The organism is Cohnella sp. GCM10020058 (assembly GCF_042683485.1).
In the GTDB taxonomy this organism is placed as follows: Bacteria; Bacillota; Bacilli; order Paenibacillales; family Paenibacillaceae; genus Cohnella.
In genome coordinates this window covers 1-57,671 of sequence record NZ_JBHUJV010000017.1, presented here as the reverse complement: position 1 = coordinate 57,671, position 57,671 = coordinate 1, and the positions used below count along the sequence as shown (strand labels likewise).

The 57,671-nt window shown below is 60.8% G+C and carries 43 protein-coding genes and 2 pseudogenes (1 of these 45 running past the window's edge); 11 read left to right on the top strand and 34 right to left on the bottom strand.

The genetic code is table 11. The features are described from left to right. The 5 genes from gmk to ACFSR7_RS27675 form a co-directional block, all read right to left on the bottom strand. A protein-coding gene (gene gmk, locus ACFSR7_RS27695) for a guanylate kinase (protein ID WP_378167259.1) crosses the window boundary here: on the bottom strand, positions 1-302 show its 5' portion. It extends 334 nt beyond the left edge of the window; the window shows 302 of its 636 coding nt (coding positions 1-302); the start codon lies at positions 300-302; its stop codon lies beyond the left edge, outside the window. 13 nt (positions 303-315) lie between these two features. Continuing rightward, the gene (remA, locus tag ACFSR7_RS27690) at positions 316-576 is read right to left on the bottom strand and encodes an extracellular matrix/biofilm regulator RemA (protein ID WP_027084220.1); all 261 of its coding nucleotides are present in this window, start codon (positions 574-576) and stop codon (positions 316-318) included. Between the two features lie 167 nt (positions 577-743). Further along, positions 744-2,657, bottom strand: coding sequence for a bifunctional homocysteine S-methyltransferase/methylenetetrahydrofolate reductase (locus ACFSR7_RS27685; protein ID WP_378167257.1), 1,914 nt, complete (start codon positions 2,655-2,657; stop codon positions 744-746). Between the two features lie 191 nt (positions 2,658-2,848). Continuing rightward, on the bottom strand, positions 2,849-3,679 hold the full coding sequence (gene dapF, locus ACFSR7_RS27680) for a diaminopimelate epimerase (RefSeq protein WP_378167255.1): 831 nt from the start codon (positions 3,677-3,679) through the stop codon (positions 2,849-2,851). Positions 3,680-4,009: 330 nt separating this feature from the next. Beyond that, the gene (locus ACFSR7_RS27675; protein ID WP_378167253.1) at positions 4,010-4,318 is read right to left on the bottom strand and encodes an ABC transporter substrate-binding protein; all 309 of its coding nucleotides are present in this window, start codon (positions 4,316-4,318) and stop codon (positions 4,010-4,012) included. Positions 4,319-4,354: 36 nt separating this feature from the next. Here ACFSR7_RS27675 and ACFSR7_RS27670 point away from each other — a divergent pair, with 36 nt between their 5' ends. Beyond that, entirely contained in the window at positions 4,355-4,579 is a 225-nt protein-coding gene (locus ACFSR7_RS27670; protein WP_378167251.1) for a hypothetical protein, read from the top strand. A gap of 139 nt (positions 4,580-4,718) precedes the next feature. Here the strand turns inward: ACFSR7_RS27670 and ACFSR7_RS27665 are convergent, their stop codons facing one another. Next, positions 4,719-7,544, bottom strand: a complete 2,826-nt coding sequence (locus tag ACFSR7_RS27665; RefSeq protein ID WP_378167249.1) for a calcium-translocating P-type ATPase, SERCA-type — start codon at positions 7,542-7,544, stop codon at positions 4,719-4,721. Positions 7,545-8,260: 716 nt separating this feature from the next. On the opposite strand from ACFSR7_RS27665, the gene ACFSR7_RS27660 reads away from it, so the two are divergent. Next, positions 8,261-9,991: an Rqc2 family fibronectin-binding protein gene (locus tag ACFSR7_RS27660; RefSeq protein ID WP_378167248.1), complete on the top strand. Its 1,731-nt coding sequence runs from the start codon at positions 8,261-8,263 to the stop codon at positions 9,989-9,991. Between the two features lie 33 nt (positions 9,992-10,024). Here ACFSR7_RS27660 and ACFSR7_RS27655 read toward each other — a convergent pair whose 3' ends face one another. From ACFSR7_RS27655 to ACFSR7_RS27600, 12 genes are all read right to left on the bottom strand, one after another. Beyond that, positions 10,025-11,302, bottom strand: coding sequence for an alpha-L-fucosidase (locus tag ACFSR7_RS27655; RefSeq protein ID WP_378167246.1), 1,278 nt, complete (start codon positions 11,300-11,302; stop codon positions 10,025-10,027). A 54-nt stretch (positions 11,303-11,356) separates the two neighbouring features. Then, positions 11,357-12,454: a mandelate racemase/muconate lactonizing enzyme family protein gene (locus ACFSR7_RS27650; RefSeq protein WP_378167245.1), complete on the bottom strand. Its 1,098-nt coding sequence runs from the start codon at positions 12,452-12,454 to the stop codon at positions 11,357-11,359. 65 nt (positions 12,455-12,519) lie between these two features. After that, entirely contained in the window at positions 12,520-13,281 is a 762-nt protein-coding gene (locus tag ACFSR7_RS27645; protein WP_378167244.1) for an SDR family NAD(P)-dependent oxidoreductase, read from the bottom strand. Between the two features lie 118 nt (positions 13,282-13,399). Then, the gene (locus tag ACFSR7_RS27640) at positions 13,400-14,062 is read right to left on the bottom strand and encodes a GntR family transcriptional regulator (RefSeq protein ID WP_378167242.1); all 663 of its coding nucleotides are present in this window, start codon (positions 14,060-14,062) and stop codon (positions 13,400-13,402) included. A gap of 62 nt (positions 14,063-14,124) precedes the next feature. Beyond that, positions 14,125-14,976 carry a right-handed parallel beta-helix repeat-containing protein gene (locus ACFSR7_RS27635; protein WP_378167240.1) on the bottom strand — a complete coding sequence of 284 codons (852 nt, stop codon included), beginning with the start codon at positions 14,974-14,976 and terminating at the stop codon, positions 14,125-14,127. Positions 14,977-15,056: 80 nt separating this feature from the next. Then, positions 15,057-19,727 carry a X2-like carbohydrate binding domain-containing protein gene (locus tag ACFSR7_RS27630; protein WP_378167238.1) on the bottom strand — a complete coding sequence of 1,557 codons (4,671 nt, stop codon included), beginning with the start codon at positions 19,725-19,727 and terminating at the stop codon, positions 15,057-15,059. Positions 19,728-19,763: 36 nt separating this feature from the next. Continuing rightward, entirely contained in the window at positions 19,764-22,136 is a 2,373-nt protein-coding gene (locus ACFSR7_RS27625; RefSeq protein WP_378168170.1) for a glycosyl hydrolase family 95 catalytic domain-containing protein, read from the bottom strand. 186 nt (positions 22,137-22,322) lie between these two features. After that, positions 22,323-24,008 carry an extracellular solute-binding protein gene (locus ACFSR7_RS27620; protein ID WP_378167236.1) on the bottom strand — a complete coding sequence of 562 codons (1,686 nt, stop codon included), beginning with the start codon at positions 24,006-24,008 and terminating at the stop codon, positions 22,323-22,325. A 94-nt stretch (positions 24,009-24,102) separates the two neighbouring features. Continuing rightward, a complete protein-coding gene (locus tag ACFSR7_RS27615) occupies positions 24,103-25,011 on the bottom strand; it encodes a carbohydrate ABC transporter permease (protein WP_378167234.1) in 909 nt (302 codons plus the stop codon). A 15-nt stretch (positions 25,012-25,026) separates the two neighbouring features. Next, on the bottom strand, positions 25,027-26,004 hold the full coding sequence (locus tag ACFSR7_RS27610; RefSeq protein WP_378167233.1) for an ABC transporter permease: 978 nt from the start codon (positions 26,002-26,004) through the stop codon (positions 25,027-25,029). A gap of 371 nt (positions 26,005-26,375) precedes the next feature. Then, entirely contained in the window at positions 26,376-28,670 is a 2,295-nt protein-coding gene (locus ACFSR7_RS27605; RefSeq protein WP_378167232.1) for a helix-turn-helix domain-containing protein, read from the bottom strand. Between the two features lie 121 nt (positions 28,671-28,791). Beyond that, positions 28,792-31,098, bottom strand: a complete 2,307-nt coding sequence (locus ACFSR7_RS27600) for a glycoside hydrolase family 95 protein (RefSeq protein WP_378167230.1) — start codon at positions 31,096-31,098, stop codon at positions 28,792-28,794. 203 nt (positions 31,099-31,301) lie between these two features. On the opposite strand from ACFSR7_RS27600, the gene ACFSR7_RS27595 reads away from it, so the two are divergent. After that, entirely contained in the window at positions 31,302-32,198 is an 897-nt protein-coding gene (locus tag ACFSR7_RS27595; RefSeq protein ID WP_378167228.1) for a helix-turn-helix transcriptional regulator, read from the top strand. On the opposite strand, the gene ACFSR7_RS27590 is transcribed toward ACFSR7_RS27595, so the two are convergent. From ACFSR7_RS27590 to ACFSR7_RS27555, 8 genes are all read right to left on the bottom strand, one after another. Beyond that, the gene (locus tag ACFSR7_RS27590; RefSeq protein ID WP_378167226.1) at positions 32,122-33,021 is read right to left on the bottom strand and encodes a PHP domain-containing protein; all 900 of its coding nucleotides are present in this window, start codon (positions 33,019-33,021) and stop codon (positions 32,122-32,124) included. The two genes, ACFSR7_RS27595 and ACFSR7_RS27590, sit on opposite strands and share 77 nt — an antisense overlap. Then, positions 33,018-33,917 carry a LysR substrate-binding domain-containing protein gene (locus ACFSR7_RS27585; RefSeq protein WP_378168168.1) on the bottom strand — a complete coding sequence of 300 codons (900 nt, stop codon included), beginning with the start codon at positions 33,915-33,917 and terminating at the stop codon, positions 33,018-33,020. Before ACFSR7_RS27585 ends, ACFSR7_RS27590 begins: the two co-directional genes overlap by 4 nt. Before the next feature lie 644 nt (positions 33,918-34,561). Continuing rightward, positions 34,562-34,999: a hypothetical protein gene (locus tag ACFSR7_RS27580; protein WP_090115387.1), complete on the bottom strand. Its 438-nt coding sequence runs from the start codon at positions 34,997-34,999 to the stop codon at positions 34,562-34,564. A gap of 219 nt (positions 35,000-35,218) precedes the next feature. Continuing rightward, entirely contained in the window at positions 35,219-35,482 is a 264-nt protein-coding gene (locus tag ACFSR7_RS27575; protein WP_378115257.1) for a YlbG family protein, read from the bottom strand. 42 nt (positions 35,483-35,524) lie between these two features. Beyond that, on the bottom strand, positions 35,525-36,013 hold the full coding sequence (locus ACFSR7_RS27570) for a YlbF/YmcA family competence regulator (protein ID WP_378168166.1): 489 nt from the start codon (positions 36,011-36,013) through the stop codon (positions 35,525-35,527). A gap of 74 nt (positions 36,014-36,087) precedes the next feature. Continuing rightward, the gene (locus ACFSR7_RS27565; protein ID WP_378167224.1) at positions 36,088-38,007 is read right to left on the bottom strand and encodes a helicase-associated domain-containing protein; all 1,920 of its coding nucleotides are present in this window, start codon (positions 38,005-38,007) and stop codon (positions 36,088-36,090) included. Beyond that, positions 38,004-39,758 (bottom strand): DNA repair helicase XPB, encoded by a 1,755-nt coding sequence (locus tag ACFSR7_RS27560; RefSeq protein ID WP_378167222.1) that lies wholly within the window; start codon positions 39,756-39,758, stop codon positions 38,004-38,006. Before ACFSR7_RS27560 ends, ACFSR7_RS27565 begins: the two co-directional genes overlap by 4 nt. 170 nt (positions 39,759-39,928) lie before the next feature. Further along, positions 39,929-41,140: a M20 metallopeptidase family protein gene (locus tag ACFSR7_RS27555; RefSeq protein ID WP_378167220.1), complete on the bottom strand. Its 1,212-nt coding sequence runs from the start codon at positions 41,138-41,140 to the stop codon at positions 39,929-39,931. Between the two features lie 158 nt (positions 41,141-41,298). Between ACFSR7_RS27555 and ACFSR7_RS27550 the strand changes: the two genes are divergently transcribed. Beyond that, on the top strand, positions 41,299-41,643 hold the full coding sequence (locus ACFSR7_RS27550) for a YugN family protein (protein WP_090115382.1): 345 nt from the start codon (positions 41,299-41,301) through the stop codon (positions 41,641-41,643). A gap of 16 nt (positions 41,644-41,659) precedes the next feature. Further along, a complete protein-coding gene (ftsW, locus tag ACFSR7_RS27545; RefSeq protein WP_378167218.1) occupies positions 41,660-42,844 on the top strand; it encodes a putative lipid II flippase FtsW in 1,185 nt (394 codons plus the stop codon). Between the two features lie 44 nt (positions 42,845-42,888). On the opposite strand, the gene ACFSR7_RS27540 is transcribed toward ftsW, so the two are convergent. After that, complete coding sequence (locus ACFSR7_RS27540; RefSeq protein ID WP_378115266.1) at positions 42,889-43,281, bottom strand: Asp23/Gls24 family envelope stress response protein; 393 nt, start codon at positions 43,279-43,281, stop codon at positions 42,889-42,891. Positions 43,282-43,432: 151 nt separating this feature from the next. On the opposite strand from ACFSR7_RS27540, the gene cax reads away from it, so the two are divergent. Then, positions 43,433-44,491, top strand: a complete 1,059-nt coding sequence (gene cax / locus ACFSR7_RS27535; protein ID WP_378167216.1) for a calcium/proton exchanger — start codon at positions 43,433-43,435, stop codon at positions 44,489-44,491. A 65-nt stretch (positions 44,492-44,556) separates the two neighbouring features. Here cax and ACFSR7_RS27530 read toward each other — a convergent pair whose 3' ends face one another. From ACFSR7_RS27530 to ACFSR7_RS27510, 5 genes are all read right to left on the bottom strand, one after another. Continuing rightward, positions 44,557-44,856, bottom strand: a complete 300-nt coding sequence (locus tag ACFSR7_RS27530; RefSeq protein WP_378167214.1) for an Fpa/YlaN family protein — start codon at positions 44,854-44,856, stop codon at positions 44,557-44,559. A 160-nt stretch (positions 44,857-45,016) separates the two neighbouring features. Then, positions 45,017-45,619 carry a DedA family protein gene (locus tag ACFSR7_RS27525; protein ID WP_378167213.1) on the bottom strand — a complete coding sequence of 201 codons (603 nt, stop codon included), beginning with the start codon at positions 45,617-45,619 and terminating at the stop codon, positions 45,017-45,019. Between the two features lie 141 nt (positions 45,620-45,760). Then, entirely contained in the window at positions 45,761-46,000 is a 240-nt protein-coding gene (locus tag ACFSR7_RS27520; protein WP_271749424.1) for an HPr family phosphocarrier protein, read from the bottom strand. 83 nt (positions 46,001-46,083) lie between these two features. After that, positions 46,084-47,199, bottom strand: a complete 1,116-nt coding sequence (locus ACFSR7_RS27515) for an aminopeptidase (protein WP_378167211.1) — start codon at positions 47,197-47,199, stop codon at positions 46,084-46,086. Positions 47,200-47,342: 143 nt separating this feature from the next. After that, positions 47,343-49,325 (bottom strand): GGDEF domain-containing protein, encoded by a 1,983-nt coding sequence (locus ACFSR7_RS27510; RefSeq protein ID WP_378167209.1) that lies wholly within the window; start codon positions 49,323-49,325, stop codon positions 47,343-47,345. Between the two features lie 376 nt (positions 49,326-49,701). Between ACFSR7_RS27510 and rpsD the strand changes: the two genes are divergently transcribed. Further along, positions 49,702-50,301, top strand: coding sequence for a 30S ribosomal protein S4 (gene rpsD, locus ACFSR7_RS27505; RefSeq protein WP_378167207.1), 600 nt, complete (start codon positions 49,702-49,704; stop codon positions 50,299-50,301). Between the two features lie 218 nt (positions 50,302-50,519). Here rpsD and ACFSR7_RS27500 read toward each other — a convergent pair whose 3' ends face one another. Further along, complete coding sequence (locus ACFSR7_RS27500; protein WP_378167205.1) at positions 50,520-52,070, bottom strand: flotillin lipid rafts scaffold protein FloT; 1,551 nt, start codon at positions 52,068-52,070, stop codon at positions 50,520-50,522. A gap of 39 nt (positions 52,071-52,109) precedes the next feature. Then, on the bottom strand, positions 52,110-52,610 hold the full coding sequence (locus tag ACFSR7_RS27495) for an NfeD family membrane protein (protein ID WP_378167203.1): 501 nt from the start codon (positions 52,608-52,610) through the stop codon (positions 52,110-52,112). A gap of 225 nt (positions 52,611-52,835) precedes the next feature. On the opposite strand from ACFSR7_RS27495, the gene ACFSR7_RS27490 reads away from it, so the two are divergent. The 4 genes and pseudogenes from ACFSR7_RS27490 to ACFSR7_RS27475 all read left to right on the top strand — a co-directional run bounded on the left by ACFSR7_RS27490 (position 52,836) and on the right by ACFSR7_RS27475 (position 57,574). Next, positions 52,836-55,985, top strand: a complete 3,150-nt coding sequence (locus ACFSR7_RS27490) for a transglycosylase domain-containing protein (protein ID WP_378167202.1) — start codon at positions 52,836-52,838, stop codon at positions 55,983-55,985. Positions 55,986-56,190: 205 nt separating this feature from the next. Next, positions 56,191-56,339, top strand: a pseudogene (locus ACFSR7_RS27485) (CxxH/CxxC protein). A gap of 326 nt (positions 56,340-56,665) precedes the next feature. Beyond that, positions 56,666-56,839: pseudogene (locus tag ACFSR7_RS27480) on the top strand (transposase); the annotation flags it as partial. A 78-nt stretch (positions 56,840-56,917) separates the two neighbouring features. Then, positions 56,918-57,574, top strand: a complete 657-nt coding sequence (locus ACFSR7_RS27475; protein WP_378168221.1) for a hypothetical protein — start codon at positions 56,918-56,920, stop codon at positions 57,572-57,574. Positions 57,575-57,671 lie beyond the last annotated feature (97 nt).

Genomic DNA, 57,671 nt, shown 5'->3' with positions numbered 1-57,671 from the left:
ATCTCCAAAATGATGTCCTTGCCCTCGGAGAGCGTCTTCTCGACGAAGTCGCGCGGCGTGCCGTAGTAATTGCCTACATACTCGGCATGCTCGAGCAGGGCGTCGCGTTCGATCATATCCTTGAATTGCTCGCGCGTCTTGAAAAAATAATTGACGCCGTCGATCTCGCCTGTCCGCGGTGACCGCGTCGTCGCCGAGACGGAATAGGTCAGGTCGGGCAGCTTGCGGCGCAGCGCCGCGCACACCGTCCCCTTGCCGACGCCCGACGGACCGGACAATACGATCAGCAAACCTCTGTTCATGGACTTCCCCGATTCATTCGTCATGTTCGTCGTCTTTGGTGGACAGGCGATGCGCCACCGTCTCCGGCTGGACCGCGGACAGTATCACGTGATCGCTGTCCGTAATAATGACGGCGCGCGTGCGGCGGCCGTACGTCGCGTCGATCAGCATATGCCGGTCGCGCGCTTCTTGAATGATCCGCTTGATCGGCGCGGACTCGGGACTCACGATGGAGATGATCCGATTCGCCGATACGATGTTGCCGAATCCGATGTTGATGAGCTTAATCGCCATGCCACTATTCCCTCCGGTCCATGTCTTGCTGGCAGCGGCCGGATGGCGCCGGATAGGCACCATTGTTGCCACTGTGGCGTTTCCGCATACCGCAATCGATGGAATACGCTTGGCACCGTCCGCGTACGGCATGTGGAGAACACCGGTTCGCGGCAGGCCATATTGATTCATTTTACTTGATAATCGTTGGTCGGACAAGAGGCGTAGCCGCAATTGTCGGCATGAACGCCGCTTTTCTCCTTGACGTAACGCGTCAGCTCGACCGTCATCTCATAATGAAGGAACGGCGTCATGAGATAAATACCGTTAAAATGCTTCATCGCCGCGTCCAGCAGCTCCTTGGCGACCGCGATCCCTTCAGCCTTTCCTTCCGCCCCTTCGAGACCGCGCATCCGCTCGCGGACGGCGTCGGACAACTGGATGCCTGGAACCTCGTTGTGCAAATATTCGGCGTTGCGGCCGTTCGCCAGCGGGAAAATGCCGAGGAAGATCGGCACATCCAGATGCTTGGTCGCCTCGGCGATCCGCTCGATCAACCCGACGTCGTAGACCGGCTGCGTCATGATGTAGTCCGCGCCGGCGGCCACCTTCTTTTCGAGCCGCTGCACCGCCTTGTCAAGATGCTTGACGTTCGGGTTGAACGCCGCGCCGATGACGAACTTCGCCTTCTGCTTGAGCGTGCGGCCGGAGAAGGCGACGCCTTCGTTCAGCTGCTTGATCATCTTGATGATCTCGAACGATGTCAGATCGTATACCGAGCTCGAGCCAGGCAGGTCGCCGAACTTCGCAGGGTCTCCCGTGACGGCGAGCACATGGTCGATGCCGAGTGCATCGAAGCCCATCATATGCGATTGCGTGCCGATCAGGTTGCGGTCGCGGCAGGCGATGTGCACGAGCGGCCGGATGCCGACGCGCTCCTGGACAAGCGCACCGAGCGCCATGTTGCTCATGCGCGTGACCGCGAGCGAATTGTCCGCCATCGTCAACGCGTCGGCGCCTGCGTCGCGGAGCGCGGCCGCGCCGTCCATGAAGCGGCCGATGTCGAGATCCTTCGGCGGATCGAGCTCGACGATGACGGTGTGGCGCCGGCGGGCAAGCTGAGCGATGTTCGCCGGCTCGCCTTTGCCGTCATCGGCCGATTCGGCGCGCTGCCGGGAAGGCGCAACGATGATCTCGGCGGCCGTAGCCGGCCGCAGTGATTCCGCCAACGACGGCGCATAGCCGCGCAAGGCCGCGGCGATCTCCGCGATATGCTCCGGCGTCGTCCCGCAGCAGCCGCCGAACAGACGGACGCCGTTGTCCGCGAACGCCCTGGCGTTCTCGCCGAAGTAGGCCGGCGAAGCGGAATAGACGACCCTGCCGTCCTCGTAATCCGGCAGTCCGGCGTTCGGGAAGGCGCTGAGCGGCAGCCCGAGATCGAGCGGGATATTCTGAACGGCGCGCAAAATGCCGTTCGGACCGCTGCGGCAGTTGAAGCCGACGACGTCGGCCCCCTCGTCCTTAAGCCGGCGAAGCGCCTCGCCCATCGGCACGCCGTCGCGCGTCACCGCAGGATCGTCTACGGCGAACTGGCAGACGACCGGCAGGTCGCCCAGCTTGCGCGCAATGCGCAGCGCCAGCATCAGCTCGTCGAGCTCGAAAAACGTCTCGAGCAAAATGCCGTCCGCGCCGGCCCCGACAAGCGCGCCGATCTGTTCCTCGTAGTCGCGGGTAATCTCCGCCGTCCGCGCGTTTTTGCGCTGGCCGGCCCGGATCGCGCCTACCGCGCCGAGCACGTAGGCGGCGTCGCCGCCTGCCTGCCGCGCGAGCGCGACGCCGGCCGCATTGATGTCGGCGGTACGCTTTTCGAGGCCGAACCGTACCAGGTTGCCATGCTGCGCGGCGAACGTATTGGTCTCGAGGACTTCCGCGCCGGCGGCCGCGTAGCGGCGATGAACCTCAAGGATCATCTCGGGCTTGATCAGGTTGTATTCTTCGAACGCGACGCCGATCGGGAATCCCAACTGGTAGAGGTAGGTTCCCATCGCCCCGTCGCCGACGAGCGGCCGCTGGCTCAGCGCTGTGCGAAAATCCGGTTTCAAGAGGCTTCCCATCCTATCTATGTCATAAATGATTGTACGCAGAATCGTTCTACTAATGTAGCATACTTCTTCCCGCGCGGAAATGGCAGAAGCGGCACCGAAGCCGTAAATCCCTTTAAAAACAGAGAAGAACCCGGACAAGTCCGGGTTCCCGCAAAGCGTATGGCGGCGGCCGATGGGCCGCGTCTTCGTCAGACCGTACCGGTGTATACCGCTTCGGCCGGACCGGTCATGTAGACGCGGTTGTTATCCTCGCTCCACTCGATATACAGGTCGCCGCCGGCGAGCGAGATCGTCGCCGAGCGGCCGGTCAGTCCGTTCAGCACGGACGAGACGAGCGTCGCGCAAGCGCCGGTGCCGCAGGCGAGCGTCGGACCCGCGCCGCGCTCCCAGACGCGCATGTCGACTTGCTCGGCCGAGTTGACCTTCGCGAATTCGACGTTGATCTTGCGCGGGAACAGCGAATGCGTCTCGAGCTTCGGTCCCCAGGTTGCCAGGTCGAAGCCGACCGCGTCGTCCACGTAGATGACGGCGTGCGGATTGCCCATCGAGACGGCGGTGAACTTGAACTCGCGTCCGTCGATCTCGACGGATTGTCCGATGACGGGATTGGCGTCGATCGTCGTCGGCACGTCGAGGCCGTTCAGGATCGGCTCGCCCATGTCGACGCGGACGCGGCGGACGCTGCCGTCCTCGACCTCGAGCTGGACGGGCTGCACGCCGGCGCCCAGCGTCTCGATCGTAATCGCTTCGCGGTCGATCAGACGGTTGTCGTACACGTATTTGGCGACGCAGCGGATGGCGTTGCCGCACTGCTCGGCTTCCGAGCCGTCCGAATTGATGATGCGCATTTTAAAGTCCGCGCGCTCCGACGGCAGGATATAGACGAGACCGTCGGCGCCGATGCCGAAGTACCGGTTGCAGAGCTTGACGGCGCGCTCGGCGGCGTCCGCGGGCAGCGAAGCTTCGCCGTGCACCACGATGAAGTCGTTGCCGAGACCGTGCATTTTCGTAAATTGCATAGGGGTTAGCCCTCCTGGTATGAAGTTCGGGGTCGGACCTGTCCTTCCGTGTCCCTATCATACCGCACCGGGACTTCGCTGCGCATACAGGATTCGCAATTTAGTTTGTACTTTTCCGCATCGAAATGCCGCCGGGAGCGTGTCTGCCCGCAAGCCCCCTGGAAGCCGCTGCATGCCGCCGCGCCCGAGCAGACGCTCCATCTCGCCCAGATGGCCCTCCAGCGTGATCGGGTTATAGTTGCCCCATTAATCGTTCATGATCTATGCCCGGCCCTCAGCCGCCGCCGTCTCTCCCTCTGCGACCGCATCCTTGAGCTTATCGCGGGTCTGTTAGGCCCTGTCCTCGTAAGCGGCAATCCAGGCGTCGACCGCATCCTTGAGCTTATCGCGGGTCTGTTCGGCCCTGTCCTCGTAAGCGGCAATCCAGGCGTCGGCCGCATCGGCGCGTCCCACCAGCTCGCCGAGCGTCCGCAGGCGCGTAAACTCGTCCGTGCCGTACGCGATGGTGACCGTCGGCGCGATCTTGGACAGTTGATCCAGATCGCCCTTCTCGACAAAGTCCGGCACGACGATCAGATCGGGCGCGAGTTGCTCTTCGGAGAGCGATTGCTTGGCGTTCACATGGTTGGTCCCGATCATCGACTGGCCGAGCGCGACCATCCCGAAGGCAAAGTAATGCGCGACCAGACCAGCTTCTCGGGCTTGACGGGAATCTCGACCTGCCGGCCTACTGCGTCCGTATACGTTCGAGTGGCGGCTGCCGAAGCAGGTGATGCGGCGGCGCTCGATGCAATGTCGGTCGATCCAGCGGAGGAAGACGGTGCGGGCGCAGATGGCGAAGCTGCGGCAGAAGACGCGGCAGTCTACCGCATGCCCGCGCGGCGAACAATGGACAATTAGACAGCGCCGCATGGACAAAATGAGAAAAGCCCGCCCCTCGCGCTGGAAGAGCGCGGTCGGGACAGGCTCGCCACTTGTCGAATGAACGAGGCGGCAGCGATATGAATCGGTCAATCGGCGGTTTTGGCAGCGAGCGCGATCAGCGGACGATCGTCTTGACCGGGCCTGCCCCGCGGCCGCCGCCGTACGAGATGCGTCCGCCGGAACGGCGGCGGCGCGACGAGCCCCATACGCTGCCGATGCCCATCGCAAAGGTCGGGATGCCGGCGGCTACGAAGACGAGCGCCCAATCGCGAAGGTTTAGCGGCACGGTCTTAAAGATCGGCTGCAGCGGCTCGAAATACAGGACGGCGAGCAGGAGCAGCAGCGAGGACAGCACCGCCAGCACGAGAAACTTGTTCTCGAAAAAGCGGCGGTGGAAAATAGAGCGCGAGCTCCGGCAGTCGAACACGTGGATCAGCTGCGCCATGACGAGCGTAGCAAACGCGACGCTCTGCGCGTGGACGAGCGTCGCGGCATCCGCATCCCGGCCGCCGAGGGCGAGGACGAACGCCGCCAATGTGCAAGCGCCGATCAGCACGCCGCGGCTGACGATCTTCCAGCCGAGACGCCGTGCGAAAATGTTCTCCTTGGCCGACCTCGGCTTGTGTCGCATCAGATCGCTCTCGGCCTGATCGACGCCGAGCGCCATCGCGGGCAGCCCGTCGGTGACCAGGTTCACCCATAGGATCTGGATCGGGATGAGCGGCAGCGGCAGCGCCGCCATCATCGCGAAAAACATGACGAGAATTTCGCCGACGTTGGAAGCCAGCAAATAGCGAATGAACTTGCGGATATTTTCATAGATGCCTCTGCCCTCTTCGACCGCCGCGACGATCGACGAGAAGTTGTCGTCGGCCAGTACGAGCGCCGAAGCCTCCTTGGTCACGTCCGTTCCCGCGATGCCCATCGCGATGCCGATGTCCGCCGCCTTGACGGCCGGCGCGTCGTTCACACCGTCGCCGGTCATGGCGACAACATGACCGCGGCGCTGCAGCGATTGTACGATACGCAGCTTGTGCTCCGGCGATACGCGGGCGTAGACGTAGACTTCGTCCGAGATCTTGTCGAGCTGGTCGTCGGTCATGCCGGCCAACTCCGCGCCGCTGACGGCCTTGCCGTCTCTGGGCAGAATGCCTAGCGTGCGCGCGATCGCTTCCGCCGTCATCTGGTGGTCGCCGGTGATCATCACCGTCTTGATGCCGGCCGCCTTGCACTTCGCGATCGCGCCCGGCACCTCGCGGCGCGGCGGGTCCATCATGCCGCCGAGTCCGACGAAGACAAGTCCCTCCTCCGCCTGCTCCTCGGAATCGCAGGTCTCGCCGCCCTTGGCCTCCCGATAAGCGAATCCGAGCACGCGCAGCGCCTCGCCGCCCATCTCCTCGTTGGCGCGCAGCACCTTTTGCCTCAGCGTCCCCGTGAACGGCACGACCTTGCCGTCCCACAAGACATAGGCGCAGCGGTCGATCAGCATGTCCGGCGCGCCCTTCGTGCAGATCAGCCGGCCGCCCTGATGCGAGACAAGCACAGACATCCGCTTGCGCTCCGCGTCGAACGGAAACTCCTTCACGCGCGGATAAAGCGCTTCGAGCGAGGCCCGCGGCAGTCCCGACTTGGCGGCAAGCGCCAGCAGCGCACCTTCCGTCGGGTCCCCCTTTACGAGCCAGTCTGCGTCCTCGAGCTCTTCCTCTTCGCTGCGTTCTGCCTTGCGGCCCCGGTTATCGGCAGCGCGTTCGGTCTTTGCCAGCTCCGCGTTATTGCAAAGCGCGGCGACCTGGATCAGCCTTCTCAACGAGGCGTCTCCCTTGACGTCGATCGCGTTTCCGCGCTCGAGCAGTTGGCCTGCCGGCCCGTAGCCTTCGCCGGTCACTTCGATGTCCCTGCCGCCGGTCCAAACCTTGGTGACGGTCATTTTGTTCTGCGTGAGCGTACCCGTCTTGTCGGAACAAATGACGGATGCGCAGCCGAGCGTCTCGACCGACGGCAGCTTGCGCACGATCGCCTTGCGCCGGATCATGCGCTGCACGCCGAGCGCGAGCGCAATCGTGACGATCGCGGGCAAGCCCTCGGGGATGGCGGCTACGGCAAGGCTGACGCCGGCCAGGAACATGCCGTACAGCGGCTGGCCGTGCAGCACGCCCGCGACGACGACAAGCACGGTGAGCGCCAGGGCGACGACGATCAGAATCTTGCCGAGCTGCTCCAGCCGGTGCTGCAGCGGGGTCTCGGCCTCTTCCGTCTGCTGGATGAGGTCGGCGATCTTGCCCATCTCGGTGCTCATGCCGGTGCGCACGACGACGCCCCGGGCGGTTCCGCGCGTCACCATCGTGCCGAGATAAGCGCAGTTTTTGCGGTCGCCAAGCGGCAGCTCCGCCGCATAGAGCGGCATCGACTGCTTGGCCGCCGGAACGGACTCACCGGTGAGCGCGGCTTCCTCGATCGTGCATTGGCTGCTCTGCACGAGACGCAGGTCCGCGGGCACGCGGTCGCCGCTCTCAAGCAGGACGAGATCGCCCGGCACCAGCTCGCTGGCTGGAACGACCTCGAGGCTGCCGCCGCGGATGACCTTCGCGTTCGGCGCGGACAATTCCTTGAGCGCTCTCAGCGAACGCTCCGCCCTGAATTCCTGATAGAAGCCGAGCAGGCCGTTTAAGACGATGATGGCGATGATCGTGAGCGCGTCCAGCATCTCGCCGAGCAGTCCTGATACGACCGTCGCCCCGGCCAGTACGAGCACCATAAAATCCTTGAATTGATTGAGCAGCAGCTTGATCGGAGACTCCCTGCGCTTCTCCGCCAGCTCGTTTTTCCCGTGTCCCGCCAGCCTCTCCTGCGCGGCGCTAGGCGCCAGCCCTTCCTTCGTGTTCGTCTGGAGCAATACGGCTAGCTCGTCTTCGCTTAGCTGATGCCAGGCCTTCCCTTCCACGACGGGTTCCTCCTCCCGGATATCGCCCTCCGGACGAAGCCGGACAGCCTACTAGCCTATGTCTATTCGGTCAAGCCCGGAAATATCCCCTTGTCCGTCTCCTTTCCGCTTCCGTTTGGCAGCACGGCATGAAGGGAACGAGAGCGCTCCTAAAACTGATGCTCGCATAGACAAACCATTTACGCGTAAACGTTTCTTTTCGCAAACTTATGCTTATACGCCCGGTTACACGGAAACCCACGTATCTACTCACACACTATCGTCCGCGAGCGCCGTCGTATGGAAAAACCGCATAGGGCCGCAGAAACCTTCATCAGCAGAATGCCGTTGCAAGATAAGCGCAAAAAGGCACGATCGTCACCGCAGAGACGCCCAGGAAGGTGCCGATAAATGCAAAAAGGCGCTATCGTCACCTCCAAGGCTTCCAGGATGGTGCCGATATGCGCAAAAAAGCACTAACGCAGCGAGTGGTGCCACCTTTTTTTTGCAATTGATAGGCCCGAACGCCCTTGCTACACGGAAATACCTCTTATCTCCTCGCAAATTCATCGTCCGGGCGCCCGTCTATGCGGAAAACGCTCCGCTTAAGCGCTTTGCCGATTAAAAAATTTCTTCGACACCGCCGCCAGCTCCTCGCCTTTCCCTTTGGGACCATCTATGGCATCATTAAAGAAACGGAACTTCCGAAAAACGCACCGGTCAGGAGTCATGCCTTTATGTCACTCGACGGCATCGTCGTACGTGCGCTCGTCCACGAGCTGAAAGAGATCGTCGGCGCCCGCATCGCCAAAATCTATCAACCGACCGAAAACGAGGTCGTCCTGCATATCCGCGGCCAGGGCTTCGGCCGCAAGCTGCTGCTGTCCGCGCATCCTTCGATGCCGAGACTTCATTATACGGAGCAGCCCTGGGCCAACCCTCAGGAGCCCCCGATGTTCTGCATGCTGCTGCGCAAGTACTGCGAAGGCGGCATCATCGAAGCGGTGCGCCAGCTCGGCGCCGAGCGGATCGTCGAGATCGATGTCCGGCACCGGGACGAGCTCGGAGATCTGTCGCTCAAGCGTCTCGTCCTTGAGATCATGGGCCGCCATAGCAACCTGGTGCTGCTCGACCCGGCGACCGGCGTCGTCCACGACAGCATCCGGCACGTGACGCCCGCCATCAGCAGCTACCGGGTCGTGCTGCCCGGCGTCAAATACGTGGCGCCTCCGGCGCAGGACAAGCAAAACCCGCTGGAAGCGACGACGGCCGATGTCGCGGCGGCGCTGGCCCAAGCGGCCGGCTCCCCGACAGCAGGCGCATTGGTCGAAGCTTTTACGGGACTCAGCCCGCTGCTCGCCAAAGAGATCGTCTACCGCGCCGGCGGCCGCGAATCCGACATACCGGCCGCTTTCACTGCGCTGATGAGCGATGCCGCCGCCCATCGCTACGCGCCGTCCATCGCAGAAGATCCTTCCGGCAGGACCCAGTTCCACGCGCTGCCGCTGACGCATGTGCAAGGCGAGGCGCGCGGCTGCGATTCCATGCACGCTTGTATTGAGGCATATTATATCGACAAGGCCGAGCGCGATCTCGTCCGCCAGCGGACCGTCGATCTGACCCGCTTGCTGCAAAACGAGACGGCCAAAAACGTCAAAAAACTGGAGAAACTCCGCCAGACGCTCCAGGAAGCCGAAGGCGCGGACAAATACCGCCGGCTCGGCGAGCTCTTGACCGCGCATCTGTATGCGACGAGCAAAGGGGATAAGCAGGTCGAGGTGACCGATTATTACGAGGAGGATCAGCCGACGGTCCGGGTTCAGCTGGACCCGCTGCTGACGCCGAACGAGAACGCTCAGCGTTATTTCCGCAAATATACGAAAATGAAAAACAGCCGCGAGGTCGTCACCGAGCAGATCGAAGAAACGGAGCGCGAGATCGCCTATCTCGGATCGGTGCTGCAGGGCCTGGACACGGCCACGCCGGCTGATATCGAGGAGATTCGCGCGGAGCTGACGGAACAGGGCTACATCCGCGCGCGCGGCGGCCGCAAAAGCGACCGGGGCAAAAAGAAAAACGACCGGCCCGCCATCCTCTGCTATACGTCCAGCGAGGGCGTGCCGATCTATGTAGGCAAAAACAATACGCAAAACGATTACGTAACCAACCGTCTGGGACAGCCGAGCGACACTTGGCTGCACACGAAGGACATGCCCGGCTCGCACGTGCTCATCCGTGCCGTCGATTACGGCGAGCAGACGCTGAGGGAAGCGGCCATGCTGGCCGCTTACTACAGCAAGGGCAAGGAGTCCAGCCTCGTCCCGGTCGACTATACGAAGATTCGCCTCGTCCGCAAGCCGAGCGGCGCGAAGCCGGGCTTCGTCATTTACGAGGGGCAGAAGACGCTGTTCATCACGCCGGACGAGTCGCTCGTTCGCAATCTCGCCAGCGTCGTTAAAAAGGCTTAAGCCCCGCCGTGCAAGAACAGGCCGGGTCGCGAATCAGCCTGGCCCGGAAGGCCAGACGGGACGCTCCTCGAATTCGACCGCCACGACCGTGTTCCATCCGTCCAGCAGCGAGGCGGGCAGGTCGATCGAGAGCCGCTGGACGCTATGATGCCCGTCGACGCCTCCCGCGAAGCCGCTGATCACCTCCGTCCGGCAGTTCAACGGCTCGCCCGTCCTCACCAACCTGACCCCGCGTACCCGGCCGCCGATCTCGCGCAGCTCGAGCGGGAACCGGGGGATATCCCTGACATGCAAATAGACCGTGTTCGCCTTGACGGTCGTCGGACCGTAGAAGGCCGGGGGAAAATGCGCCGGCGTTCTTCGCGTGCCGTAAACGCTCTCTCCAGAGTGCCGCAGCCAGACGCCGATCGCCTCGAGCCGCGCGAGCGCCGGCTCCGGCCAGCTGCCGTCCGGACGCGGCCCGACGTTCAGGAGCAGGTTGCCGCCTTTAGTCGCGACCTCGAGCAGCGTGTCAAGCAGTGCCTCGGGCTGCTTGTACGTATCGGGATCGGAATGATAGGCCCATTGGTGGTTCATCGTCATGCACGTCTCCCACCACTCTTCCGGGGGATGCAGCGGCACGAACTGCTCGGGTGTCTCGTAATCGCCTGCATCGGGCAGCCGATCGTTAATGACGAGATGCGGCTGCAGGTTAAGCATCATCCGCTTCACTTCGTGGCTACGCCAGCGGTCCGCGCCGAATCCCGGCACGTCGAACCAGATCAAGTCGATGCGCGCGTAGTTGGTCAGCAGCTCCCGGAGTTGCTCTACGAAGCGCTGGTGAAACGACCACCAGCGCAGCGGATCGTAAACGTAAGGCCTCGGCGAAGCCAGCCAGGGTGCGATCGGGATCGTCGCGAAGTCGGGGTCGTGCCAGTCGATTGTCGTGAAGTAGAGACCGACCTTAAGCCCCTCTTCTCTCATCGCTTCGACGTATGGCGCGATCAGGTCGCGCTTCGGCCCCCGCCGCATGGCGTTGTAATCCGTTGTCTTCGTGTCGAACAGGCAAAACCCGTCATGGTGCTTGGCGGTCAGCACGACGTATTTGGCGCCGGCTTCCTTGGCCGTGCGCGCCCAAGCTTTGGGATCGTAGTTTTCCGGATTGAACTCGTCCGCCAGCGCCTCGTAGACCTCTACGCCGATCGCCTGGTCGCTCTTGTCGAGCAGCGGCCACGACGCTTCGATCTCCCTCAGCGAATAGGGTCCCCAATGGATAAAAAGGCCGAATCTCGCTTCGTCGAACCATTGCGCTTCCGGATGCGACGCTCTCATGCCCAAGCCCCTCCTCCCGATGCGGCAACGCGCAAGCGAATGCGCCGCGACCGCTTATTTAACGCGATATTCCTCAAAATAACGGGGCAAAATCGTCGTCGACGCGCCGGGCAGCTCGGGCAGCTTGTAGAAGCCGTTCGCCACCTCGATCGGCTCCTCGAAAATATGTCGGATCCATGGAATGTACTCGAGCATGACCGCGTTCGGCGTCGCCGCCACGAGATGTTGGTGAATCTGTCCCATATCCCCGACATGGGGGCAGACTGGCAGGTCGTACGCGGCGGCCAGGCCGGCTACCTGCAGCCACTCGGTCACGCCGGCTACCCGCGTTACGTCCACCTGAACGTATTCGACGGCGCCCTGGGCGATATAATCCCGGAACGCGTATTTGTTGTACACATGTTCGCCGAGCGCGATCGGCACGTTCAGTTCGTCGGCCAGCTTGCGGTGTCCCGGGATGTCGTCGGGATTGAGCGGCTCCTCGAGCCAGATCAGGTCGAACTGCTCCAGCTTTTTGCCCCAGGTCATCGCCGTCGTGATGTTCCATTGCTGGTTGACGTCGATCATGAGACCCGCCTCGTCGCCGATCGCTTTGCGGACCGCCTGTACCCGGTCGAAGTCCTCGCGCGGATCCGGCTTGCCCACCTTCATTTTCACGGCCGTGAAGCCCTGCTCCAGCATCGACGTCATGTCCGCGATCAGCCGCTCCTTGCTCCAGTTGAGCCAGCCGCCGTTCGTATTGTAGGCTTTGATCTTGTCCGGCTTGTGCCCGCCGAGGTATTGCCAGAGCGGCTTGCCCGCCGCCTTGGACATGATGTCCCACAGCGCGACGTCCACGGCCGCAAGCGCCATATGCGTAATTCCCGCGCGTCCGATCCAGTGCATCGGCCCGAAGCGGAGATCGTCCCAAATACGCCTGACCATAAAAGGATCCCTGCCGATGAGCGCGGGCGCATAATAGCGGTCGATCGTGTCTGCGATCATCTCGTCGCCCTTGGCGGTCGTTCCAGTATAGCCATACCCGACGATGCCTTCGTCCGTCTCGATGCGGACGCCGTTGACGCCCCAGTGCGTCGCGACGTTGATGGCGTCCGTAATGGGCGGCGTAATCGGCACGTGTAACATAAAGCTTTCTGCTTTCGTGATTTTCATAGATATCCTCCTCATTTTAAAAGATGCAGCATGAGAGCTCGTTCATTGGCACCGCGCTCGCCGCTTTAATAGCCGAGCGAGGCGCCGCCGTCGACGGGCAGGGCGACGCCGGTGATGAACCTTGCGCCTTCCGAAGCGAGAAACAACGCGGCATCCGCGATCTCCTCGGACGAGGCGGGCCGGCCGAGCGGATGCATGTCGGCGAGCAGCCGGGTCGTCGCCTCCGGATCCGGCTGCCCAAGCCGCCACTGCTCCAGCAGCGGCGTCATGACGCCGGCGGGGCACAGGCAATTTACGCGGACGCCGTCCGGCGCGTAGTCGAGCGCCAGCGCCTTCGTCATCGCGATAACGGCGCCCTTCGTAGACGCGTAGACGGCGTTTTGCTTCTGGCCGACGAGCCCGTTAAGCGAAGCCATGTTCACGATGTTGCCCTTGGAGCGGCGAAGCGCGGGGATCGTGTGCTTGATCGTCAGGTACACGCTCTTCAGGTTGACGGAGATGACGCGCGTCCACTCCTCCTCGCTCACCGCTTCAAGCGGCTTGGGCAGAATCGTCGCCGCATTGTTAAGCAGCACGTCGATTCTGCCATAGGTCTCCAGTATCTCCGCTACGGCGCGCGCGACATCCGCTTCCGACGAGACGTCGGCGCGCACGGCGCAGGCTCGCCCTCCCTCGGCCGCGATCGCGTCCGCGACGCGGCTCGCGCCCCCGGCGTCGATATCGACTACAGCGACGATCGCGCCTTCGGCCGCGAACCGCCGGGCGACGACTTCGCCGATTCCCGAAGCGCCCCCCGTGATAAGACAAACCTTCTCGTTTAGCAGCATAGGCCTATCCTGCCTTTCTCCGATTGCTGACGGTATAATGTAAATAATAAATCGTGTATGATTTTAAAAGTATCATACATGATTTATTCCGTAAAGGGGGAATCGTTCCCCGTTTTATCTACGAAAAACTGTCGCGCAAACGCTGCCGTGCACGCTGCAAATGCCGCTCCAAGGCGGCTGTCGCTTCGTCCGTATCGTCCGTAAGCAGCGCGTTTAAGATCCGGACGTGCTCTTCTCTTTCGTCTGCGATTGCAATCGTAAAGTTCAACAGGTTCAAATAGCGGTAAATCCGCTCGATCAACGACACGACCATGCGCTGCAAATTCTCATTGTCGGCAAACGCCAAAATCGTGCCGTGCAACCCTTCGTTCATTTTGAACATGCGGCTTGCGGATCCCTGGTTTGCGCCTGCTTCTTCTTTGGCAGCCGTCGTCTCCGCCAAAATCCGGCGAAGCTGATCCTTCGGGATGCGGGCCGCGGCTTTTCGCAGGGCGAGCGTCTCCAGAGAAAGGCGGATCTCGAAGATCTCGTCGATGTCCTTGGCGTTCATGGCCGCCACGAACATGCCTTTAAACGGGACGACGGATACGAGTCCCTCGGAGGAAAGCCGCGAGAGCGCCTCGCGAATCGGAATGTTGCTGACCCCGAGGTCTCTCGCGAGCTTGTCGATGTTGATTTTATCGCCTGCGGACATTTCGTGGGACAGAATGCGTTTTTTCAGCAGCGCGTACAGCTCGTCGGCGAGGACGTAGCGGTTCAAGGACGGCGGATTGTCCGGCATGGGCTCACCCTTTTCAACGTTTGCTCCATTTTATCATACACGATACATGCTGCGCGCCTGGTTTAAGATCCGTTTCCCGTTAAAAAACGATTATCCCGGATGTCCGTATCCGCACATGCAGTCAGCCGGATCGCGTCCATAAGCTTGGCGAAGCCTGCCGTCTGCACCGCGGTAATTTCGTTGCCGGAGAAAACAAGGCCCCGCGTCCCGTGCGCCTCCAGTACGACGGCATCCCGCGTCTCGAAGCGATTGTCCGTCAGTCGGATCCCGCGATGGACCGGCCGCTCCGCATCCGGCTCCGAGACGGCCGGCACGACCGCCACGACCGGGCAGTCGGTATCGCCGCAATCGACGAACTTGTTGCCGCGGATCGTGAGATCCCGTACCGGACCCGATTCGAACCAGGAGAAGGAGGCGCCCTCGATCCAGACGGCGCTCTTTCGCATTTGTTCGAACGTATCGTTTTCGATGATCGCCGGACGGCGCGTCGTCAAGAGGATGCCGCGCGTCGGAATGCGCGCGAACCGGTTGCCGGCGATGTGGACCTCCGGCGTCCAGGTTACGTTTTCCACGACGTTGCCTTCCTCCACCGCTTCAGGCACCGGATCCGCCAGTGTCACTTCGAGCAAACGGTCGCTCAGCCTCTCCGCAGCCTTGACCGTCCCCGTGCCGATTGCCGTCAGCGTTCGGGCGCAGGCGAACTGCGCCGGCGTTGATAAGCGAAATGCGATCGGCGCCGAAGCGAGCGGCGAGGTAAGCCCCGGTGAGCGCGCGCCAGCTCGCCTTGTATGCGTCGGACGCGCCCGCGCCCTCGGTGATGGAGCCGCCGAGAAAAGCGAAGGCGAGCGGCCGGCTTCCGCGCGGCGCTTGAACCGCTGCAGTCCTGCCCGTTGTTGAATAAGTGCTGCGGTCATATTGTCATCTCCTCCTTAAAAAGCGGGACCCTCCACTAATGGAAGAGTCCCGTACTTTTTCAGTTTACGTTACTGGGCAGTCAGTCTGCGGAAGCTTCGAGCAAGTCTGCCAACGCCCAGTGCCCGGCAGGTACGTCGGACCACTTGGAGACGCCGCCCGCCAGCGCAGGCTCGCGGCCCAGCACGCGGTTGAGCAGCGTGACCGCTTCCGCGCGCGTCAGCGCCTGGCCGGGACGGAACGTACCGTCCGCATAGCCGCCGATCCAGCCTGCGCCTTGCGCTTGCTTGATCGCCGCCTCGGCCCAGCTGCCGTCCGTATCGCCGAATCCGGCGCCCGGCGCTCCCGAAGGCTGCGCGAGCTTCACGGCCAGCGCCGTCATCTCGGCGCGCGTGACCGCCTGATCCGGGCGGAACGTGCCGTCCGCGTAGCCGTTCATAAGCCCCAGCTTGCCGACGGCAGCGATATCTGCCGCAGCCCAATGGCTTGCGGAGACGTCCGCGTAAGACTTGGCTTGCACGCCGGCCGTGCTGCTCGAATCCGCGGCGAGTCTCGCGACGATCGTCGCGATCTGCGCCCGCGTCAGCGCGGCGCCAGGTCTGAAAGTACCGTCCGCAAAGCCTTGAATATAAGCTTTATGAGCGGTTGTCGGCTGGCTGCTCAGCTTCAGCAGCGTGAAGGTGCTGAACTTGTTCACCGTAATCTTAAATCCTTTGCCCGTACCCAGATCGACGAGCTCGCCGCGCTTCAGTTCGGTCGAACCGTCGCCGTGCTCGACGAAGACGCCCAGTTGGTTCGCGCCGGAGCCGACGATTTCGCCGATCGGCAGCACGATATCGACGTCTTTGCCCTGAAGGTTCGTTTCGATCGACACCGGGCGTCCGATGACCGCCGTGTTTTCGCCGTATACGGCGTTGACGACGCTCGATGCGTTCGCGCGATCGTGCGCGGCCGTCCGATCCGCCTCGCTCTTCAGCGGCTTGATCGTGAAGAACAGATCAGCGCCGGCCGCGTTAAGCGATGCCGCAGGTATGACGATCTTAGCGCCGCCGATCGCAAAGCCCAGGTCAAGCTTGCCGTCCGCGAGCTGCTTGGCGATGTCCGCCGGAATCGTCACCTTGGTCTCGGATACCTCGTCCTTGGCATCGGGAACGGCAAGCGTAATCGATTTTGCGCCGGCCGCCGTTTGCTTGGCAATCGCATCCCTTACCGCCGTGCCCGAGAAAGACAATTCGTCCCGCTTCGTGCCGCCTGCGAGCGTCGTCCGGCTGACGTCCACGACAACCGCTGCGCTGCCTGAGCCGCCATCGACGCTGCCTTGCACCTTTTCAGGCGCAGGTGTCGCAGTCGCAGGGCCGGACGGCGTCTGCGGCACGACGTCAACGCCGGCTACCGTATACGCAAGACCGTCGGCGAGCAGCAGCTCTCCCGATTTCTTAATGACCTTGACCGTATGCGAGCCGCTCGCGAGTCCGTCGAGATGGAATACGTTCTGCTGCAGCTTGAGCGCATCGCTCTCGGCGCTGCCCGTTCCTTTGGATACCCCGTCCACCAAAACTTCGAACTCGCCTTGCGAAGGACCGGTCGGCATGCGCAGCGTGAACCCCGTTCCTTTGAACGAATAGCTGTAAGCATCGCCGTTTTGCGTGGCATAATGGATATCGCTGAACGCATCGCCCTTGAAGCTGAACGAAAGCTTCGTCGTGCCGGCAGGCAGCCCGGCCAGATAGGCGGAGCGAATCGTGACCGTATCGCCGTTCACTTCATAATCGGTGCCGGCCGACAGCGTCGCATTGCCGTTTTTAACGGCCGCCAGGCTGCCGCTGTCCCGGAGCAGGGTAACGGTCGCATCCGCCGGCTGCGCCGGGTCGAACCCGATCTCTTCTTCGCCGAGCAGGCTCGGCTTCTCGATCCGAAGCGCGTCGAGCAGCATGAACTGGCCGTTTTTCTTGACCGCCTTCAGCGTATGCTGGGCGTTGATCAGCCCGGAGACGCTGTACACGGTCTGGAAGCCCTGACGAACCTCGCTGCGCGTGTCGACGGTCGAGACGAGCTGCCCGTCCAGGTAGACCTCCATGTCGCCTTGGGAATTGTCCTTTTCAGTGACGATACCGACTCCCGTGCCCGAGAACACGTAAGTAAACGAATCGCCGTTGTTTTCCGTAAACTGCACGTCGCCTTGATAATCGCCGTACGGACGGCCGCTGTTGTTGTTCCAGGAGCCGCTGTAAGCGATGCCTGCATCGCTATTGTTGACGAGCACGTAACGAAGGCCGGACGTATCGGTTACGTTAATCGTCAGCGTCTGCGCCGCGCCGCCGCTGAACGCGAACGTCAGCTGCGCGGCACCGACCGGCAGATTGGCCAGGTACGACTTCTTGATCGTCACCGTCGTACCGGCGACGGTATAATCCGTGCCAGACGACAGCGCGTCGTCTCCGTTCGCGATGCCGGCCAGCGTATTGCCGTTCAGCGTCAGCGTCGTCGTGACGTCGGTTTGGTTCGCGGGCTTCTTATCGAAGGAAGCCGTCTTGGGGTTGATCGCGCTGCGCTGTCCGCTGATCGCCACCGTCTTGGTCTCCGAATCGCCGCCCGCAAAGGTGAAGGATAGCGTAGCATCGCCCGCGGCAAGCCCTGCAAAAACATCCTTTTTGACCGAAATCGCGCCGTTCGCTACGGCGTAATCGGCAGGGGCTGCGAGCCCATTGCCGTTCAGTGTCACGCTCTTCAAATAGCGCGCGTCGACCTTCAGCGCTGTCGTGACGTCCGCCGGATGCTCCGAGTCGAACGAGACTTCCGACGAATCGATCAGATGCTCGACATGCACCTTCAGCGCATCCAGCAGCGCATAGCCGCCGGACTGCTTGACGCCTTTCACCGTATGCGTCGCGCCGTCAAGCCCGCCGACGCGGTAGACGGTCTGCTGCACCGAGCGTCCGTCGCCGTTGTACGTGTCCGCGATGCCCTGGAGCGCGCCGTCCAGGTAAATGTGGACATTGCCCTGGGAGCCTTCCTTTTCGGTAATATAGTCGATGCCCGTACCCTTAAACGTCAGTTGAAACGAATTGCCGTTTCCTTCCGTCCAGTGAACGTCGTTCGAATAATCGCCGACGCCCCGGCCATCGCTGTCGTTCCAGACTCCGTTATACTGCACGTCAGCGTCGTCGTCGTTCACCACGTAATAATGATCCGCGGCCGTCAACGCTTGCGCGTTCTTCGATTGATCCTGCGCCTGGCCGGCTTCCTGCCGTCCCGCCGCAGTCAGTCCCGGCGCCGCGCTTCCTACGTTCACGGTCAGATCCTGCGACTCGGCCGACACTTCCTTGCCGCCGTTGCGCGTCCAATTTCCTTCATAGACGAAGCCCGTGTCGTCATCGTTCGCGAACGACGTTCCGCTTTGCGCCGTTACTTTGAACAGGCGCGACGCATGAGGATCTACGCTTTCCGCCGTATAGCCCTTCTCGAACGTGCCGAGCTCGCTGTGGCTCCACAGATCGCGGACCGATGCCGGACCGTCCAGCCCGATATCGCTCCAATTCACGGCAATCGATTCGGCTTTTGTGCCAAGGTTGAACACGGCGACATTATAAGTGCCGTCTCCGTTGTTCGCGTACCATACCTGCTGGCTCGTCGCGGTCGATACGGGATGCGCCGGACGGCCCGCCTGATCGACGGCGATCACTTCGTCATTGGTAAGCAGCTGGAGGCCGTAGCTGTCCAGACGCGTCAGATCGTTGCCCGTGTACAGCGGCGCAGCCGATACGGCCCAGAACGTCATCGCCGTCTGGCGCTCGTCTTTGGTGAGGCCGTCCATCGCGCCGTTGCCTACGTTCAGGGAGTCAAAGTCGTTCCAGCCGGTGCGTGGACCCGCATCCCGCCACCAGATCGCGGCGTCGGGGAACAGCCGGGCGATGTTGGCCCACTGCGTCAGGCCGACCTTCGGGTCGTACGATTCGACATCCCAGTTGACGCGCCAGCCGTTGGCGTACTTTTTCCACACGTCCGCATAGTTATGGTCGAGCGCCCAGGACAGCTCGAACCAGATTTTGTTACGGGCAAGCGCTTTGGACCAGGCGGCCACGTCGTCCCGTGCGTCGATCGTCGTATCGTTGTGGCCGGAGCCCGGCGTCACGCTGTCGAACTTGACGAAGTCGATGCCCCAGGAGCAGATCAGATCCGCGATCGAATCGATGTAGGCCTGCGCGCAATCGGGATTCGTGTTGAAATCGATCTTGTAGCCGATATTCCAGTAATCCGCGTACTGAATCGGCTGCTTCGTGATGTCCCGGATATGACAGCTCTCCGTGCCGTAGATCGGCAGGTTGGCCTCGTATGCGGCGGGAGACAGACCTGGAATCAGATAGATGCCGATCTTCTGTCCGTTGGCGTGAACGTAGTCGATGACGTTCTGGAAGCCGTCCGGGTACAGCGTCTCGCTCGGAATCGGCCGGGCGTACTCGTCCATGCCGCCGTTCCAGCCGGCATCGATGTTGATATAGTTGTAGCCGTGCGCCTGCAGCTTCTCGTGCATCGCATCGGACATTTGCTTGATCTTCGCCGCCGACGTCCAGTTGCCCGAAGGGCCGTCGTACACCTGCATGCTGTAGCTGCTCCAACCCATATACGGCTTTTGCGCCAGCTCTTTATCTGCTGCGGCGGCCCGGTTCGCGCCAGGCGCGACGAGGCCGAGCTGCGCGACGATCGCGCCGGCGAGCAGCAGAGCGAGACTTTTTTTCTTAAAAGTACGATGCAAACGGATCAGCTCCTTAGCGAATGATAAAATCCATCTTTAAGCAGGCGTCAGCCGGAGTACGGTTCCCGCCGGAATATGCCATTCCAGCATCGCGCCGGACGTTTTTTCCTCGGTACCGCCGGCCTGCCGAACGGCGACGTCACCCGTCCACGGATTATGCATCCGAAGGGGGGCGCCGGCCTCGCTGGCGATCTCCACCCATTGCACGCAGCCCTTTTCGAAGGAAGCGCTTACGAGGAAGCCGCCGACGGCCCGCAGCGTAGCGAACGAAGCCGGCAGGTCCTTGGGCCAGTTGGGGAACAGCCGCAGGACGCCGTTGTAGCTCTGCAGCAGGCACTCGTTGATGACGGCCGGCAGCGCGAAGTTCTCGAACCAGATGCCCATCTGCCCCATATAATCGAACGGCGTCGTATCCGCATAGCGGCCCCCCGCCTCGAGCAGCTTGTCGGTGCACGTACCGTTCGGCAGCAGGCAGTAATCGATCTGCCGCTTGAACCGTTCGAGATCGAGCATGCCGAGGCGAGCGCCGGCCATCGCGTAAAACACCAAATCGTTGCCGCCCTCGTTGCGATGGTTGAGGTAGCTGTTCGCCGCGATCGCATAGTCGTCCGGCGGCGAATCCAGGCCGTGGTCCTCGCCGGGGAACACCGTGGCGACGCCGTTCGGCACGTTGTACACAACCTCCGGATCCTCGCCCGGTACCGAGACGAACACGGGACCCCGCTCCGATGTTGCGGTCGGATAGTCGGGGAAATGCGCCAGCACCTCTTCCACCTCCGCGAGCAGCTCCGCCTCCGCTTCCGTCCGCCCGAGCGCCGCGCAAGCTTGCCCGAATGCGCGGAACAAGAACTTCGTCAGCGTCAGGTCCACGATGCAGTCCCGGTTCAAACGAAAGCCAGGCGTCAGCTCGTACAGCTCCGGCGCGACGGTGGGATAAACGTGATAGCGGTCGTCGCCCCAAGCCTCGCCCCGCGCGTCCGGCCGTTTCATGTAATCGACCATAAACAATGCCGCGTCGCGGATCGGGCCAAAGGCGCGTGCAGCCAGAAAATCGAGATCCATCGTGTACAGGTAATGCCACCAAAGGCTTTGCACGGTCCATGGCGTCTCGCATATCTCCCAGCCCCAGTGCGGTACGGGATAAGGCATCATGCTCATCTCGACCGGGTAGGCGGAATGCGGATAGTACGCCCCGCGCAGGCCGTAATATTCGCGCGCCCACTTGCGGCTGACCGGACCGATCCGTTCGACCATGTCCACGTAGGCGAGATGCTTGTCGACGTGATTGCTGGAGAAGGACAGCCAGAACGGCTGCTGCGTGTTGTAGTTCATATGGTAGTCGCCGTGCCATTCGGAGCCGATCTTGCCGTAGCTCCAGTTGGCGAACAAACCCGGACAAGTGGCGTCCGGCGAGACGGCGCAGTTGAAAAAGTACAGATTGCGGTACCAGATCCGCTCGAGAAATGCGTCGCCGAGCGCCACGCCGGAGCGCGACCAGAAGCGCGACCAGCTGTCCGTCGCCCGCGCGAATGCGCTTGCAAACCCGGCTTCGCCGTCTTGTTGCGCGGCTTCCGGCTCCGGCACGTCGGCGTCAAGTCCCTCGTCGAGCGCGACGCGTACCTCGAACCTGTCCTTCGCAAGTGCCATATCCAGACGCCCTTCCCAAGAGCAGGCACCTGGCTGAAGCGCGGCAGCCGATACGATAGACGCAGTTAGCCGAAAGGCGCGATCCGTCGCCTGCCCGAAATCGTCCGCACCTTCGCCGATTTCGGCGGGCAGACGCTGGCGAAAGGCCAGCTGCCCCCGCTTTGCATCGATATAGGGCTTTGGAGCAGGCAGCTCCTTGGGCGTCTCGGGATCTGCGATCAGCTTGACACGGTTGAACACGGCCGGTACGGTGCCAGGGCCGTCGTCCGTCTTGACCGCCAGCCGAAGCGCATCCGAATCTTGCTCGACAAAGGCCAGAAGCTGCACCGATCGGCCGTCCGCGAGCAGATCGATCTCGCACATGCCGTCGTGAATGCGCAGCGTGTGGCCGAGCACCTCGACCCGCCGCCGGTCGAAGCCGAGCAGCAGCGAGCCGCAGGGCATCGGGCGCGGATAGGGCTTGGCGTAATTTTCGGCCGCCATCTCCACGTATTCGCGATACCACGGGTCCTCGGAGAGCGAGCCGTAATGCGCGGGAATTTCCTTGAGTCTTGCGAACAGGCGCTCGAAGGTGCCGATCTTTTCCTTGTTGTTTTCTGCGATGCGGATGTCCCACACGTTGTTATGTCCGAAGTGAATGACGATCGCGTCGGGCCGGGTCGTGACGACGGCGCCGAGCTTGCCGTTGCCGAGCAGCGCGCCTTCGAAGAAGGTGGCGGCCGGACGGTCGTAGCGGATGCCGTGGGCGGCTGCCCGTTCCATGACGTTCAAGCGGAGTCCTCCAAGGATAGAATGATGGTTTGCCGATGCAAATTCAGAAGCCCGCCTCCCCTCGAGTTCCTTATTCCGGGCATGACGAGCCAGGCCTTCCGGCTTTGCGGCCAGAAGGCCTGTGCTGCGCGTTCCTATGCGTCCTTATTCGTGCTTACTTTGCTGCCTTACTCGTGCTTACTTTGCGGCCTTGTCGTACGCTTGCTGCAGGATTTCCAGGTAGCGGTCCAGCTTCAGGTCCTTCAGGCCCTTCACATAGCTGTCCCAATCTTTGTTCAGGTCGAGGTTACCCGTGATGAATTGAAGCTCGCTGCGCTCGATGTAGTTCTTGAGGTTCGTTTGCAGGATGCTGGCTTCGTCGGTCAGCGCCGGATCGATCCACAGCGACCAGAGCGGGAACAGTTCCTTCGGCTCGTGGCCTTGATACTCGAGGGTCGCTTGATACAGTCTGCGCTCGTAGCCGGCCGAATCGTAGATATCCGTCGCCGAGACGAAGCTGTCGCGGTATTCCTTCGGTTGGTAGAAGTGAGCGACGCCGCTCCAGCCCGCATTGCGCGGCGCTTCGCCTTCGGTCGCAGGGATCGGCTTGAATTGCGCCTTGACGCTCTCGTCCAGCGCCACGTCGTCCGGACCCGGCTTCTCCCAGTCGATGCCTTCCATGCCGGAAGCGCCGTTCGTCTCGCCTTCCGGCGTGAACAGGTAATCGACCATTTTGATCAATGCGACTTGCGCTTCTTTGCTAGCCTTGTTCGTGATGACGAACTTGGCGCCCGGATCCACACCGCCGCCGTCATGCGTCGCAAACGAGCCGTTCGGGCCGGTCAGCGGCGGCAGCGCGTCGTAGTCTGCGGAGAAACGGTTGCCTTTATCGATGTTGACGAAGATGGCGGGGTGCATGCCTGCGCCGGCGCCGAGAATTTGCGCGTCGCCGTTCTCGCCGATCTTCTTGAACGCTTCGGCGTTTTGCGTGAACGCGCCCGGATCGATCAGCTTTTCGTCGTACAGCGACTTGATGTAGGCGAGGCCTTCCTTCCATTCCGGCGTGGTCGCCGCGGACACGACCTTGCCGTCCTTCAGGTTCAGGTAGTTTCGGTCGTCGTCATAGACGAAGCCGTTCATCAGGTAAGGCACGACGCGTACGCCGAAGTCTTCGATCGAACCGCTCAGCGGCACTTCGTCCTGCTTGCCGTTGCCGTTCGGATCCTTCGTCTTGAACGCTTCGAGCATCGCCTTGAACTCTTCCGTCGTCTTCGGCGGCTGGATGCCGAGCTGCTTCATCCACTTGGTGTTGACCCACATCTTGTTCGGATACGAGCAGTGGAAGCATTGCGTGTAGGATACGAGACCGTAAATGTTGCCGTCCGGCGCCGTAATGTACTGCTTGAGGTCGGGATGGGCTTCCATCGCCGCCTTGATGTTCGGGCCGTATTGGTCGATCAGGTCGTTCAGCGGGACGATGACGCCTTGCTTGCCGTACTTGAGCAGGTCCGCTTGCGAGAAATGATCGATATAAGAAGGCAGGATGTATGCGTCCGGATAGTCGCCGCTCGCGAGCGAGATCTGGCGTTTTTCCTTCGCGCCGTCGGACGGGTTCAACTGCCAGTCGAACTTGATGTTGAATTTATCTTCGATGAACTTGGAAAATTTGTTCGTCGTCAGGTCAATGCCGGACTCCTGGATCGAAAATACCTTGATCGGCACCGGTGCGGCCGAAGCCGACTCGCTTCCGGATGCGGATGCGGACGCGGATGAAGACGAGGCGCCGCCGGAGGAGGCGGACGAATTGTCGTTTTTGGCGCAGGCCGCAAGTGCCATGCTCAGGGCGATGACGATCGCCAGCAGACTTACGATTCTCTTTTTCAAGTGGGTCGCTCCCTTTTCTTGGATAGTTGCATGCAATGATTGCGGCAGCGTGCTACATACGCATCCCCCCTCTCACATTCGCCGCCGTCCTCCGTTATCCCTTCACGGAGCCGACCAGCATGCCCTGTACGAAATAGCGCTGCACGAACGGATAAATGACGAGCACGGGCAGCGTCGCAACAACGATAAGCGAATACTTGAGCAGCTCGGACAGCTGCTGCCGCTCGACCATTTTCATCGCGTCCATCATGCCGGAGCTGTTGTTCTGGATGATGATGCTCCGCAGCACGAGCTGCAGCGGGAACAAGTCGGCGGACTTCAGGTAGATCAGCGCGTCGAAGTAAGCATTCCACTGTCCGACGGCATACATGAGCACCAGCACGGCGAGGATCGGCTTGGAGAGCGGGATGACGACGCTGCGCATGAAGCGCAGGTCGCTGCAGCCGTCGATCTCGGCGGCCTCGGCCAGCTCATCGGGAATCGAAGCCTGGAAAAACGTGCGGGCGATGATGACCTGCCACACCCAGATCGCGTTCGGAATGAGCAGCGCCCACCGGGTATCGATCAGATGGAGCGACTTGACGACCATGTACGTAGGAATCAGGCCGCCGCTGAAAATCATCGTGAAGGTAACGATCATCATGATGGCGTTGCGTCCGAAAAACGTTTTGCGCGACAGCGGATAGGCGATCATCACCGTCAGCGCGACGCTGATCAGCGTGCCCGCAGCCGTATAGAAGATCGAGTTGCCGTAACCGGTCAGGATGGCGGGCGTTTTGAACAGCGTCTCGAAGCCTTTGAAGGAAATGTCTACCGGCCACAGGAACACCCGTCCGGACGTGACGGCGGCGGGGCTGCTGATCGAGCTGCTGAGAATGTAAATGAGCGGGTAAAGGACGGCGATCAGGACAATCGTGAGGATCGTATAGACGATGGCCATGAACAGACGGTCGCCCGCCGATTCGCGGATCGCCGTACGTTTCGTTGCGGCTTGTGCTTGCATGCGCGAATCTCCTTTCTACCAGATGCTGCTATTTGTCAGACGCTTGGCGATGCCGTTGACCAGGAGCAGCAGCACCAGATTGATGAATGAATTGAAAAGGCCGACCGCGGTGGCGAAGCTGTAGTTGGCGTTCAGCAGGCCGATGCTGTAAACGTAGGTTGCGATAATTTCCGAAGTCGACTGGTTCAGCGGATTTTGAAGCAGGTACACTTTTTCGAAACCGATCGCCATTACGTTGCCGACATTCAGGATCAGAATGACGACGATCGTGGGCAGGATGCCCGGCAGGTCGACGTGGACGATCTTCTGGAACCGGGACGCGCCGTCCACCTTGGCAGCCTCGTACAGCGTCGGATCGATGCCTGCCAGCGCCGCCAGGTAGATGACCGCCGAGTAGCCGGCCGTCTGCCAGATGTCGGACCAGACGTAGATCGAGCGGAACATGCCGGGCTCGCCCAGGAAGTTGATCGAGTCTAAGCCCATATGGTTAAGGGCGACATTGGCGAATCCGAGCCTCGGCGCAAGGAATAGCATGATGATCGACACCATGACGACCGTTGAGATAAAGTAAGGCGCGAATGTTACGAGCTGCACGATGCGCTTGAAGCGGCCGCTGCGGATCTCGTTCAGCATCAGCGCGAGCAGGATCGGAATCGGGAAGCCCGCCAGCAGCAGGTAGCCGCTCAGCAGGATCGTATTGCGGATCAGATCCCAGAAGATCGGGTTATCAAAAAACAGCTTGAAGTTCCGCATGCCCACCCAGGGACTGCCCCAGATTCCCTTGATGACGTTGTAATCTTTGAAGGCGAGCACGGCGTTCGCCATCGGGTAGTACTTAAAGATCAAAAAGAACAAAAGCGGCGGCAAGACGACCAGGTACAGCTGCCAATGTTTCTTGAAGCTTTTCCTCGCTTCCAGCGTCCGGCTCCTTTTCGTCCGCTTGCGGATCGGCTGCGGCTGCGCGTTGCCTTCCCATGCGATTTTTCCATCCATCGTCGACGATCCCCTCCTATCGTTCCCTAGCGCCGATTTTTCTTGGCAGCGCTTTCTACAGGTCCGATGATAGCGCATCCAATTCGCCGTTCGGAAGGTACAAATCGGTATTTCGGCGTACCAAAAACCCGATTCGGAGGAGCCGATTCGTCTTAGAACGGCCCATTTTCCCTGATCTGACGCCGGTACTGGCTATAGGGAGTACGGTACGGTCGGCCGGGAGCGCGAACGCGGCGGAAACCGTCACGATGGCGGAATTCACCCCGATTCGAACCAATCCGGTCCCCCGGTACATTTTCTCCTCGCACGCTACGCACAGCACAAAAAACCGCCAGAGGAGTCCCCTGACGGTCACATTTAGTAAAGCAAAATTAATCGAACGACTGTCTGTAAGCGCTCGGCGACACGCCCGACACCCGCTTGAACGCCCGGCGGAACGAATGCGAGCTGTTGTAGCCGACCTTGTACGCGATCTCGTCGATCGTAGAGCCCCGGTCCCGCAGCAGCTCGGCCGCATGATCCATGCGGATTTTCTCCAGATAGTCGGACAGGTTCGTCCCGGTGACATCCTTGAACAGCTGCGAAATGTATTTCTCCGGCCGCTCCACTTGCTCGGCGACCTTATAAAGCGTCAGCTCGGCGTCGGAATACTTCTCCGCGATGTATTTCTTGATTTCCTCCACCGTCTTGTGATGCAAATCGTTTTTCTTCGCGGCCACGACGCCGCACAGCGTATCGGTAATTTGTCCGATCTCGTCGCGGACCGCCTCGAGCGAATCCGTCTCCTGGATGGCGAGCGTCCGGTTTTTGACCGATTCGAACGGCTCGGCGGATTGGAACGCCTTCTGATCGAGCACCTTGAGCAGCGTTCCTTTTAATTCGCCGATCAGCTGTCGCTTCATATCCGGCGAGAGCTCCCGGCTCTCGGCATTGCGCGCGAGCAGCTCCTCCACCATCCGGCGCGCCTCTTCCCGTTCGCCCGCCCGGATCGTGCCGATGAGCCGCAGTTCCGTCTCCAGCGGATAATAATAGGTCGCGCTCTCCGTCCGGATATCGCGATGCCGAAGAATGTCCTTGCGGACGGCGTAATCGGCGTATTCGAGCGTCTCCCGCGCCTGTTCGCACGAGCGGCTGACCTCCAGCGCCGTCCCGAAGCTTTCGCCGATCGCGGCGGTAACGGATATTTTGTACTCGTCGAACAACCGAGCGGCGAGCGGCCGCAGCAGGCTCTCGATCTCGCGCTCCCCCGCTTCCTCCGGCTGCTCGGGCAAGTAACCGAACAATGCGGCCACCCGGTCCGAGCCCATATCCGTCATCTGCAAGTCGGGGAACAGCTCGCGCAGGTTTTGCTTGACGAGCAACCGCGCGGCGTTCAATTCGTTCAAGATCTCTACCGTGTCCAGCCCGGCGTAGCCTTCGACGCGCAAGATGCCGACGGCGCCCGATGCAAACCCGAATCTAAGGCCGGCTTGGTCAGCCGCGGCCTCTGCCTCGTCGCGCGTCTGGAATTCGCCGGCGAGCAGCCGCTTCAGATAAGCGTCCTGTACGAGCGGGAGCTGCCGGTCGAGCTCGCTTTGCAGCCATTTGTTGTTGGTCAGCATGTTGGCGACGTTGCCGTGCAGAAAATCGTAGGCGTTGCCGAGCGGCGGCTGGTCCTTGGCGAATTGGTCGCGGAATACGCCGAGCAGACGGTTGATCGGCGCGCTGTTCCGGTAAGACAATACGATGCCTGCCAGCAATCCGACGACCAGCGCGACCGCCGTTACCGTCCAGGTGATAAATTTAATATGATTTGCGTTTTCCATAAGCACGGCCTTGGGAATGCCCGCGCGGTACGTCCATCCCGTCTTGTCCGACTGAATGGCGATGACCAGATCGTCGCCGTAAAACTGGCTTTGCCTGTCAGCGCGCAAACCGTCCGTTCCGTTCAGCCGGGAGATTTCCTGTTCCTCGATGCCTTGACGGCTTATCGTCTTGCCCTCGCGATCGCTGATGTACGTCCAGCCGCCGTACCGGTCCTTCAGTCCCGTCATCAGGCTCTGAATCGTCTTCTCATCGATGATGACGACGACGGTAGCCGGAGAGACCTCGTTAAAGCTGTCAAGTGGAAGCGATTGCATATAAGAAATGACCGACGTCTGCCCGTCGCCGTCCTCGAACGGGCTGAGCGGCAGAATCTCCCGGCTGTGAGGCTTGTTCAATATCGTATTGCGCCAGTCGTCGAGCGTCATATTGCGATAATGCGCGGTCTCGTAATAATGCTCGGGACGGAAATAGGCGGAGCCCGGCGTCAGAACGACGTTATAGTTGCGCAGATATATGTAGTAGTTCCGCAAGAAATCGTTGGTCTGGCCGAAAACCATGACGCTTCGCAGCACGTTCCAGATGCTGTAAAGATTGACGTCGCCGTCGCTCTTTTTCTCGTTCATCAGCACGAACAGATCCTGATTCAGCGCCAGCTGCCGGGTGAACCCCTCGACCTCGGCCATTCTGCGCTCGAGCAGCTGCTGCGCGTTCTGCAGCTGGGTGACGCCGTTCTCGATCGAGATCGACTGCGTGACCTCGATCGAGGTCCGGTAGGACATATAACCCGCGATGCTGGGCAGGATCAGGATGACGAGATAGGAGAGCAGAAAGTTCCGGTAAATCCTCGAATGCTTCGGCAACGTCCGACCCCCCTTTTTCTAGTAGCACCATTATACACGAAAGACAACTACCGGTCCGCCGAAATAAGCGGCCCCGTAGTTGCCATAGCATCGTGTCCTATAATTCTCTTGGCTGTGCCTGCTAAGTCAAAAGCTCGGCGTCCAGGAGGATCGCTTCGCCGGCCTGCAGGTTCAAACGAATCTCGCGGTTCCCGTACCGCAGCGCAGCCTGCAGCGCAGACCCTGCCCGGATCGTCGCGCTCGTCAGCGCGCCGTCCGACCAGGCGAGATCGACCTCCGCGTTGCCCCTGGCCCGGAGCCCCCGGATGCTGCCGGTATGCCAGCTCGCCGGGAGCGCGGGCAGCAGATCGATGGCGCCGCCGTGACTCTGCATCAGCATCTCCGCAAAAGCGGCCGTACCGCCGAAGTTGCCGTCCGCGACGAAGATATTGCTCTCCGCACCCGCGATCCCCGCCTTGGAGTAGGTCAGCAGATTGTCGAAGCAGAGCCGTCCGACCAGATAGGACAGCTGGCGCAGCGCCAATTCTCCTTCGCCGAGTCTCGCGAAGCCGCCTGCGAACAGCGCGAGCGTAAACTCCACGTCCTCGAGCTCGGCGGCGTCCATCCGGTTCGTGAGCGTACGCTTCGCCGCTTCGGCGAGCTCCGGCGTGCAGCGCGGGCTCACCTGGGCGCCCGGGAAAAGCGCGTGCAGGTGCGAAACGTGCCTGTGGTCCGGCTGCGCCTCGCCGTAGTCCTCCAGCCATTCCTGCAGCTGGCCGCCTGCGCCGATCAGCAGCGGAGGCAGCAGGCGCAAGGCCTCGCGAAGCCGGGCTTGAAGGTCAGCGTCCGTTCCCAGCCGTTCGGCGGAGGCCAGACAAAACGCGAACAGATCGCGCACGAGCACCTGATCCAGCGTCGCGCCCATCGACAGCGCGTAGCTGCGCTCACGATCCCCTCCTGCATAGAAGCTGTTCTCCGGCGAATTGGAGGGCCCGGTCACTAGCCAGCCCTTCTCGGGATGAACGCTCATATAGTCCAGGAAGAAAAGCGCCGCGTCCTTGAGCACCGGATAAGCGCTCTGACGCAGAAATTCGTCGTCGAGTCCGTATTCATAATGGACGCGCATCTGCTCCGCGAGCCACAGTCCGCCCGTCACGTTCAGCCCCCACGAATAATGCCAGCCCGGCGCGGTGAAGCCCCAAGCGTTGGAAAACACGTGCGCGACCCATCCCGGCGCGCCGTAGAAGTCGCGGGCCGTTCGGCGTCCCGCGTCGGCCAGCCGCTCCACGTAGCGCAGCAGCGGCAAATGGCACTCGGCCAGGTTCGCCGCCTCCGTCGGGAAGTAGTTCATCTCGGTATTAATATCGAGATGATAATCGCAGCTCCATGCCATGCGGTTGGCCTCGCCGTCGTTCCAGATGCCCTGCAGATGAAGCGGCAGCGTCGAGTCCTCGCGCGAGCCGGCGATCGTCAGATAGCGCCCGTATTGGAAAAACAACGCGAACAGGCCGGGGTCTTCCGCGCCTTCGCGCAAACGGCTCATCCGCTCGTCGGTCGGCAGAAGCCTGCCCTCCTGGCTGCCGCCGAGGGAAGCCTCTACGCGGCCGAACAGCCCGCGATAATCGGCGATATGATCCTCTCGCACCTTCGCATACCCCTTGGCACTGGCCCGCCCGACAGCGGACGCGGCTTCGGTGCGCCAGTCCTCGCCTTCCCTGCCGTAATCCGTGCTGGCGGCGACGTAAATCCACGCTTCGTCGGCCCCCTCGACCACCAGTCGTCCGCCGCGCGCCGTTATTTGCCCGCCGCGCGCGACGACTTGAACGCGCCCTTCGGCCCGCACGCCGCATTGGCCGTCGCTGTGCATCGTCTCCGTCGCCCGGCCGGCGAAGGACAAGACGCCCGTTGCCGGGTCCGCTGTGCATGTAAAGCGCTCCGTACGGCCCTCGAGCGCCAGCGTGAAGGATACGCCGCCCGGCGTGGCGCTCGTCAGACTGCCTGCGATTACGCCGTCCGGGTGGCTCGCCAGCGCTTCGCGGCGGATGGCCGTCCGATCCTCGCATAAGAACCCGTATATCGCTGTCTCCAGGTCGAGCTCTCGCGTCACGCCCCCGCCGCAAGCGTCGGGGAATTCCACAATCAGATCGCACATCGGCATATTCGTGCCGAAGTTCCCTTTTTCCGATTGCAGCAGCGCCGCGGCCCGCTCCTCTCCGGCGGCATAGTCCCCGTTCCAGAAATGACTTCTGAGCGCTTCAAGATCGGCCTTGTCCCGCGGCGCGAACGGCGCCTCCTCCGGCTTGCCCGACCAATAAGTCACCTCGGTCAGGCTCCAGATCTCGCGCGCCGCATCTCCGTAAAGAACGGCGCCCATTTTTCCGTTGCCGAGCGGCAGCCCCTGCTTCCAGCCGTCCGCGCCCTTGTCGTACCACAGCTTCGTATCGCTCATCGTCCGTTCACCCTTCGCGTTTCTATCGCTTCTGCCTATGTTCTCATTGCGATTTCATTTGTTTGATCGTCCGCATAATGACGCGAACGCTTTCCTTATCGTCATCGATATCGTACCATGAGAAGAGCCTTTCGTATTTGTTAGCGCATCCACTAATTTGACGATTCATCCGGTCATTTTCTTTTTCCGTAGGAGGTTTCGAGATGAAAAGGCTGTCCGAAATGACGCCTTACCTTGGCGATCTGATGCCTTACGTCTACGACGGCAGCGCAAATGAAGGGCTTCGGGTATGCAGCGTGTATGCGATGCATCTGTTCCCGGAGGGGGGCGGGGCAATGGAGATCGAGGGCGTCCGGCATCCGCTCGACAAGCGTGCGCTCGTATTTCTGCGGCCCGGCCAGCCGCATGCGTTCCATATTTCGCCGGATCGGCCGCTCTCTTCGTTCAATTTGTATTTTGACCTGTGGGATGCCAAGGACCCGGTTTCGCTGAATCGTATTTTTATCTACGCGCCCGAACCCTTCCGGTTGGGCGCCGTCTCCGTCGACTGTCCGTGCGCCGAGCTGGACGCCCTTCCCGGCGTATCGTCGCTCCAGGACAACCCGCAGCTCTACGAGGAGCTGCTGCGGATCGTCAGCGTATACGAACAATCCCGCTACTATCGCAGCGAGATTCTGAACAGCATGATATACGCTTGGATGCTGAATTGGTACAACGCGCGCCATACGCGGCGGCCGAGCGATTACCGGATCGTGAAGCTGCTGGAGCGTCTCGAACGGGATCCGGGCCGGCGCGAGAGCGTCGGCGAATGGTGGGAGATGTGCGGACTTAGCCGCACGTATTTTCACGAGCTCTTCCTGCGGGAAACGGGGGTCACGCCAAAAGCCTATCAGCATCGCCTGCGGATGCGGAGAGCGGCGATTCTGCTGCGGGAGAGCGACCTTACGATCACCGCCGTCGCGGACAAGCTCGGCTATCCGTCGATTCATCCGTTTACGCGACACTTCGGCGCCTACTTCGGCGTCAGTCCGATGCAGTACCGCCGTCGCCCGGCGAACCCGACAGGCGTGCCGCCCGCCGATCCGTCGCCCGGTCTCTAAGCGCGCGAACGACGTCCGCATCCGCCGAGCGCCAGCCGATCGGACCGTGATACACCCTTCCCTTGCGCTCGCCGTGAAAATCCGATCCGCCTGTCGCGATGACGCCGTATCGCTGCGCCATTGCCGCATAGCGGCGCTCGTCTTCGGCCGTATGGTCGGAATGATACGCCTCGATGCCGTCCGCGACGCCTTCCCGCAGCAACGCTTCGACGGCATCGTCCGCGCCGTACAGCCCGGGATGGGCGACGACGGCGGCGCCGCCTGCCTCGTGAATCCAGGCAATCGCTTCGGCCGGCGCGATGCGCGGCGGCAGAACGTATGCCGGCTTGCCCTCGGCCAAGTAGCGGTCGAACGCCTCCTGCAGCGAGTCCACCGCCCCGATCCGGACCAGCGCTTCGGCGATGTGCGGCCTGCCGACTGTCTCGTCCGGGCCTCTGTCCCGTCCCGCCGCGTCCAGCACCGTCTCCCAGGTAAGGCGCACGCCGAGCTCGTTAAGCCTCGCGACGATCAGCTCGTTGCGCGAATCGCGCACGCGGCGCTGGGAAGCGAGCCGCGAGAGAAATACCGGATCGCGATCGTTCGAAAAGTAGCCTAAAATGTGAATGTCCTGTCCGTCCTGCGCGGTGCTGATCTCGACGCCAGGCACGACCTCGATGCCGTAGGTCTCCGCCGCTTGCCTGGCCTCGTCCAGCCCGGCCACCGTATCGTGATCGGTGATGCCGATAGCCGAGAGGCCGGCCTCAGCCGCCATGCGGACGTTTTCAGCTGGCTTGTGAAGACCGTCCGATGCGGTCGTATGCGTATGCAGGTCCGCTTTCTTCAAGCTTGAATCCCCCTTAAGTAATCTAGCAGCGATGCGCCTGCGATCGGCAGGTCCGACGATTGCTGGCGGACCGCGTAAAATTGCCGACGAAACGAAACGCCCCGGATCTTCACCGGCGCGAGCAGCGAGAGCGCAGCCTCGTGCCGGATCGTCCATACCGATACGAAGGACAGCCCCAGTCCGGCCTCCACGGCCGACTTCACGGCGCCCGTGCTCCCAAAGTCGCTCACGACCCGCAGATCGGAAGGATACGCGCCCTGCCTAAGCAGCTCCTCCTCCATGACCTGCCGCGTCCCCGACCCCGTTTCCCGCAGCACCATCGGCTCCTTCAGCACTTCTTCCAGCTCGACCTCGCTGCGCGAAGCGAATGGGTGACCTGCCGGCACGACAAGCACAAGCTCGTCGTTCATGACCGGTTCGGCGATCAGCCCCGGCCCTTCCGCCCGCCCTTCGACCAGGCCGAAGGCAAGACCGTGGTTCTCGATCTCCTCGATAATCTCCGTCGTGTTGATGATGCGCATGCTCAGCGACAGATCCGGATATTGCCTCAGAAAAGGCGCGAGCAGCCTCGGCAGCACGTATTCGCCGATCGTCAGGCTGGCGGCGAACTTGAGCCGGCCCTTGAGCTGTTCGGCATGCGCGGCCATAACCGCGTCCGTCTCCCGCATCAGCTCCATCGCCTTGCGCGCTTGGGGCAGCAGGGCGCGGCCGGCATCGGTCATCTCCAGCTTCTTGGCGGACCTGCGGAACAGCTTGGTCCCGAACCGCTCCTCGAGCGCCTGAATCTGCATCGTCACCGCAGGCTGCGTCATGTGCAGCGTCTGGGCGGCGGCGGAAAAGCTCCCCCTTTCCGCCACTGCGTAAAAGGTGTGGAGTTGATGCACGTTCAACGCCATAATTGTCAAATTCCCGCCTTCCGAACATTTGAATGCATTATAACATAATCGGCCGCGGCGATCTTGCTCCCTTATGCCGCTGGCTTCTTCCGCGAAAAAAATACGTGAAAAAAAGCGTCAGGGAAGATCTCGAATTTCCCTGGCGATCCTTTTAGGATTCCTGCGAATCTAAGACAACCGCCAGGTGAAGATCGCCCTGACGGTTCAGTTCTTTTAAGTTTGGCGGATATTCGAAACCGGGGTCGCGCGGAATGCCTGACGATGGCCCGTTCGACAGCCTCTTAGACAGCCTCACCAACGGGCCGCGTATCGTCACCCGCTTCGTTCTTTCGCCGCAATGCCTTCAAATATACATCTATTTGGGCCGATGTCGCCCCGTTAAAGCAGGATAGATGCAAAAGCGCAGTTATTTTCCTTCGTCAGCCCGATTTCCGGCTTGCGCTTTGCATTTACCTACACATTTGCAGGCATTTCTTCAAGAGTCGCGCTTCGGCAGAAAATACATGTACAAATGCAGGTTTTTTAACCACCAAATTTTTGAAAGCTCCGTCACGCTTCATCGATTCGCGAATGGCAGCCCAAAATTATAAGTTCTGCCTTTCAAAAAAAAGCATGCCTCTCGGCATGCCTTAATATGAATAGGTTTAGCGACGTTTACGGTTGTTCTTAATCAGCGTCATGCGACGCGAATGCCGAAGCCAGGAATAATACGTCTTCAAATCCCGCAGCTCCATCGTCTCCGACATTCTGCCGAGAAAGGTAACGACGATCATTTTGTGGAGCGGATTGCCGATCAGGTCGACTTCCTTCTCAGAGACGGCGAACTCCGCCACGAACACGAGGTCGTCGTCGATCGTGTAGACGTCCTCTTCGTTGCGATAGTAAGACACGACGCGTCCTTCTTTCAGACACTGCCATAAAAACTCGGCGATATCGGAAAAGCCCGTCTTTTCGGATTCGACGCGGTCGGTCCAGCGAACGCGAGCATGATTCGTAATGATGATATCCGCGACTTTTTTATCCCCAAGCTCAACGAAAAAAGGCTCGTAGGTGCTCCACCGCTCCGTTTGCTTGTCTTTCACGGGACTTCCCTCCCTCGCTCGCATGAGCCAAAAGGCCTATTAAGGGTTTGAGATGTTAGGCATATATATACATTCTATCGCAATTATTCCCGTACATTCAACATTAAAAAAAATAGATTCCATACTTTACATTTTTTTAATATTCCTGTCCCTTCGCGGCCTATAAAAAAAGAGCGCCGCCCGGTCGCCGGCGCGGCGCTCCAATCGCTTGTATCTCGCTCAGAGCCCGTAAAACCGGGTCTTGTCCGGCACATTGCTCTCATACTCGGTCTTGATCTCGCCCCGGTAGGAGCGCTCGATCTTGCGGACGTACGGCAGCCGCTGCAGATTGCGTACCGTATCCTCCGAGGATTCCGCGTCCATGTAGAGGACGGCGTAATTCATCTTGCGGGACATATAATGCAGGCTGCCGTACTTGTCCAGCGCTCGTGCCGCCTTCCAGTCGCTGAACCATACGATGTAGCCGATCCTTTCGGCGAACATGACGCTCCTCCGTTCTGCAAGCCGGCCGAAGCCGGCCTCGTATTATCCGCAGCCGCCGCTGCCGCAGGAACAGCTGCCGCCGCTGCCGCAGCTCGAAGCCTTGGGGTTCGGATCGTTATCCGGCACCTTGATCGTCTCGGACACCGAATGCGCGATCAGCAGCGAAACTTCGTGAAGCAGCAGGTCGACCGCGCGTTCCGCTTCCTTGAACCGGCGGACCTCCTCGATCTCCTCGAGCTTCGCCTCGGCCACGTAAACTTCATCCAGCGCCTCGTTGTAATTGGGGTGGAAATGGCCGAACCGCTCGCACTCGCTGAACTTGTCCTTGGCCTTGAGAAACTCGCGGATGCGAAGCTGGGCTTCGCCGCTGCGCTCTACGGAGCGCTTCCAGTATACGTAATCCTCCGTCAACGCGGAGTGCTTTATCAGATCCCCCAGCTCGAAGGCGCGTGCCGCGATCGCCGTAAGGTCGGCCGCGGGATCCGGCGAATATTCGACGGACGCCTCCGCCGCAGGGAGGGATTTAACCATGGTCAAGACTTAACCACCTGCCCTTATGCGCTTGGGATACATCCTCTATCATATCACATATTCGCAGCGAGGGGTCAAGTGATCGACCGGGTCGTATCGGCGCGCTCTGCTTCCGGAAGCGATATCATGAGCGGGCCGATCTCTCCGGCTTCGAGAACGATCGGGTTCCCGGCCGGCACGGGTCTGCCGCTGCCGGCCTCCCGGACAAACGGTCTGCCCCAGACGCGCCAGCTGCCTTGCTCGCAAAGCACAACCCGCTCCGGCGCGAAGTCGATCCACGCGTCAGCCTTGCTTAGCCGCAACCCGGTACGCCAGCCGATCGCCCGCTCCACGAGCTCTTTGCGCGTCGAGGCATGATAGGCTGCCGGCTGCCGCAGCCAGCCGGCAGGGACGCCTTCCGCGCCGGGATAGAGCCTGCGCGAGAGCATCGGCGGCCTCGCGTCCCAGACGCGGGCTTGTTCGGCTGCGCCCGCACGGTCGGCCTCGTCGGCACCTGCGAAGAAATCGTCGTCGAGCGGCTTGCCGGCGCTCTTGTCACGGCCTTTGTCTCCGCCGGCATCCGACTGCTCGACTGACGGCTCCCGCGGCGTTTCCGATGACGGCGTGCCCTCGGAAGGCGACGCTTGCTGCGCCTCCCGGACCGCAGGCGCCTTGCGGAACCAATCGCGCAGCGCAATGTCCACGGGGCCCGGAAGCGGCGCGCCGGAGCCGCGTTCAAGCAAGGATCGCGCCTGCTCGAGGCTTGTTCCATGCGCATGCGCCCGGCGGCAAGCTTCCGCATCGATCCGATAGACGGCGACGACGTCCTCGGACAGGCGGCGCGCCAGCAGCTCGAGCTCCCAGCGGGCGCCGGGCGGCACCTCCGGAGGCAGGATCGCCTCGAGATCGGGCATGAGCTCGTAGCGGTCGTAGCGGTCGTAGTGGTCGGAGTGATAATCGTAGCCTTCGTTGTCGTCCGCCGTCACCTTCAGCCGAGCAAGGTCCGGCTCGATGATCCATCGCAAGGCGGCGCCTTCCGCCCCGCTCCCCGTCTCCATCCAGCCGGCGGCTCGCAAGAACCGGATCCAGTCCTTCATAGCGCCGGCGGCCTCGGCCGTCGGCAGCGCCTGCGCGACATCTGCTGCCAGGTACCAGCGCATCGGCGCCAGATCGCGCAGAGACTCCGCAGCCAGCCACGCGCCGGGCTTATCCGCCGCGAGCAGGCAATCCGCGGCGCATTCGAGAAGGCGCAGCTCCGCTTCCGCGGCAGGCAGCGCCAGCCACGCCTTCGCAGCTTCGTCCGGCTCCGCCGCGATCGACTGTCCGCGCCGCCTAAGCATCCCGATCGCGCGCCCCAGACGGAGCGCGAGGACAGCCGATGCGGTTAGCGCCTCCCATGCCGGGGGCACGGCCTGCGGCGGAATGTCATCGGGCGCGAAGCGCATGGCGGACGCCGCTTTGGCCGCATCCTGCTTGCGCGGCGCTCCCTTGGCCGTGAGCGGCAGGCCGGACCTCCGGATCGCCGACCATGCGGTAATCAGCTCGTGGGACAGCGGCGAAGCCGCGGCATCGCAGCCGTCCATCCACGCCTCCTCGGGCAGCGGTTCGATTTGCAGGGGGAGCAGCAGCCTGCGCCACGCGGCGCACATATCCGCGGGCACGACCAGCAGCCGGTCTCCCCAAGGCCGGTCCATCGCGAAAACAATGCCGTCGCGCCGAAGCAGCTGAACGGCGAGCCGCAGCTCGGCTCCCGTCCAGCCGAACGGCGGCCTGCCGCCTTCCGGCGCAAGCTTCTCCTCCGTGAACGGCGCTGGACCGAAGCGCTTGACGATCAGCGCAAGCGTATCACGCGCGAGCGCCGGCGCCGCCTTAGCCCACTCGGCGGCGCGCAACGGATCCGCCAGCACCTCCTGCAGCCCCCTCCCGCTCGCCAGTCTGCCGGCCGTCCAAGGGCCCTCGCGCAGCCAGGCGAGGGCGGCTTCCGGCAGTTCGCCGACGATTTCCCGCGTATTCATCGCGCGCCTTCCTTGTCCGGCGTCTTCGGCGCCTCCTCGCCGTCCGCCCAGCGCCGCACCTCGTAGCGGTAGCCCTGCTGGACCAGAAACTGCTGCCTGCGGCGCGCGTATTCGACTTCGTCCGTGTGCTCGCTCACGAGCGAATAGAACGAGGCCGCTCCCCCGTTCTCCTTGGGCCGCAGTATGCGCCCGAGACGCTGGGCCTCCTCCTGCCGCGACCCGAAGCTGCCGGAGATCTGAACCGCGACGGCGGCGTCCGGCAGGTCGACCGCGAAGTTCGCCACCTTTGACAGCGCCAGCGCGCGCAGCTCGCCACGGTTGAAGCGGTCGAACAGGTCCTGCCGTTCCCGGTGCGGCATGTCGCCCGTCACGAGCGGCAGCTCAAGCTCCCGGGACATGCTGCGGAGCTGATCGAGATATTGTCCGATGACGAGCGCCTGTTCGCCCTCGTGACGAGCCAGCAGCGCGCGGACGACCTCGGCCTTGCGCGGATTCTCGCCCGCGATCCGGCTGCGCGCGCGGGCGGTGGCGTCCGCATACCGCTCTGCGCAGGCTGCGCCCATCGGTACGCGCACCTCGCTGCAGGAGGCTTCGGCGATCCAGCCCGCCTCCTCCAGGCTTTTCCACGGCGCCTCGTACGCCTTAGGCCCGACAAGCGCGAATACGTCGCCCTCGCGACCGTCTTCGCGCACGAGCGTCGCGGTCAGCCCGAGCCGGCGCGTCGCCTGCAGCTCCGCGGTCAAGCGAAAGACGGGCGCCGGCAGCAGGTGGACCTCGTCGTAAATGATAAGTCCCCAGTTGCGGTCTTGAAACAACCGCCAATGCGCGTTGCTGCCGCCCCCGCCGCGGCTGGTCAGCACCTGGTAGGTGGCGACCGTTATGGGACGCACTTCCTTGCGTTCCCCCGTATACACCCCGATTTGTTCGTCGCCGAGCGTCGTCGCGCGCCGCAGCTCGCGGGTCCACTGAGTGACCGACACCGTGTTGGGCGTCAAAATCAGCGTCTCGCAGGCGAGTCGCGCGACCGCGCCGATGCCCACCCACGTCTTGCCGGCGCCGCAGGGCAGCACGACCACGCCGCTGCCGCCGGCCATAGCCGCTACGGCATCGTCGGAAGCTGCCGCAACGGACGCGGCTTCGCCCTCCTTGCCAAGCAGCGCATCGACGGCCGCTTGCTGATAGTCCCGCAAGGCGGGTGCCGCGCCGCTGCGGCGCAGCGTCATCGGCAGCGGCTCGCCGCTCCTGTAGCCGGCTTCGTCGATGACCGGGTAGCCGGCCAGCGTCAGCTCGCGTTTGAGCCAGCCTCTGGCGTCGGGACGAACGACCGCATAGCTGCCGTCTGCCGACAGATCGAGCCAGCCGGATACCGCCTTGAGCGATGAGACGGCGGCAAGCAGCGCGGGCGCCTGCGCCCGCAGGCGGAGCTCTCCCTCCTGCACGCCGAGCCGCAGCTGCCCGTATCTGGCGAACTGCGCCGCGATATCGCGCTCCAGCGCGGCCGGCACGCCGTATCTGGACAACGTGCGCAGGCTGCCCAGGGCGCGCGCGGCCGTCCAGCCGGAAGCCGCCGCGTTCCACACGGTGACGGGCGTGATGCGGTACGTGTGCAGATGGCCGGGACGCTTCTGAAGCTCCGCGATCGCGCGCAGCAGCGTTTGCGCTTCGCCGAAGCCCGGCAGCCGTTCGTCCAGCAGCAGCGTGCCGTCCGATTGCGCGATGATCGGCGCGGCGGACGTGCGTGACAGCTTCATAAGGCGATCGCCTCCTTTTTATACCAAGGATGCCCCGAACCCGGCGTTTATAAGCAGCGTTTCTCCCTTGAACCCCCTTCCCGACAACAAAAAACAAGCCGCCCCTTCGCGCTTAGCGCGAAAAGAGCAGCTCGTTTGTCCTTACCGAAAGGCGTCTTGCTCCCTCAACGTTACGCCTCAGACGTGTCCGCCGCCGCATCGTCCGCCACTGCGATCAGCAGCTTGATCGCGTGCCGTATCGCGCGCTCGTCGATATCGAAGCCCGGGTGGTGGTGCGGCGCGGACGAACCGTCAGCACGGCCTGCGCCGACGAAAAAAAAGCAGCCCGGCCGCTCCTGCAAATAATAGGAAAAATCTTCGCCCGCCATGATTCGTTCGCACTCGCGAACCTCGCCTTCATCGTGCGCCTCCGCGGCGACGCGCAGGACGCGCGCCGCTTCATGCGGATCGTTGACGACCGGCGGGTAGCCTTCGTAAAATTCGAACGTATAATCGACGCCGTGCTGCCCGCAGGCGTGGCGGATGATATCGTCCATCCGGCTGCGCACGAGCTCGCGGACGCGCGGATCGAAGCTTCGCACGGTGCCGCTCAGCTTGCAGTTGTCCGCGATAACGTTCCGCGCCGTGCCGGCGCGAAACTGCCCGATCGACAGCACCGCCGCCTCCAGCGGATCGAGGCTGCGCGAGACGACGGTCTGCAGGGCGACGACCAGATGGGCGCCCGCGACCAGCGCGTCTCTAGCCTCGTGCGGCAGGCCGCCGTGGCCGCCCCGGCCCCGGATCTCAATCTCGAACTCGTCGGGCTCGGCCATCAGAGGACCCGGCCGGGTTGCGATCGTGCCGACGGGCAGCGGCGTCCACAGATGGATGCCGTATATGAAATCCACCCCGTCCAGCGCGCCGTCCGCGATCATGCCGACCGCGCCGCCGGGGAGCACCTCTTCGGCCGGCTGGAACAAGAATACGCGCGTCCCTGCCGTGGATTGCCGGTTGTCCGCATAATATTTGGCTGCCGCCAGCAGCTGCGCAGTATGTCCGTCGTGTCCGCAGGCGTGCATGACGCCCGGGACGGTGGACGCATACGCGACGTCCTTGGCGTCCTGAATGGGCAACGCGTCGATGTCGGCGCGCAGGGCGACGGTTCTGCCGGGCAGCGCCCCTTCCAGCTTCGCGATGACGCCCGTACCGGACGCTCCGCGCCTGACGTCGAGCCCCCAGGATTCCAGCAAATCGGCAATCATCGCAGCGGTATTCGTTTCCTTGAAGGACAGCTCGGGGTGCTTGTGCAAGTGCCTGCGCCATTCGACGGCTTGCCCATGAAGCGACTGCAATTGTTGTTCATCGATGCCCACAGCGTCCGTCTCCTCTCCATGGCTCTTCATTGTTTTCTATTGTAACAGATCGCGCCCCGATCCGACACGCCGCCGGCTCCGCCCGACGCTTGCGGAAGGGCGGAAGAACGCTTGCAGAAGGTGTCCAAACCGTCTATGATGGAGGGTGGAACGAAGCCTTGCCGCATTTTTCAAAGGAGGAACTTGGGATGTTAATTGAAAATACCGGATTGAACGGGACGCAAGTCGATCTGGCCACGCTGGACGAGTCGGCCGAGAAAGTGGGCTTCATCCGCTGGCAGTGGGAATATACGCGCGCTACATACGATCTGAAGCTTACCGACGCAGGCACGAACAGCGACTACTTCCTGCGCTTCAGCACGCGCGCCGTCGAAGGCAGGCTGGAGAATCCGGACGCGATCCTGGCGATCGAAGCGGTCTATATCGGACGCGCTACGTTCCCGCACGGCATGGAGTACGAATCGCCGGTGCCTCAGCCCATCCTCAACACCGCCACCTTGCGCCTGAACGAGCTCAGACAGCTGCTCGCTTGACCTTCCGGAGCGACAGATGAAGACCTCCGAAGGCTCGCGGGGCGCACCCGACTTTCTGCTGATGATATTGACGCTGGCGCTGGTCGGTTTCGGTCTGGTCATGGTTTTCAGCGCGAGCTCCAGCATGGCGGGGGCAACGGTGAAGTTCGGCAACGACGCGTTGTACTTCACCAAGCGCCAGTTCGCTTGGGCGGGACTCGGTACGTTTCTGATGCTCGTCATTATGAACGTGCCGTACGCCAAGTTCAAAAAGCTTTTTCTGCCGCTTATGCTGTTCACGATCGTGCTGCTCATTATGGTGCCGTTTTTCTCGGCCATCAACGGCGCGAGCAGTTGGATCCGCTTCGCGGGCCTCGGCATCCAGCCCACGGAGCTGGCCAAGCTCGCCGTGATCCTGTACCTGGCAGCGATCATCACGAAAAAGCAGGAAAAGTTCCGCGAGTTCAAGCGGGGCTTGCTTCCCGTCATGATCGTTGTGGGCTTTATCGTCGGATTGATCATTTTGCAGCCCGACTTCGGATCGAGCGTCATCCTGATGCTCACAGCGGCGATCATCATCATTGCGGGCGGCGCCAATCTGAAGCAAGTGCTGTTGTCCGCCGCCGTCCTCGGCGGCCTGGCCGCGCTCGTGCTCAGCATCTACTTTCTCGCTTCCGGCCATGACGGCGGTTATCGGATGGAACGAATCACCGCTTACCGCGACCCGTTCTCGGATCCGCAAGGCAACGGTTTGCAGCTGCTTCGTTCGCTCGAGGCGTTCGGTCACGGCGGCTTCTGGGGTGCCGGCCTGGGCAACAGCGTGCAGAAGCTGTTTTATTTGCCCGAAGCTTACAACGACTTCATTTTTTCGGTCATCGCGGAAGAACTCGGCTTTTTCGGCGTGACGCTGTTTTTAGTTTTTTACATGCTGTTCCTCTGGCGTGCGCTGATCGTCTCGCTTCGCTGCCCCGACATTTACGGTACGCTCGTCGGCGTCGGCCTCGTGTCGCTTATCGGCATTCAGGCGCTTATCAACATGGGCGGCGTCAGCAATGCGATTCCGATGACGGGGGTCACGCTCCCTTTTATCAGCTACGGGGGCTCCTCGCTATTGTCGCTGATGATCGGGATGGGCATCCTGCTCAGCATTTCCAGAGAATACAACCGGGTAGGCGTTCAGCGCCCGGAACCTCGCAAAAAAAGCGCGTCGCTGCACGTATGAGCAGCAATGCGCTTTTTTTGTTGCCTTTATGTATGGCGCCGCGTTCACTTGACCCGAACGGTGAGCGCTTCTTCCTGTTCGGCGCCGGCTTCGTCCTTGAAGGCGACCCCTTCGACCTTGACGTTCACTTCGACGACGCGCAGGCCCGTCATATTCTCCACGGCTTCGCGTACGTTCTCTTGAAGGCGGCGTCCGACTTCCTGGATCGGGCTGCCGTACAGCACGACGATGCGCAGATCGATGGCGGCCTCGAGTTGACCGACTTCGACGGATACGCCCTTCTGGGCGTTTTTGCCGCTCAGACGCTTGGCCAGGCCCTCGGACATCCCGCCGGACATTGCAGCGACGCCGGGCGTCTCCAGCGCGGCCAGGCCGGCGATCGTCGCGACGACGTCGTCGGAGATTCGTATGAGGCCTTCTTGCAGTTGTTCGCTCATCCGCGGACCACGCTCCCGTTAAGATATTGACTACATTGTAATGGAAGATGAGGGCTCGCGCAACCAATTGGGTATTGTACAAGTAGGTCCGCATTGGATATATTAAGAAATGCCGGTCCGATACATATTTCCCGACGCGAGGTGTCCCCATTTGAAAAAGCTGTTTTTCCCGCTCTTGGCCGTCTTTTTCGTGCTAAGCGCCATTGCGCATTACGCGCACATGAATACCGTGTTCCAGTTTGTCGTATCGGCGATCGCGGTTGTATTCGTCGCCGGCTTCCTCGGCAAATCGACGGAAGCCGTCTCCCATTATGCGGGGCAGCGGCTCGGCGGCTTCCTGAACGCCACCTTCGGCAACGCGGCGGAGCTCATTATCGCCATCTTCCTCGTTAAGGAAGGCTTGTTCGAAATGGTAAAGGCAAGCCTCACCGGCTCCATTATCGGCAACCTGCTGCTCGTTCTCGGCGCCAGCGCGTTCGCAGGCGGGCTCAAGTTCAAGGAGCAAAAGTTCAATGTCCATCTGGCGGGCCAGAACGCTTCGCTCATGCTTCTTGCCGTAATCGCGCTGTTCGTGCCGGCAATCTTCGTTAAAACGGAGCATATCGGCGGCACGGACGCCTTCAGGATGAGCGAGATCGTAGCCGGCCTGCTCATCGTCGCCTATATCGGATGGCTGGTTTATTCGATGATCACGCATAAGAGCTTCCTGGAGGACCATGCAGACACGCAGGCCGCTCATGGCGAAGTCCCTACCTGGTCCAAGGGACGCTCCATCCTGTTCCTCGTCGTCGCGACCGTCATGGTCGCCTTCGTCAGCGAATGGCTGGTCGGCACGCTCCATACGTTCACCGCCGACTACGGCATGTCCGAGCTGTTCGTAGGCGCGTTTATCGTGGCCATCATCGGCAACGCAGCCGAGCACAGCGCGGCGATCATGCTCGCGATGAAAAACAAGATGGGCGCTGCCGTCGAGATCGCGGTAGGCAGCAGTCTCCAGATCGCCCTGTTCGTCGCTCCGGTCCTCGTCTTCGTCAGCCTGCTGTTCACGGAGCAGATGGATCTGATCTTCACCACCGTCGAGATCGCGGCGATCGCCGTGGCGGCGCTGATCACGACCTCGGTATCGCGCGACGGCTCCACGACCTGGTACGAAGGCAAGCTGCTGCTCCTCGTCTATATCATGCTCGGCGTCGCTTTTTACTTTATCTAGACAAAAAAAGAAAGACCCTTTCTCTCGGCTGCGGGCCAAAAGAAAGGGTCTTTTTGCGAAAACATTCAGGCGTCGAGCTCGGCCTTCTGCGCCAACGCTTCGTATAACAGCGCCAGGTTGCGCTCCAATTGGCTGATCAGTTGCTTGCCTTCCGCTTCTTCTACGAGACCTGCCCGCACCGCAAAATCGACCGCCCGAGAAAAGCCGTACATCTGAGTGTCCAGCACTTCTTCATAAAGCGGGCATTTGCGGGTCGCCAGGTTCTCCATCTGGATGGCGATCAGTTTCTCGATCTTGCCGGCGTCGTCCTGCAGGAGGCGAAGCGCCTTCTCGTTCAGATTCAACATGACATCCGATGAAGCCATTCCCACTCCCCCTGTGCCAATCATGCCGATTCAAGTACAAACGGCAAAGCCGCCTTTTATACGCGATATAATGCTTCACTACTCATATTAGACGAAAAGCGGCCCAAGCACAAGGACAGGAAGGAGAAAGAAGGCGGCAAGCGCCGGCAAAAAGATCGCTTCAGCCGTTATTCCGCCGCAGCGAGTAGCGCCTGACAAGAAGAAGCAGACCGCCCATGCCGACGAGCAGCACAAATGCCATGACCGCCTCGCGCTGCACGAAGAGGGCGCTCTCCCGCCAGTGCTCGCCCAGAAGCACGCCGATCAGCTCGAACGTGCTCGTCCACGCGAGCGCGCCCAGCGAAGCGTAGAACAGGAACGGCCGGTACGGATGCTTGCCGAGACCGATGAACAAAGCGGTCATATGTCTTAGGCCGGGCACGAAGTAGCCGACAAGCACGAGGACATGCCCCCACTTGGAGAAGCGCGCCTCGTGTCTCGCGAGCTTGTCCGGCGTCAGGCGCATCAGCGGTCCCAGCCTCGTCAGCAGCGGCCTTCCGAGCCATCTGCCGAGCAAGTAGCTAAGGGACATGCCCGTTAAGCTGCCGCTGATGGCCGCCAGCATCGTGAAGCCCAGCTTCAGATGCCCTTGCGCCATCAGGTAGCCCGCCGCGGTCAGCAGCGCTTCGTCCGGCACGGGGATGCCGACCAAGCCGAGCGCCATCGCGAGAAACAATCCGACGTAGCCGTACTCGAACACGAGCCCTAGCAGTGAATCGGTCATGGATAGTCTGCATCTCCTGGTGGGGGCAGCGCGCTGCCCGGATATGTACATTGGCGAAAGGTCCCTTGAAGACAAACACCCCGTCCACATGGACGGGGGAAGCCGATATGGGCAATGCCGGGTACGATTCGCCCGCAGGCGTCAGTCGACGATCGTGACGTTCAGGCTGTGCTTGGCGAACACTTCGCCGAGCTCCTTCTTCGCCTCGTCCGCATCGGGACCGTGGACGTGCAGCTCATAAGCATGTCCGCCCACGAGCGTGGTGAAAAGGCCCAGAATACTTTTGACGTCGATGTACTTGTTGTCGGCTTGAAGCACGATCGAAGAACGGAACTTGTTCGCAGTTTGTGACAATTCCACGATTGCAGCGTTGTTGGTCAAGGCAATCCCTCCAAGAATTAGGGTTCACGATTTCATTACCCATCATACTCTGTATCGCGGAACGGTGGCAAGGGGTAAACGCTTCATTTCAGGTTGTCCGGATTTAATCCTTCCAGCTCGGGCAGGACAAACAGTCCGTCCTTGCGAATCAATTTGCCGTCGAAATAGATCTCGCCGCCGCCGTACTCGGGGCGTTGTATCAGGACGAGATCCCAATGTATGGCCGAGCGGTTGCCGTTGTCGCAATCCTCGTAGGCTTGCCCCGGCGTGAAATGCAGGCTTCCGGCGATTTTCTCGTCGAAAAGCGTGTCCTTCATCGGATGAAGGATGTAAGGATTGAAGCCGAGGCTGAACTCGCCGATATAGCGTGCGCCTTCGTCGGTGTCGAGCAGCGCGTTGATTCGCTCATTGTCGTTCGCGGTCGCTTTGACGATTTTTCCGTTTTCGAACGTAAATGTGATGTTTTCATAAGCGAATCCGTTGTAAACGCTCGGCGTATTGTAAGCGATCGTGCCGTTCACCGAATTGCGGATCGGACAAGAGTAAACTTCGCCGTCCGGGATATTGCGGGCGCCGGAACATTTTTTGGCGCCGATGCTCCGGATTGAGAAGGTCAGTTCGGTACCGGGCCCCGTAATCCGCACCTTGTCCGTTTTCTTCATCAGCTCGTGAAGGGGATCCATCGCTTTGTCCATTTTGGCGTAATCGAGATTGCAGACGTCGAAGTAAAAATCTTCGAACGCTTCGGTGGAACGGCCCGACAGCTGCGCCATCGAGGCGTTCGGGTAGCGGAGCACGACCCATTTGGTATGCTTAACGCGCTGCTCCAGATGGATCGGGTGACGATGCATGCTGTCGTAGAGCGCCATTTTGTCCTTGGGCACGTCGGACAGCTCGTTCACGTTTTCCCCGGAGCGGATACCGATATAGCCCTGCATGCGCTTCATCCTATCCATCTCGTACGCAGCCCACGTCTCGACCATCTCCGGACGGGCATAGCGCAGCAGCTCTCGCGTGACGGAGCGGTCCTCGATCTCCACGTGCGGGTATCCGCCGCGCTTCGCGACCTCCTCGACAAGCGCCTTGAGCAGCTCGCGCTCCGGTCCGATCATCTCGATCAGCACATGCTCGCCCGGCTGCACGTTAACGGAATATCCGGCCAGATTAGCCGCCAATTGTTGAATTCGCGCGTCGCGCATCGATACGACCTCCGATTGTCTGTTGTCTTAAGCGTGCTAACATTGTACCACCGCGGACCTCATATTTAAAAATGCCGTAACGCCAAAAAGGACAAGCGGAGGAAGCTCCTCCGACTTGTCCTTGGACGCACCGCCGGTTGCGGTCAGCCGACCGTCACGCAGTTGCGGCCCTGGTGCTTGGCTTCGTAAAGCGCCATATCCGCGCGGTAGAACAGCGATTCGACGCTGATCCGCTCGTCGCCTGCGGACCACTCCGACACGCCGCATGACACCGTCACCTTGGGCGCGGTCTCCTCCTCAACGCGGCTGCGGATCCTCTCGGCCACTTTGAGCGTCTGATCGAGACTCAGCTGCGGCAAATAGATGGCGAGCTCCTCGCCGCCCCAACGCGCAGCAATATCGCTCTCCCGAATCGCACTGCGGATGATGGAGCTGACTTGGATTAGAATCGCGTCGCCCACCTGATGGCCGTAAGTATCGTTGATTTTCTTGAAATGGTCGATGTCGACGACGATCAATGAGCCCGACGCATCCTTCTCCTGCTTGCGCTGAATCCGTTCGTTCAAATAATGGCGTGCATACAGCCCCGTAAGATTGTCCGTGATGACCATACGCCGCACTTCGGCGTGCAGCGACGAATTCGACACCGCGAGTCCGATATGCGCGGACAGCACCTGCAGCAGCTTGTAATTTTCGTAGGAAAAATGATTCGGCTGACGATGCGTAACCATGATGGCGCCGATCACTTCGCCGTTCAGCAGCAGCGGAGAGGCGATCAGCGAGCGCGAGCGCGTCGATTCGAGCAGCCGGGATCTGACCGGCGTCGCCGAATGATAATCCGACAGAATAATCGGCTCCTTGGTCGCCAGCATGACGCCGCAAAAGCCGTAATCGATCGTGAAGACGTCGTTGTTCAGCTCCGGCACGTTGGACGAGATGACGCTGAAGTGATTCAGCTGCATGTCGAGCTGCATGATGAAGCAAAAGTCAGCGTTAAAAATCGACATCAGCTCGGACGTTGCGAACTGAATCGTGTCCGACAGGCGAAGGCTGCTGTTAAGGCGCTGCGTCAGCTCGTTGATCAGACGAAGCTCTCCGATCAGCACGTTCGCCTGCTCGTGCATCCGCGCCTTCTCAAAGGCGGTGCCCGCTCCGCTCGTCAGCGTCGAGACGAAGCGCATGTCGAGATCGTCGAACGGCTCTGCCGACAGATCGAGCCGGAGCACGCCGTATACGCCCTGCTTGCCCGCCAGCGGAAACGCGACCCGGCGAAACTCGCCGACGCCGTCCTCGCGCCGCTCGCCGTCCATGAACGCTCTCCAGCACAGGTCCATGTCCTGGTGATGAAAAGCGAGCGGCTGCACGCGCTCGTTGATGCTGCTGTAATCTTGCGACAAAAAGAGGTTCGTCCTGCACGTCGGATACATCTGCTCGAGACTGCTGAAAACCTCGGCCAGCACGTTCTCCACGTCGATGTGGTCGTTCATTCGCCGCATGATATCCAGCAGCCGGTCCTTGCGCCGGTCTTCCCGTTTGGCGCGATTGGACGCGTGCAGCTGGCTCTCGACGAACAGATGCTCAAAACGGCGGTACAGGCAGCTCTTGAAATGCAGCGCCGCGGCCTGCAGGAGCTTGAGCTCCCCGGCACCCGCGGCGCCGGCCGGCGCCGCGCAGACGATCGCCGCGCACACGAACCCGGTGGAGCGGCTGAATATCGGCACGGCCAGCGTATCCCGGCTCCTCAGCGCGGGATGACCGTGCTCCTCTGCGCGCATGAGCGCCGGCCGGCACGACTCGAGCGCCATGCCGGCCGCGGTCGGACCCGCTACCTCAAAGCGCCACGAGACCGGCAGCCCTGCATTCGCGGATGCGCCGGAGACGGCGACTTCGGTATAATCGGGGTGAACGAGCACGATCGGCCATCCGGACAGCCATGGAAAGCCCTCGCTCTGCTCGACCCAATCTCCGAAGCTTTTTTGCAGCAGTTCATGTATATAAGGAAGATCGGCTTCCGTTAAATCCTGTCCCGCTATCCAAGACGGCAAGTCATCCGTAGCGCTCTTGAGCTCGATCCCAGCGCGATGATGATGTCGAACCGAGTCTAAATTTTCCCTTGGTTGAACCATCCCGGACCCTCCCCGCCGCGCTTCTATATTAACTATACAATGGACTCGTGATTTTTGCACTAGAAAGCGAGCAAATATCGGGACTTGCGTCTTGCGTCTCGACACTTATATAACCCGCATATTTTCCTTGGAAAGCAAGCACCATTTAAGTTGTCCAGCTGTAAGCGTAACGACCTTGACATTCTCCTTGTTTTTCTTATAATATGTATAGTTGAACATTGGGCTCATTGTTTGTGTCACCCTCACGAACGGTTCCCTCGGCGGGCAGCGGCTGAACTTCTTGCCGGGAAGGAGATTCTCTTCTTTATGGAATGCGTTCGGCGCAACGACAACCCATTTTCAAAAAATTCCCTTTTGAAAAAGGAGTCACACATTCATGTCCAGATATACCGGTCCTAAATTTAAACTGAGCCGCCGCCTCGGCATTTCCCTGAGCGGTACCGGCAAAGACCTCAAGCGCGCGTTCCCTCCGGGGCAGCACGGCGCGAACCAACGCCGCAAGATCAGCGGCTACGGCCAGCAATTGCTCGAAAAGCAAAAGCTGCGCCACATGTACGGCCTGAACGAAAAGCAATTCCGCAACCTGTTCGACCGCGCTTCCAAGCTGAAGGGCAAGTCGGGTGAAAACTTCATGTTCCTGCTTGAGAGCCGTCTGGACAACCTGGTATACCGCCTCGGCTGGTCCAACTCCCGCGCAGGCGCTCGCCAACTCGTGTCGCACGGTCACGTCACCGTTAACGGCAAGAAGGTCGACATCGCTTCGTACACGGTACTGGTAGGCGACATCATCGGTCTTCGCGAACGCAGCCGCGGCCTGAAGGCGATCAAGGAAGCTTCGGACTCCCGTCACCACATCGCCGGCTACCTGGACTTAAACCAAGCCGCTATGGAAGGCAAGTACGTTCGCCTGCCTAGCCGCGAAGAGCTGTCCCAAGACATCGACGAACAACAAATCGTCGAATTCTACAGCCGCTAATCGTTTTGCCATCGCAAGTGTGCGCTCCGGCTCAGCCGGGGCGTTTTTTATTGGAATTTTAGGCATAGTCAGCCGCTATTTCCGTCCATGGGTCGCGGATATTGGCGCATTAACGATATCAATCCACGCCAGCTGGCAAAGCGCAACAAACCCGTCCGCTGATGCGGACGGGCTGTTCATGGATCCATCATAGGACGGATAAGTTCGACTAGCCAAGACTAAACGTTCGTGCCTTGTGTTCCGTCTCCCTGCTGCGACAGCGCCACCGGCACGGTTGCCGCAGCAGTTGCAGGCGTCGTCGCCGGCGCGTGCTTGCCTGGGTTGGTCAAGCGCTGGACGAGCTGCCCGATGTCGATGCCGGACACGCTCTTCAGCATCTCGGGCGCGGTCGCCATAAGCGAAGTCACGTAATTGCTGACGCGAGCCGCCCCTTCGCCGTGCCCCGTGTCGACGACGGTGAGCTTGTCGATCGACGAGATCGGCTCCGCCACCTTGCCGGCGAGCTCCGGCAGCATCTTCACGATAATGTCTAGCACAGCAGCCTCGCCGAACTTCTCGAACGCCTGCGCAAGCTTTTCCTTCGCTTCCGCTTCGGCCAAACCGCGCAGCCGCACGACTTCCGCATCGGCCGTACCTTTCGCCCGCGCCGCTTCGGCTTCAGCCAAGCCGTTCAACCGCTTCTGCTCGGCGTTTGCCTTGGCCTCCGCCTCGATGCGGTACTTATGGGCATCCGCTTCGTTGATCTGTCTGGCCTTGTCCGCTTCGGCCGCCTGTACGACCGCATAGCGATCGGCGTCGGCTTTTTTCTTGACCTCGGCGTCGTACTGTTTCTCGCGGCGAAGGATCTCCTTCCCCTCCAGATCGATCTCCCGCTCCTTGCGCACGATCTCGACCTGCATCTGCTCCTCGACGACACTTTGCTTCGATCGCGCCTCTTGAATGGAATAAGCCTGGTCGGCTTCGGCCTTCGCCAAGTCCGACTCCTTTTTAAAGGAAGCGACCTTCAGTTCTTTTTCCTTCGTCGCTTCGGCGACGTTGGTATCGCGCAGCAGCTCAGCCTTCTGGCCTTGCTCCTCCGCCGCGGCCTTCTGAATCCGCGAGTCCCGGATCGCTTGGGCTTCGGCGATATCCGCATCCCGCTTGACGGCCGCGATCCGCGGCTTGCCGAGCGCTTCGAGATAGCCGTGCTTGTCGCGGACGTCCTTGATCGTGAACGAAACAATCTGCAGGCCCATCTTCTTCAAATCGCGCGCCGCCTGTCCTTGAACCTCCTGCGCAAAGCGCTCCCGGTTCCGGTATACCTCCTCGACCGTCATCGTGCCGAGAATGGCGCGCAGATGGCCCTCGAGCACCTCTTGCGCTTCGCCGCGGAGCGCATCCGTCGGCTTGCCCATGAACTGCTCGGCAGCCGTAGCCACGTCCTCCACCGCGCCGCCGATCTTGATGATCGCCACCGCATCGGTCAGCACCGGCACGCCTTGCTCCGTGTATACTTCAGGCGTGCTTACGTCGAGCTTGTGCGACAGCAGCGACAGAAACTGGGCTTGCTGGAATATCGGCAATATAAAAGCGCCTCCGCCCCGCACGATCTTGATCCGGCGGCCCGATTCGTCCACGGACACGTTTTTGCTGCCGAGGAACGAGCCGGTCACGATCATGGCGAGATCCGGCGCCACCGTCTTGTATCGCGCCCAAAACGCGAGTCCAAGCACAAGCAGTACGGCGACTACGATGATCGGAATATAAAGCGCTTCGTCAATCGTTTGCATTTGCATTCTCCTCTACTCATCTAAGTATGAATTCCTTTGCTACTCCAGCCGCGATACGCCGAGCACGTCGTCCTTCACGCGCACGACGACGACCTTCGTTCCTTCGGCCAGCGCTTCGCTGTCGAAGCTTTCGGCAATGTGATTGGCATTGCCGGCGCCCACCCGTACGAGCACCTCGCCGAAGCCGACGGCCGGAATGGACGTGATGACCTCGGCCCGCTTTCCCTCCAGATCCCGAATCGAGTACGCGACCGAATTTTCGCTGTTCTTCATCGGTCTCACGTAGACGAAGTGCATCGCCAGACCGCCGAACGCGGCGGCCGCGGCAGCGCATGCATACACGCCTCCGGCCGGAAGTTCGGAGTAACGGGCCAGCAGCAGCCCCGCGCCGCCGAAGATCGTAATCCCCCCCGCCAGGACGACGGGCTCGAACAGATCGTGAGGGAGGAACTCGAACGCGCCTCCGAGATCGCCGACGAGCAGCGTGACCAATGCCATCAGCACGCCAAACGCCAAACAGCTCCAGAACAAAATCTCCACGCTTCCCCTCTCCTTCTGCACCAGAATCCGTTTTCGACGACATTATTACATACGACAAGCATTTCCAAAAGTTTCTCTGCCCTCTCCTGTTATGGGCCAATCGGTGAAAAAAATGGAAGAGTTTGTCCCTTCTTGGCGCACGAATACAATCGAACGGAGATGCGGGAGGTCAAACAATCGCCTATTGTGATATAATAAGACTGTTTTGTTGAAGGAGGATACATAATGAGCGATACCAAACAGCCTTCCAAGAAGCCGAAACGAAAAAAACGCTCGCCATGGGTCATGGCCGCCAAATTGTTCACTTATACCATATTGTGGCTGGTATTCTTCGCCGTATTGGCAGGTCTAGCCGCAGGCGGCGCCGTTGGCGGATATATCGCAGCCTTGGTCAAGGACGATCCCATCCGGTCGAGAGCGTTAATCGAGGAGAAGATCAACGAAAACAATGCAACCGGTTTCGTCTATTTCCGGGACGGAACGCTGATCGGCCAGCTCCGTACCGAGGAAGACAGGCAGCCGATCACGTACGACAAGATTCCTCAGGTCATCATCGATTCGGTTCTGTCCATCGAGGACAAAAATTTCTTCAATCATGTGGGCGTCGACACCAACGGATTGTTCCGCGCCGTCAAGCAGCAGCTGCTCAACGAGGACGTGCAGACGGGCGGCAGCACGATTACGCAGCAGCTGGCGCGCCGCGTATTCCTCAGTCTCGACCAGACGCAAAGCCGCAAAGCCAAGGAGATCTTCCTCTCCCTGCGGCTCGAGCGCTTCCTGGGCAAGGAAGAGATCCTCACCGCTTACTTGAACAAAATTCCTTACGGCAACGGCGCTTCCGGTTACCAGGTGTATGGTATCAAGGCCGCCAGCAAAGGGATATTCGGCATCGAGGATTTGAGCAAGATCAATCTGGCGCAAGCGGCTTACCTGGCCGGGCTGCCGCAGCGTCCTTCCGCTTATTCGGCCTTCACGGGCAAAGGCGACTTCAACGAAGCCAACTTCAAGCGGGCGCTGGCCAGACAGAAACTCGTCCTGCAGAAGATGCTCGAATATGGCAAGATCAATCAGCAGCAATACGACGAAGCGATCGGGTTCGACGTCTACGGCTCGCTCGCCAAGCCGACGGAAAAGGCCTATAACACGTATCCGTATCTGATGCTCGAGGTCGAACGCCAAGCCGCCATGCAGCTCGTGCTGCAGCGAAACCCGACGCTCACCATCGACGATCTCAAGAAAAAGGAAAATGCCTCTCTTATCGAAGACGCGCGCGAGCAGCTCCTGCGCGGAGGCTACAAAATTACCACGACCATCGATAAAAAAGTATACGACACGATGCACAAAGTAGCGGAGGATCCAAAAAACTTCTCGCCGGACAGCAAGACCAAAGGCGTCGAGCAGACGGCCGCCGTCATGCTGGACCACAAGACCGGCGCGATTCTCGGCATGATCGAAGGCCGCGACTTCCATATCGAGCAGCTCAATTTCGCTACGCAGATGGAGCGGCAGCCAGGCTCGGCCATGAAGCCGATCGGCGCCTACCTGCCGGCAATTGACAAGGGGCTCATCAGCCCGGCCAGCATTTTGGACGACGCGCCGATTATTCTGAAAAACAGCGGCTCGAGCCTGCATATTCCGAAAAATTCGAACAACCGGTATTCGGGCCTCGTCACGGCACGGTATGCGCTTAACCAATCGCTCAACCTGCCGGCGCTCAAGGTATTCCTCGACAAGGTCACGATCAAGGGCGCATGGGACTTCGCGCGCCAGCTGGGCATCACGACGCTCGTGCCGGAAGACGACTATGCGCAGACCGGCGTTATCGGCGGTCTCAAGTACGGCGTCACCGTCGAGGAGCTGACCAACGCGTACGGCGCAATCGCCAACAAAGGCGTGTTCAACGATGCGTACCTGATCGAAAAAATGAAGGATTCGTACGGCAACATCGTATACGAGCACAAGGCGTCGCCCAAGCGCGTCGTCTCCGAGCAATCCGCGTACCTGATGACCGATATGCTCCGCACGGTCGTCACGGACGGAACAGGCAAATCCGTCAAAAACGGCTTTAAAAATTACGGCAAGATTCCGATCGTCGGCAAAACGGGCACAACCTCCAACTATGCGGACGTCTGGTTCGAGGGCTTTACCCCGGACATCACGCTGGGCGTCTGGGCGGGCTACGAAAAGTCGGTCAACACGCTCTCCACCGACGGACACGCGCGCGCCAGGGATATTTGGACCAAGGTCATGAACGAAGTGACCGAAGCCCGCCCCGAGCTTTTCCCGACAACGGAATTCAAGAAGCCGGACGGCATCGTCTCGATGACCGTATCGAGCGTCAGCGGCAAACTGCCGACCGATCTCACCCGGTCCGCAGGCAAGCTCGTGACGGACATTTTCAACAAAAAATACATTCCGACGGAGGAAGACGACGCCCTCGTCGCCGTCAAGTACATCTCCTACAACGGCGTGAACTATAAGCCGTCGCCGGAGACGCCGGAAGACATGCTCCGCGAATCGATTATGACCAAGCGGGAGAAGCCGCTTGACGAGCTGATCGAGCAGTTGAAAGCCGCGCTCGACAAAGTGCCGGCTTCGAGCCGGAAGGCGCTGTCCTATTATTTGCCGAAGGATGCCTCTGGCGGTGCGCCGTCGAAGCCCGATCCGCGCGTGGACGACGGCTCGGCGCCGAGTGCGCCAGGCAATATTACGGTCGAACAGCTCGGCGGCGGCAAAGCGCGCATCTCCTTTACCAAAAGTCCGCAGGCGGACGTCGTCGGCTACCGCCTGTATCGTTCGGTGAACGGCGGCTCGTTTGTCAAGACAGGCAGCACCGTGCTGACCGGCGAAGACACCCGCTTCATCGACTATTCGTCCTCCGGCAGCGTCAGGTACGCCGTAACGGCCGTCGATGTCGCAGGTAACGAATCCGGACGCAGCGAATCCTCCTCGTCCGGCGGCGGCGGCGGTGGCGGTGGCGACAACGGCGGAGACCCGAAGCCGAATGACAATGTCCCGCCGCTTGACGGCCAGGGCACCGGCCAGGTGGATCCGATAACGAACGGCGGGACGCCGTCGAACGATCCCGGTCAGGCGCAGCCCGCGGCCCCGTCCGCGCCAGCCGGCCTCGCCGCTCAACCTTCGGCAGGCGGTACGACACTCAGCTGGAACGCCAACCCCGACGCCGACAAAGTAACGCGTTATGAGGTATGGTACAGCGCCAGCGAGAAAGGCAATTACAGGCGTGTCGAGTCGACGCAGTCCAACCAATACGAGTTGTCCGGCAATAACACGGCCGGCTGGTACCGCGTACGAGCCGTTAACGATACCGGGGCCTCCGACGCCTCGCCTTCCGTCGAGGTCAAGAACAGTTAGCTTCTATCCGTTCACAAAGAACGCTTCGGCATCGTTTATCGTCTGCCGAAGCGTTTTTTTATTCGTCCAAGAAAAGCTTTGAGTGAAGATCGGAAAATTGCCCGGATAACCGAAATTTGATTCGCGCGGAGTCCCTTCGGAATGGATTATCCTACAGCCATTCCGAAGGGGCGGCTTAACGTCCCCTATCAGGTATCGCGTATCTATAGAACTCGTGGAGCTCACGATCGACCCTTCGTCGACGAATACGAGGACGCGCCCGATCTCGTCAATTTGATGGAAACCAAGTTCTATGCATGGGATCCGCTGCCACACTGCGAATATTGCAAGGAGCCGGTTTTTCTTATCGTCTGAGGACGCTTCGGCGTTCTCTTTTTTATGCCCAGAGTCACGATTGCCGCGTTTCTGATTTATGAAGTGAATTCAACTATACGACGCGTTTTAACGGTATCCCCTTCAATCAGGGAGCGATCGTCTGCGAAATACGTTTTAATGGCATCCCCTTTAATCAGGGACAGTCGTAGGTTAGCGCGATACGTTTTAACCATATCCCCTTCAATCAGGGGGACACGAGCTGTTTTTCAAAGCTTGTTCGTCCCGTCAAAAAGCACAAAAATCAGTAGACACGACATCCACATTTCGCTACAATAAGAACAAATGTTCTCTTCGAGGTGAGTGCGATGGGCGTTAGCCGATATTCGATCGGAGACGGATTGCCGACTTATAGCGAGGAAGATTGCGAGAGCGCCCTCTTTATGGCGAAGTGGCCTGAAGGTTACAGATGCCCACGCTGTTCACTTCCACACTATTATCGCGTTGCCTCAAGGGGGCGCGGGCTGTTGGAATGCGTCTCCTGCCGACATCAGACTTCGCTTACTGCACGGACGATACTCGAAGGCACGCGTACGCCGCTGTACAAGTGGTTTCAAGCGATGTATTTGATGCAGATTGGCATCAGCGCCAAGCTGCTGGCCGAGCTCATTCTGGTGACCTATAAGACCGCGTGGCTAATGAATCACAAGCTTCGCCATGCCATCGAGCACCGGGATGCCAAGCTCCCTCTCGCGGGTAATTTACAATTGCTTGGCGAGTTCTACGGATACGAATTCCACCGTCATTTTAGCGGTAGTCATGCGGCTCCAGAGCATAAAGCACAATCTGTCATTGTTGGCGCTTCTGTCCATAAACAAACGGATATGGTCGAGCAGTTGAAAATTAAGCGTGTGGATCGCACGAGAAACGTCCTGGACGGCATGGGCGTTATCGAGCGTTTTTTGTTGCATCACGCTGTCGATTCTGAGGAGGAGCCCGGCGAGATCAAGATCTTTGACCGCCACAACCGCAAGGAACGTTCGGCGCTGCATGCAGCATGGACGGAAGCCGTCAGGTGGCTGGCCCGGACGTTCGGAGGGATCGGACCGAAGCATCTGCAGGCATATCTGGATGAATTTTGCTTTCGGCGCATGTTTCGCAGCGGTTCGTTGGTTGAATTAGTAGGCTTATGCGGCACGACGGCTACAATCATTTATCGGAAACTGGTTGGAAGAAGCCTGGGCGTTTATCCGATTAAGTGCACTAGCCTTGCATAAACATTGACCTAATCGAGATAGATGGATGCACGTGGGTATTTAATCAGGTTTTTACAGTTTCATTTTTGTGGTACAAGCCAAAAAGTCGAACTGGTAG

Bases quoted from the DNA above. Each gene is read 5' to 3' on its own strand.
- remA (WP_027084220.1), bottom strand. From the start codon at position 576: ATGGCGATTAAGCTCATCAACATCGGATTCGGCAACATCGTATCGGCG.
- dapF (WP_378167255.1), bottom strand. From the start codon at position 3,679: ATGCAATTTACGAAAATGCACGGTCTCGGCAACGACTTCATCGTGGTG.
- ACFSR7_RS27675 (WP_378167253.1), bottom strand. From the start codon at position 4,318: ATGATCGGGACCAACCATGTGAACGCCAAGCAATCGCTCTCCGAAGAG.
- ACFSR7_RS27670 (WP_378167251.1), top strand. From the start codon at position 4,355: ATGCGCGACCAGACCAGCTTCTCGGGCTTGACGGGAATCTCGACCTGC.
- ACFSR7_RS27660 (WP_378167248.1), top strand. From the start codon at position 8,261: ATGTCACTCGACGGCATCGTCGTACGTGCGCTCGTCCACGAGCTGAAA.
- ACFSR7_RS27655 (WP_378167246.1), bottom strand. From the start codon at position 11,302: ATGAGAGCGTCGCATCCGGAAGCGCAATGGTTCGACGAAGCGAGATTC.
- ACFSR7_RS27650 (WP_378167245.1), bottom strand. From the start codon at position 12,454: ATGAAAATCACGAAAGCAGAAAGCTTTATGTTACACGTGCCGATTACG.
- ACFSR7_RS27645 (WP_378167244.1), bottom strand. From the start codon at position 13,281: ATGCTGCTAAACGAGAAGGTTTGTCTTATCACGGGGGGCGCTTCGGGA.
- ACFSR7_RS27640 (WP_378167242.1), bottom strand. From the start codon at position 14,062: ATGCCGGACAATCCGCCGTCCTTGAACCGCTACGTCCTCGCCGACGAG.
- ACFSR7_RS27635 (WP_378167240.1), bottom strand. From the start codon at position 14,976: ATGACCGCAGCACTTATTCAACAACGGGCAGGACTGCAGCGGTTCAAG.
- ACFSR7_RS27625 (WP_378168170.1), bottom strand. From the start codon at position 22,136: ATGGAACGGGCAGCCGCCCACGGCATCCGCTACGACCGTCCGGCCGCC.
- ACFSR7_RS27615 (WP_378167234.1), bottom strand. From the start codon at position 25,011: ATGCAAGCACAAGCCGCAACGAAACGTACGGCGATCCGCGAATCGGCG.
- ACFSR7_RS27610 (WP_378167233.1), bottom strand. From the start codon at position 26,004: ATGGATGGAAAAATCGCATGGGAAGGCAACGCGCAGCCGCAGCCGATC.
- ACFSR7_RS27600 (WP_378167230.1), bottom strand. From the start codon at position 31,098: ATGAGCGATACGAAGCTGTGGTACGACAAGGGCGCGGACGGCTGGAAG.
- ACFSR7_RS27595 (WP_378167228.1), top strand. From the start codon at position 31,302: ATGAAAAGGCTGTCCGAAATGACGCCTTACCTTGGCGATCTGATGCCT.
- ACFSR7_RS27585 (WP_378168168.1), bottom strand. From the start codon at position 33,917: ATGGCGTTGAACGTGCATCAACTCCACACCTTTTACGCAGTGGCGGAA.
- ACFSR7_RS27575 (WP_378115257.1), bottom strand. From the start codon at position 35,482: ATGTTCGCCGAAAGGATCGGCTACATCGTATGGTTCAGCGACTGGAAG.
- ACFSR7_RS27570 (WP_378168166.1), bottom strand. From the start codon at position 36,013: ATGGTTAAATCCCTCCCTGCGGCGGAGGCGTCCGTCGAATATTCGCCG.
- ACFSR7_RS27565 (WP_378167224.1), bottom strand. From the start codon at position 38,007: ATGAATACGCGGGAAATCGTCGGCGAACTGCCGGAAGCCGCCCTCGCC.
- ACFSR7_RS27560 (WP_378167222.1), bottom strand. From the start codon at position 39,758: ATGAAGCTGTCACGCACGTCCGCCGCGCCGATCATCGCGCAATCGGAC.
- ACFSR7_RS27555 (WP_378167220.1), bottom strand. From the start codon at position 41,140: ATGAAGAGCCATGGAGAGGAGACGGACGCTGTGGGCATCGATGAACAA.
- ACFSR7_RS27550 (WP_090115382.1), top strand. From the start codon at position 41,299: ATGTTAATTGAAAATACCGGATTGAACGGGACGCAAGTCGATCTGGCC.
- ftsW (WP_378167218.1), top strand. From the start codon at position 41,660: ATGAAGACCTCCGAAGGCTCGCGGGGCGCACCCGACTTTCTGCTGATG.
- ACFSR7_RS27540 (WP_378115266.1), bottom strand. From the start codon at position 43,281: ATGAGCGAACAACTGCAAGAAGGCCTCATACGAATCTCCGACGACGTC.
- ACFSR7_RS27530 (WP_378167214.1), bottom strand. From the start codon at position 44,856: ATGGCTTCATCGGATGTCATGTTGAATCTGAACGAGAAGGCGCTTCGC.
- ACFSR7_RS27525 (WP_378167213.1), bottom strand. From the start codon at position 45,619: ATGACCGATTCACTGCTAGGGCTCGTGTTCGAGTACGGCTACGTCGGA.
- ACFSR7_RS27515 (WP_378167211.1), bottom strand. From the start codon at position 47,199: ATGCGCGACGCGCGAATTCAACAATTGGCGGCTAATCTGGCCGGATAT.
- ACFSR7_RS27510 (WP_378167209.1), bottom strand. From the start codon at position 49,325: ATGGTTCAACCAAGGGAAAATTTAGACTCGGTTCGACATCATCATCGC.
- rpsD (WP_378167207.1), top strand. From the start codon at position 49,702: ATGTCCAGATATACCGGTCCTAAATTTAAACTGAGCCGCCGCCTCGGC.
- ACFSR7_RS27500 (WP_378167205.1), bottom strand. From the start codon at position 52,070: ATGCAAACGATTGACGAAGCGCTTTATATTCCGATCATCGTAGTCGCC.
- ACFSR7_RS27490 (WP_378167202.1), top strand. From the start codon at position 52,836: ATGAGCGATACCAAACAGCCTTCCAAGAAGCCGAAACGAAAAAAACGC.
- ACFSR7_RS27475 (WP_378168221.1), top strand. From the start codon at position 56,918: ATGTATTTGATGCAGATTGGCATCAGCGCCAAGCTGCTGGCCGAGCTC.